This window comes from Bradyrhizobium diversitatis, from assembly GCF_016031635.1.
In the GTDB taxonomy this organism is placed as follows: Bacteria; Pseudomonadota; Alphaproteobacteria; order Rhizobiales; family Xanthobacteraceae; genus Bradyrhizobium; species Bradyrhizobium diversitatis.
In genome coordinates this window covers 229,002-286,215 of sequence record NZ_JACEGD010000006.1, presented here as the reverse complement: position 1 = coordinate 286,215, position 57,214 = coordinate 229,002, and the positions used below count along the sequence as shown (strand labels likewise).

The 57,214-nt window shown below is 64.4% G+C and carries 53 protein-coding genes and 1 pseudogene (2 of these 54 only partly in view); 19 read left to right on the top strand and 35 right to left on the bottom strand.

Translation table 11 applies throughout. The features are described from left to right. The 8 genes from H1B27_RS07930 to H1B27_RS07895 form a co-directional block, all read right to left on the bottom strand. Positions 1–254, bottom strand: partial view of a DUF1003 domain-containing protein gene (locus tag H1B27_RS07930; RefSeq protein WP_197965600.1) — the 5' portion only. The gene continues 280 nt to the left of window position 1, outside the view; 254 of the gene's 534 nt are visible here — the first part of the coding sequence; the start codon lies at positions 252–254; the stop codon falls past the left edge of the window. Between the two features lie 967 nt (positions 255–1,221). Next, positions 1,222–2,253 (bottom strand): ABC transporter ATP-binding protein, encoded by a 1,032-nt coding sequence (locus tag H1B27_RS07925; RefSeq protein WP_197965599.1) that lies wholly within the window; start codon positions 2,251–2,253, stop codon positions 1,222–1,224. Then, the gene (locus tag H1B27_RS07920) at positions 2,250–3,245 is read right to left on the bottom strand and encodes an ABC transporter ATP-binding protein (RefSeq protein ID WP_061882229.1); all 996 of its coding nucleotides are present in this window, start codon (positions 3,243–3,245) and stop codon (positions 2,250–2,252) included. The genes H1B27_RS07925 and H1B27_RS07920 overlap by 4 nt, the downstream gene beginning before the upstream one ends. Beyond that, complete coding sequence (locus H1B27_RS07915) at positions 3,245–4,150, bottom strand: ABC transporter permease (RefSeq protein WP_197965598.1); 906 nt, start codon at positions 4,148–4,150, stop codon at positions 3,245–3,247. Before H1B27_RS07915 ends, H1B27_RS07920 begins: the two co-directional genes overlap by 1 nt. Continuing rightward, positions 4,147–5,127: an ABC transporter permease gene (locus tag H1B27_RS07910; RefSeq protein WP_197965597.1), complete on the bottom strand. Its 981-nt coding sequence runs from the start codon at positions 5,125–5,127 to the stop codon at positions 4,147–4,149. Before H1B27_RS07910 ends, H1B27_RS07915 begins: the two co-directional genes overlap by 4 nt. A gap of 59 nt (positions 5,128–5,186) precedes the next feature. Next, positions 5,187–6,782 carry an ABC transporter substrate-binding protein gene (locus H1B27_RS07905; RefSeq protein WP_197965596.1) on the bottom strand — a complete coding sequence of 532 codons (1,596 nt, stop codon included), beginning with the start codon at positions 6,780–6,782 and terminating at the stop codon, positions 5,187–5,189. 70 nt (positions 6,783–6,852) lie between these two features. Further along, entirely contained in the window at positions 6,853–7,800 is a 948-nt protein-coding gene (locus H1B27_RS07900) for a CobW family GTP-binding protein (protein ID WP_197965595.1), read from the bottom strand. Further along, positions 7,797–9,440 carry an amidohydrolase gene (locus H1B27_RS07895; protein ID WP_197965594.1) on the bottom strand — a complete coding sequence of 548 codons (1,644 nt, stop codon included), beginning with the start codon at positions 9,438–9,440 and terminating at the stop codon, positions 7,797–7,799. The genes H1B27_RS07900 and H1B27_RS07895 overlap by 4 nt, the downstream gene beginning before the upstream one ends. Positions 9,441–9,615: 175 nt before the next feature. On the opposite strand from H1B27_RS07895, the gene pdxR reads away from it, so the two are divergent. Continuing rightward, on the top strand, positions 9,616–11,142 hold the full coding sequence (pdxR, locus tag H1B27_RS07890; RefSeq protein ID WP_197965593.1) for a MocR-like pyridoxine biosynthesis transcription factor PdxR: 1,527 nt from the start codon (positions 9,616–9,618) through the stop codon (positions 11,140–11,142). Here the strand turns inward: pdxR and H1B27_RS07885 are convergent. Beyond that, a complete protein-coding gene (locus H1B27_RS07885) occupies positions 11,139–11,933 on the bottom strand; it encodes a sulfite exporter TauE/SafE family protein (protein WP_245312174.1) in 795 nt (264 codons plus the stop codon). The two genes, pdxR and H1B27_RS07885, sit on opposite strands and share 4 nt — an antisense overlap. A 217-nt stretch (positions 11,934–12,150) precedes the next feature. Here H1B27_RS07885 and H1B27_RS07880 point away from each other — a divergent pair, with 217 nt between their 5' ends. Beyond that, positions 12,151–12,564 carry a nuclear transport factor 2 family protein gene (locus tag H1B27_RS07880; protein ID WP_197965592.1) on the top strand — a complete coding sequence of 138 codons (414 nt, stop codon included), beginning with the start codon at positions 12,151–12,153 and terminating at the stop codon, positions 12,562–12,564. Continuing rightward, positions 12,561–13,952 (top strand): NAD(P)/FAD-dependent oxidoreductase, encoded by a 1,392-nt coding sequence (locus H1B27_RS07875; RefSeq protein ID WP_197965591.1) that lies wholly within the window; start codon positions 12,561–12,563, stop codon positions 13,950–13,952. Before H1B27_RS07880 ends, H1B27_RS07875 begins: the two co-directional genes overlap by 4 nt. 226 nt (positions 13,953–14,178) lie before the next feature. Here H1B27_RS07875 and H1B27_RS07870 read toward each other — a convergent pair whose 3' ends face one another. The 6 genes from H1B27_RS07870 to H1B27_RS07845 all read right to left on the bottom strand — a co-directional run bounded on the left by H1B27_RS07870 (position 14,179) and on the right by H1B27_RS07845 (position 19,580). Continuing rightward, positions 14,179–14,709 (bottom strand): flavin reductase, encoded by a 531-nt coding sequence (locus tag H1B27_RS07870; protein WP_197965590.1) that lies wholly within the window; start codon positions 14,707–14,709, stop codon positions 14,179–14,181. 8 nt (positions 14,710–14,717) lie between these two features. Next, a complete protein-coding gene (locus tag H1B27_RS07865; RefSeq protein ID WP_197965589.1) occupies positions 14,718–15,971 on the bottom strand; it encodes a Zn-dependent hydrolase in 1,254 nt (417 codons plus the stop codon). Positions 15,972–15,974: 3 nt separating this feature from the next. Continuing rightward, positions 15,975–16,856: an alpha/beta fold hydrolase gene (locus tag H1B27_RS07860; protein WP_197965588.1), complete on the bottom strand. Its 882-nt coding sequence runs from the start codon at positions 16,854–16,856 to the stop codon at positions 15,975–15,977. An 11-nt stretch (positions 16,857–16,867) separates the two neighbouring features. Then, positions 16,868–18,013, bottom strand: coding sequence for a pyridoxal phosphate-dependent aminotransferase (locus H1B27_RS07855; protein ID WP_197965587.1), 1,146 nt, complete (start codon positions 18,011–18,013; stop codon positions 16,868–16,870). Between the two features lie 7 nt (positions 18,014–18,020). Then, a complete protein-coding gene (locus H1B27_RS07850) occupies positions 18,021–18,800 on the bottom strand; it encodes an SDR family oxidoreductase (RefSeq protein ID WP_100231106.1) in 780 nt (259 codons plus the stop codon). Between the two features lie 66 nt (positions 18,801–18,866). Beyond that, positions 18,867–19,580: a GntR family transcriptional regulator gene (locus tag H1B27_RS07845; RefSeq protein WP_197965586.1), complete on the bottom strand. Its 714-nt coding sequence runs from the start codon at positions 19,578–19,580 to the stop codon at positions 18,867–18,869. Positions 19,581–19,807: 227 nt separating this feature from the next. On the opposite strand from H1B27_RS07845, the gene H1B27_RS07840 reads away from it, so the two are divergent. From H1B27_RS07840 to H1B27_RS07815, 6 genes are read left to right on the top strand one after another with little or no spacing between them, the layout of a single operon-like run. Then, positions 19,808–20,671, top strand: a complete 864-nt coding sequence (locus H1B27_RS07840; protein WP_082822213.1) for an ABC transporter ATP-binding protein — start codon at positions 19,808–19,810, stop codon at positions 20,669–20,671. Beyond that, positions 20,668–21,459 carry a class II aldolase/adducin family protein gene (locus tag H1B27_RS07835; protein ID WP_197965585.1) on the top strand — a complete coding sequence of 264 codons (792 nt, stop codon included), beginning with the start codon at positions 20,668–20,670 and terminating at the stop codon, positions 21,457–21,459. The genes H1B27_RS07840 and H1B27_RS07835 overlap by 4 nt, the downstream gene beginning before the upstream one ends. 23 nt (positions 21,460–21,482) lie before the next feature. Then, complete coding sequence (locus H1B27_RS07830) at positions 21,483–22,499, top strand: ABC transporter substrate-binding protein (RefSeq protein ID WP_197965584.1); 1,017 nt, start codon at positions 21,483–21,485, stop codon at positions 22,497–22,499. After that, positions 22,496–23,311, top strand: coding sequence for an ABC transporter permease (locus tag H1B27_RS07825; protein WP_197965583.1), 816 nt, complete (start codon positions 22,496–22,498; stop codon positions 23,309–23,311). The genes H1B27_RS07830 and H1B27_RS07825 overlap by 4 nt, the downstream gene beginning before the upstream one ends. Then, on the top strand, positions 23,308–24,066 hold the full coding sequence (locus H1B27_RS07820) for an ABC transporter permease (protein ID WP_197965582.1): 759 nt from the start codon (positions 23,308–23,310) through the stop codon (positions 24,064–24,066). Before H1B27_RS07825 ends, H1B27_RS07820 begins: the two co-directional genes overlap by 4 nt. Positions 24,067–24,082: 16 nt before the next feature. Beyond that, the gene (locus tag H1B27_RS07815) at positions 24,083–25,387 is read left to right on the top strand and encodes an LLM class flavin-dependent oxidoreductase (RefSeq protein WP_061882214.1); all 1,305 of its coding nucleotides are present in this window, start codon (positions 24,083–24,085) and stop codon (positions 25,385–25,387) included. Here the strand turns inward: H1B27_RS07815 and H1B27_RS07810 are convergent. The 10 genes from H1B27_RS07810 to H1B27_RS07765 all read right to left on the bottom strand — a co-directional run bounded on the left by H1B27_RS07810 (position 25,384) and on the right by H1B27_RS07765 (position 33,299). Beyond that, positions 25,384–26,313: a dihydrodipicolinate synthase family protein gene (locus H1B27_RS07810; RefSeq protein ID WP_246515251.1), complete on the bottom strand. Its 930-nt coding sequence runs from the start codon at positions 26,311–26,313 to the stop codon at positions 25,384–25,386. The two genes, H1B27_RS07815 and H1B27_RS07810, sit on opposite strands and share 4 nt — an antisense overlap. Positions 26,314–26,331: 18 nt before the next feature. After that, the gene (locus tag H1B27_RS07805; RefSeq protein ID WP_376708972.1) at positions 26,332–27,123 is read right to left on the bottom strand and encodes an amino acid ABC transporter ATP-binding protein; all 792 of its coding nucleotides are present in this window, start codon (positions 27,121–27,123) and stop codon (positions 26,332–26,334) included. Continuing rightward, entirely contained in the window at positions 27,120–27,851 is a 732-nt protein-coding gene (locus H1B27_RS07800) for an amino acid ABC transporter permease (RefSeq protein ID WP_197965580.1), read from the bottom strand. The genes H1B27_RS07805 and H1B27_RS07800 overlap by 4 nt, the downstream gene beginning before the upstream one ends. Positions 27,852–27,870: 19 nt before the next feature. Further along, positions 27,871–28,707 carry an ABC transporter substrate-binding protein gene (locus tag H1B27_RS07795; RefSeq protein ID WP_197965579.1) on the bottom strand — a complete coding sequence of 279 codons (837 nt, stop codon included), beginning with the start codon at positions 28,705–28,707 and terminating at the stop codon, positions 27,871–27,873. Positions 28,708–28,829: 122 nt separating this feature from the next. Next, positions 28,830–29,132, bottom strand: coding sequence for a DUF4286 family protein (locus H1B27_RS07790; protein WP_246515249.1), 303 nt, complete (start codon positions 29,130–29,132; stop codon positions 28,830–28,832). Between the two features lie 16 nt (positions 29,133–29,148). Beyond that, positions 29,149–30,099 carry a dihydrodipicolinate synthase family protein gene (locus H1B27_RS07785; protein ID WP_197965577.1) on the bottom strand — a complete coding sequence of 317 codons (951 nt, stop codon included), beginning with the start codon at positions 30,097–30,099 and terminating at the stop codon, positions 29,149–29,151. Continuing rightward, positions 30,096–30,527 carry a MaoC family dehydratase gene (locus H1B27_RS07780; RefSeq protein WP_197965576.1) on the bottom strand — a complete coding sequence of 144 codons (432 nt, stop codon included), beginning with the start codon at positions 30,525–30,527 and terminating at the stop codon, positions 30,096–30,098. Before H1B27_RS07780 ends, H1B27_RS07785 begins: the two co-directional genes overlap by 4 nt. Positions 30,528–30,530: 3 nt before the next feature. Continuing rightward, positions 30,531–30,938, bottom strand: a complete 408-nt coding sequence (locus H1B27_RS07775; RefSeq protein ID WP_197965575.1) for a MaoC/PaaZ C-terminal domain-containing protein — start codon at positions 30,936–30,938, stop codon at positions 30,531–30,533. A 10-nt stretch (positions 30,939–30,948) separates the two neighbouring features. Continuing rightward, the gene (locus H1B27_RS07770; protein ID WP_061882206.1) at positions 30,949–32,112 is read right to left on the bottom strand and encodes an acyl-CoA dehydrogenase family protein; all 1,164 of its coding nucleotides are present in this window, start codon (positions 32,110–32,112) and stop codon (positions 30,949–30,951) included. Continuing rightward, complete coding sequence (locus H1B27_RS07765; protein WP_197965574.1) at positions 32,109–33,299, bottom strand: CaiB/BaiF CoA transferase family protein; 1,191 nt, start codon at positions 33,297–33,299, stop codon at positions 32,109–32,111. Before H1B27_RS07765 ends, H1B27_RS07770 begins: the two co-directional genes overlap by 4 nt. A gap of 192 nt (positions 33,300–33,491) precedes the next feature. Between H1B27_RS07765 and H1B27_RS07760 the strand changes: the two genes are divergently transcribed. Further along, positions 33,492–34,394 carry a LysR family transcriptional regulator gene (locus tag H1B27_RS07760; RefSeq protein ID WP_197965573.1) on the top strand — a complete coding sequence of 301 codons (903 nt, stop codon included), beginning with the start codon at positions 33,492–33,494 and terminating at the stop codon, positions 34,392–34,394. 5 nt (positions 34,395–34,399) lie between these two features. Here the strand turns inward: H1B27_RS07760 and dapA are convergent, their stop codons facing one another. Continuing rightward, positions 34,400–35,308 (bottom strand): 4-hydroxy-tetrahydrodipicolinate synthase, encoded by a 909-nt coding sequence (dapA, locus tag H1B27_RS07755; protein WP_197965572.1) that lies wholly within the window; start codon positions 35,306–35,308, stop codon positions 34,400–34,402. 187 nt (positions 35,309–35,495) lie between these two features. Between dapA and H1B27_RS07750 the strand changes: the two genes are divergently transcribed. The 6 genes from H1B27_RS07750 (at position 35,496) to H1B27_RS07725 (ending at position 41,095) form a co-directional block, all read left to right on the top strand. Beyond that, positions 35,496–36,581: a LacI family DNA-binding transcriptional regulator gene (locus H1B27_RS07750; RefSeq protein WP_197965571.1), complete on the top strand. Its 1,086-nt coding sequence runs from the start codon at positions 35,496–35,498 to the stop codon at positions 36,579–36,581. A 3-nt stretch (positions 36,582–36,584) separates the two neighbouring features. Continuing rightward, positions 36,585–36,953 carry a tautomerase family protein gene (locus tag H1B27_RS07745; RefSeq protein ID WP_197965570.1) on the top strand — a complete coding sequence of 123 codons (369 nt, stop codon included), beginning with the start codon at positions 36,585–36,587 and terminating at the stop codon, positions 36,951–36,953. An 11-nt stretch (positions 36,954–36,964) separates the two neighbouring features. Continuing rightward, on the top strand, positions 36,965–38,107 hold the full coding sequence (locus tag H1B27_RS07740) for an acyl-CoA dehydrogenase family protein (protein ID WP_197965569.1): 1,143 nt from the start codon (positions 36,965–36,967) through the stop codon (positions 38,105–38,107). 4 nt (positions 38,108–38,111) lie between these two features. After that, positions 38,112–39,695, top strand: coding sequence for an acyl CoA:acetate/3-ketoacid CoA transferase (locus tag H1B27_RS07735; protein WP_197965568.1), 1,584 nt, complete (start codon positions 38,112–38,114; stop codon positions 39,693–39,695). A gap of 9 nt (positions 39,696–39,704) precedes the next feature. Beyond that, a complete protein-coding gene (locus tag H1B27_RS07730; protein ID WP_061882198.1) occupies positions 39,705–40,187 on the top strand; it encodes a MaoC family dehydratase in 483 nt (160 codons plus the stop codon). A gap of 71 nt (positions 40,188–40,258) precedes the next feature. After that, complete coding sequence (locus tag H1B27_RS07725) at positions 40,259–41,095, top strand: transporter substrate-binding domain-containing protein (protein ID WP_197965567.1); 837 nt, start codon at positions 40,259–40,261, stop codon at positions 41,093–41,095. A 377-nt stretch (positions 41,096–41,472) separates the two neighbouring features. Here H1B27_RS07725 and H1B27_RS07720 read toward each other — a convergent pair whose 3' ends face one another. After that, on the bottom strand, positions 41,473–41,838 hold the full coding sequence (locus H1B27_RS07720; RefSeq protein WP_246515247.1) for an FAD-dependent oxidoreductase: 366 nt from the start codon (positions 41,836–41,838) through the stop codon (positions 41,473–41,475). A 56-nt stretch (positions 41,839–41,894) separates the two neighbouring features. Here H1B27_RS07720 and H1B27_RS07715 point away from each other — a divergent pair. Next, a pseudogene (locus H1B27_RS07715) lies at positions 41,895–42,005 on the top strand (aldehyde dehydrogenase family protein); the annotation flags it as partial. Between the two features lie 109 nt (positions 42,006–42,114). Here H1B27_RS07715 and H1B27_RS07710 read toward each other — a convergent pair. The 4 genes from H1B27_RS07710 to H1B27_RS07695 all read right to left on the bottom strand — a co-directional run bounded on the left by H1B27_RS07710 (position 42,115) and on the right by H1B27_RS07695 (position 47,104). Continuing rightward, on the bottom strand, positions 42,115–42,489 hold the full coding sequence (locus tag H1B27_RS07710; RefSeq protein WP_063816713.1) for a hypothetical protein: 375 nt from the start codon (positions 42,487–42,489) through the stop codon (positions 42,115–42,117). A gap of 355 nt (positions 42,490–42,844) precedes the next feature. Further along, a complete protein-coding gene (locus H1B27_RS07705) occupies positions 42,845–44,143 on the bottom strand; it encodes a lysine N(6)-hydroxylase/L-ornithine N(5)-oxygenase family protein (RefSeq protein WP_197965565.1) in 1,299 nt (432 codons plus the stop codon). A gap of 22 nt (positions 44,144–44,165) precedes the next feature. After that, the gene (locus H1B27_RS07700) at positions 44,166–45,227 is read right to left on the bottom strand and encodes a GNAT family N-acetyltransferase (RefSeq protein ID WP_197965564.1); all 1,062 of its coding nucleotides are present in this window, start codon (positions 45,225–45,227) and stop codon (positions 44,166–44,168) included. Positions 45,228–45,406: 179 nt separating this feature from the next. After that, positions 45,407–47,104, bottom strand: a complete 1,698-nt coding sequence (locus tag H1B27_RS07695; protein ID WP_210343253.1) for a cyclic peptide export ABC transporter — start codon at positions 47,102–47,104, stop codon at positions 45,407–45,409. A gap of 304 nt (positions 47,105–47,408) precedes the next feature. Here H1B27_RS07695 and H1B27_RS07690 point away from each other — a divergent pair, with 304 nt between their 5' ends. After that, a complete protein-coding gene (locus H1B27_RS07690) occupies positions 47,409–48,470 on the top strand; it encodes a siderophore-interacting protein (protein WP_061882191.1) in 1,062 nt (353 codons plus the stop codon). Then, positions 48,467–49,321, top strand: coding sequence for an ATP-binding cassette domain-containing protein (locus H1B27_RS07685; RefSeq protein ID WP_197965563.1), 855 nt, complete (start codon positions 48,467–48,469; stop codon positions 49,319–49,321). The genes H1B27_RS07690 and H1B27_RS07685 overlap by 4 nt, the downstream gene beginning before the upstream one ends. 21 nt (positions 49,322–49,342) lie before the next feature. On the opposite strand, the gene fhuB is transcribed toward H1B27_RS07685, so the two are convergent. The 4 genes from fhuB to H1B27_RS07665 all read right to left on the bottom strand — a co-directional run. Further along, positions 49,343–51,349, bottom strand: a complete 2,007-nt coding sequence (fhuB, locus tag H1B27_RS07680; protein ID WP_197965562.1) for a Fe(3+)-hydroxamate ABC transporter permease FhuB — start codon at positions 51,347–51,349, stop codon at positions 49,343–49,345. After that, positions 51,336–52,172 carry an ABC transporter substrate-binding protein gene (locus H1B27_RS07675; protein WP_197965561.1) on the bottom strand — a complete coding sequence of 279 codons (837 nt, stop codon included), beginning with the start codon at positions 52,170–52,172 and terminating at the stop codon, positions 51,336–51,338. The genes fhuB and H1B27_RS07675 overlap by 14 nt, the downstream gene beginning before the upstream one ends. 178 nt (positions 52,173–52,350) lie before the next feature. After that, positions 52,351–53,331: an alpha/beta hydrolase gene (locus H1B27_RS07670; RefSeq protein ID WP_197965560.1), complete on the bottom strand. Its 981-nt coding sequence runs from the start codon at positions 53,329–53,331 to the stop codon at positions 52,351–52,353. A gap of 4 nt (positions 53,332–53,335) precedes the next feature. Next, positions 53,336–57,214, bottom strand: partial view of a non-ribosomal peptide synthase/polyketide synthase gene (locus H1B27_RS07665; RefSeq protein WP_197965559.1) — the final stretch only. 12,564 nt of this gene lie beyond the right edge of the window; only the last 3,879 of its 16,443 coding nucleotides appear in the window; its start codon lies beyond the right edge, outside the window; the stop codon is at positions 53,336–53,338.

The following is a 57,214-nucleotide window of genomic DNA, read 5'->3' as shown; positions in this document are numbered from 1 at the left end:
AAGCTCTGGTCCCATGGCACAATTCCTGGAAGCCATCCGAGGTTTGCGGCTATCCAAAATCCAAAAGCAAATAAGTGCAGGTAAACAAACTGCATGCTGCCGGTGAACGAAGTTATTGCGTCGGCGACCTTTTGCTGAATGGACGCGTCGGATTGCTCGCGTTTCCTTCGTTCGACCAGAGCGTGGATATTCCGCTCGAGAGCTGACGTCAGCCCGGATGCAGCTTTTGGATGGGGCGCCAAGGGTTTCTTCATGACGTGGAAACCGGCGTACCTGCGGGCAGTTCCTACAGGTTGGCTGCCCCGAGGCCGCGCAATTGACGACCGCGTGGCCGACGTCCGGCGGGCAAGACTTCGGCGAGGTGGAGCTACAAGATAGAGTACTGGGCACGTCGTGCACACGCGACCCTCCGACCAATTGGAACAACTTGAGCTCTTGCTCCAATCCATCCTTGGAAAGATCGCGCTTATCGATCGCAGTACGCGCCGACCGTCTCGGACTGCAATTTCGCAGTGACGCTCTATTATAGCAAGATGACCGTCTGAAAAATCAGCTACTCAATCGGTTTTGCCAGCTAAGGTACTGAAATGGTGGGCGCACCAGGGCTCGAACCCGGGACCCGCCTATTAAGAGTCAGTTTGTCTGATCCTAGCGCGCCGCGTCGTCGATCGATTGCGTCGTAGGCCCAGCCACGCGGATGCGTTGCCAAGAAGTGCGCACCTTCAGCGACCGGCCCGCAACTTCAGCTCGCGTTGGCTGTCGCAAGATTTCTCTTGATCTCCCGATGCACACACAGTGCACACACCGCCTTCTAACCAACTGAAAAACTTGAATTCTCGCGCCAGTCCATCATCGGGGCGACGGAAAATTTACATCTCATATCAGACGCTTAGCCGTCCTGTCGGTCCAACGCAACGAAAACCGGCTGAATTTTTCCGCTACAGATTCAAGGACTTAGTTGCTGGTTCGGATTCCGCACCGTTTTTGGTGTACCACAAGTGTGTCACGGGTCTCAGCACTGCAACTCGTGGAATGCGATTTGGTGTGCCGCGATAAATTTAGTGCCGCCAATTTAGGGGCAGGCTTTTCGCTCGCCGGATTCTCGCTTTCGATCAAGGATTAGGAGACCCCCAAACTGCCGGCCATGTGCCACTTGCCATCAACGCAGGCGATCGGGTGAGATGCCAAAACGTTTGCGAAAAATGGTCGCGACGGAAGCGACTAGCGCGAATCGAACGTCGGAGGCGCCAGTTCAGCACTTCGGTGGCACCCGACATAGTGGCACGGTGCGACGACATCCAACGTCGGCAATCGCTGCCGACAGACCTCGACGGCCGATGGGCAGCGCTCGACAAAGCGGCAGCCGGGCAACGGGTCGACCGGACTCGGCGGATCGCCCTTGACGAGATAGCGCCGCTTGAGCTCATCACGCATCGATCCCGGAGGAGCGGCCGCGGCGAGCAGCGACCAGGTATACGGATGATGCGGTGCGCGGAAGATTTCGGCAGCCGGCGCTTGCTCGACGATCTTGCCCAGATACATCACGGCGACCTCGTCGCAGAATTGCTGAATCACAGCAAGGTCGTGCGAGATGAAGATGTAGGTGAGATTGCGCTCGCGCTGCAACCGCTTCAGCAGATTGAGGATCTGCGCCTGGATCGCGACGTCGAGCGCAGACACGGCCTCGTCGCAGACGATGAGATCCGGCTCGGGCGCAAGCGCGCGCGCGATGCAAAGCCGCTGACGCTGACCGCCTGAGAACTGATGCGGAAACAGGTCCGCGGCCTGCGGCGGCAGGCCGACTTCCGCCAGAAGCTTGCGCACCCGCTCGTCGCGGTCGCTGCGGCTTCCGATGCCGAGCAAATCCAATGGCTCGCGGATCTGGTCGCCGGCGCGGCGGCGCGGATTGAGTGCCGAGAATGGATCCTGAAACACGATCTGGAGGTGACGGCGCACGGCACGCAGCGGCTCGCCCGAGAGTTCGGCAATATTCCTGTTTCCGAACACGACCTGACCTGACGTGACAGGGACCAGCCGCATCACCGCCTGGGCGGTGGTCGACTTCCCGGAGCCGCTCTCGCCGACAATGCCGAACGTCGTGCCGCGCCGCACGCGAAAGCTGACGCCGTCGACCGCGTGAACAAAAGACGGCTTACCCGATCGGCGGCCGGCCGGGAAATGAACCACGAGGTCGTTGACGTCGAGCAAAACGTCCGATGCGTCGTGGATTTGTGCTGCCTCAAACGCCGTCATGCCGCGACTGCCGCCTTGCACCAGCACGATACGGCGTGACCAGCCGCAATCGGCTCGAGTATCGGCTGTGGGTTCGACCGGCAGACATCAGCCGCCTTGGCACATCGGGCCAGAAACGCGCATTCGGCCCCGCGCGCACCGAGCGGCGGCACCATCCCGGGGATCTCGCCGAGGTCGGTCCAGGATTTCGGTGCCTGTCCGAGTTGGAGATGCGCCACGCAGCGCAGCAGTCCTCGCGTATAGGGATGACGTGGCTGCGCCACGATCCCCGCTGATGCCCCGGCCTCGATGCAGCGGCCGGCATAAAGCACGAGTATCTCGTTAGCGAGTTCGCCGACGGCGCCGAGATCGTGGGTGATGAGCAGGATGGCCGTCCCGGTCTCGCGTTGCAGCTGCGCGAGGAGATCGAAGATCTGCGCCTGCACGGTGACGTCGAGCGCCGTGGTCGGCTCGTCCGCGATCAGGAGCTTTGGCTTACCGGCAAGCGCCATCGCGATCATGACGCGCTGACGCATGCCGCCGGAAAGCTGATGCGGATAGGCGTCGATGCGCCGTTCCGGCGCCGGAATCTGCACCGCACGGAGCAGCGCGAGAACCTGTTCGCGCGCCGCGGCGCCGCCGAGCCCCCGATGCCAGCGCAGCACCTCGCCGATCTGGTCGCCGACCGTGAACAGCGGGTTGAGCGCGGTCATCGGTTCCTGGAAAATCATGGACATCGCGCTGCCGCGCAGCGCACGCATGTCCCTCGCCGGCAGCGAAAGGATATCCCTGCCCTCCAGCAGGATGCGGCCGCTGGTGATGACGAAATCCTCCGGCAGCAGGCCCATCAGGGCGAGCGCGGTCATGCTCTTGCCGCAACCGGACTCGCCGACGAGGGCGAGCGTCTGCGCCGGCGCGACGGCGAACGACAGGTTCTCGATCACCGGCACGAGGCGGCCGGCTTCGCTGCGCATGCTGACGTTGAGCTGGTCGACCTCGAGCAGCGCGACCATCACGACCTCCGCCTGAGACGCGGATTGATCGCGTCATTGAGGCCGTCGCCGACCAGACTGATGGCAAGGACTGCAAGGAAGATCGCCATCCCCGGAAATATGACGGCCCACCAGGCATCGAGGATGTAGTTCCGGTTCTGTCCAAGCATCAGTCCCCAGCTCATCACGTTGGGATCGCCAAGTCCCAGGAAGCTCAAGCCGCCTTCGAACAGGATTGCGACACCGATCGCCAGCGTGGCCGACACGATCACCGCGGGCAGCGCGTTCGGCAACAATACTCGCAGCATCAGATGACGGTCGCTGGCGCCGGCCGCGCGCGACGCTTTGACGAAATCGAGATCGCGAAGTCGCATGAACTCAGCCCGCGTCAGCCGCGCGGCCGACGTCCAGCTCACCGCACCGATCGCCACCGTAATCGTCGACAGCTTCGACCCGAACAAGGTCACCAGGACCATTGCGAACAGCAGCGGCGGCAGGATTTGGAAGAACTCGGTAATCTTCACCAGCACCACATCCACCACGCCGCCAAAGAAGCCGCTCAAGGAGCCAATCAACAGACCGATGGCGATCGTGATCAGGGCGGCGACGGCGCCGACCGCCAGGGTTGCGCGTCCGCCGTAAATCAGCCCCGCCAATACGTCGCGGCCGAGATAATCCGTGCCGAGCCATGCATCCGAATCGGGTGGCATGAACGGCGCGCCAACCAGATCGAGCGGATCGACCCGGTAGAGATGCGGGCCGACCAGGGTCCCGACGATGATCAGTGCGAGCAGACAGAGGCCGACGACGCCGGACGGACTCTTCAGGAACTGCCGCATTGCGATGCCAGCTGGCGACGTCGCGCGCCTGGCCGGCATGTCGATGGCCGAAACGATGGTCAAAGTTGGAGCTTCCAGGGTCGTCATCGTTGCCCCATCCGGATGCGCGGGTCGATCAGCCGGTAAACAATGTCAGTCAGGAAGTTTGCGGCCATGACCATCAATGCAGAGAAGAACAGCACGGCCATCAGGGTCGGATAGTCGCGGCGCAGGATCGAATCGAACACCAGCCGGCCCATGCCGGGCCAGCTGAACACCGTCTCGACCAGCACCGCGCCGGCAAACAGATTGCCGAACTGGTGGCCGGCGACTGTGACGGTCGGGATCAGCGTGTTGCGCAGCGCATGCTTGCCGATCACGACCCACTCCGGCAGGCCCTTGGCCCGCGCGGTCCGGACGTAGTCGGCCGACAGCGCGTCGATCATGTTGACCCGCGCGAGCCGACTGTATTGGGCGATGAAGACCAGTGCCAATGTCAGCGACGGCAGCAGGAGATGCTGCGCGACATCGAGCACATAGTTCAGGCCCTGCTTGCGATGCACGACATCGGACATGCCGACGACCGGCAGGATCGGCCACACCGATCCGAACAGGAGCAGCAACATCAATCCGGTCCAGAAGATCGGCGCGGCATAGCCGGCCAGGGAGAACACGGTCACGGTGTGGCTGAACAGACCATTCGGACGACGTGCGCTGACGACACCGAGGAAGGTGCCGACCACGAGCGCACTGACCAGCGCACAGGACGTAAGATAGAGCGTCGCGGGCAGCCGCTGCAGAACCAAGCCGAGCACCGGCTCGTTGAAATAGTAGGAGTAGCCGAAGTCGCCCGTCACGACGTTGCGAAGATAGATCGCAAGCTGCTCCATCAGGCTGTGGTCGAGCCCGTATTTGGTCCTGAGCGCCGCGATGACGTCAGCCGAGGCGCCCCCCATCTCACCGGCGATCACCTGAACGGGATCGCCGGGCGCAAGGTGGATCAGGCAGAAGTTCAGGACCAGCACCGCCAGCAGCAGCGCGGCGGCGTTGGCAATCTGCCTTGTCAGATGAATGGCCAAAGCCATGATGTCGGAGGGCTCCTCGCAGTCTCGACCGTGGTCGCGGTGGCGTCATCAGGTCTTCGTCAAGTCTTGGGCGGGGTCTCCCAATACATCTCGTCCAGCGGAGACATCATGCCCCAGATCGTGGTGGGAAGGCCGCCGAGCCCCTTGCTGAACGCGTTGTAGTATGGCGACACGTTGATGTAGTAGATCGGCGCATCCTGAACCACGATCTTCTGGAACTCGGAATAGAGCGCCTTTCGCTTCTCCGGCGAGGTCTCCACTGCTGCCGCCTGCAGCAGTTCATCGACCTTTGGATTGCTGTATTGCTGGGTGTTGGACCAGATGATGCCCTTGCGGATGTTGGAAGACAGATAGGTCCGGTTGACCCCGATGACGGGATCGCCCCAGTTGTAGACGGTGTCCATGGTCAGATCGAAATCGAAGTTCGAAACGCGCTGCGCCCAGGTCGGAAAGTCGGGCGCCGCCCGCACCTCGAGATTGATGCCGACCCGCTTCATCTGCGAGCGGAGATATTCGGCAACGTTGCGCTGCTGCTCGTCGCCGCCGGGAATATAGTCGATGGTGAGTGCGAAGCGCGAACCATCGGCCCCCTTCGGATAGCCCGCGGAGTCCAGCAGCGCCGCCGACTTGGCATAGTCGACCTTGTAGGGCTCGACGTTCGCCTCGGCGAGCGGTGAATCCGGCGCGATCGGCCCGAATGCGGGAGCAGCCTTGCCGCCCATCAGTTTGGAGACGATGAAGTCGCGATTGGCCGCGTACGCGATAGCCTGACGAACGCGGACGTCGTCGAGCGGCTTCTTCCTGGTGTTGAAGGCGAGCCAGTTGAGCGGACCGATACCGGCAAAGCCCTTGTCGGTCACGACGATGTTCGGCGCCTTCTGCAGGCGGTCGATATCGCGAACGCCTGCGACGAACGACAGGGCCTGGACGTCGCCCCGCTCCATCGAGACCAGGGCGGCATTCCCATCCGAAACCAGCCGAACCACGATCTTGTCGAGCTTGGGGCGGCCGGGCATGAAGAACTTGTCGAACTTCTCCAGCGTGTAGTATTCGCCCTGCTTGTATTCGATCAGCTTGAAGGGCCCGGAGCCGATCGGCTTGAGATTGGCAGGATGCGTCTTCAGATCCTGACCGTCACCGTAGATGTGTTTCGGCAGGATCGGCATCAGCGCCGGGGACATCGCCAGCAGCAGCGAGGGGCTGGGGTGTGACAGCCGAATGATCGCTGTTGCCGGATCCGGCGTATCGACCTTTTCCACCGCCGCCAGCATGGTCTGGAACGGATGGTTGGCCTTGATCGCCATGATCGAGAAGGCGACATCCTCCGATGTCACGGGTTTGCCGTCGTGGAACACGGCATTCTTGACGAGATGCAGGGTCACCGACAGCCCGTCGGGCGCGACCTCCCAGGACTGGGCCAGATAGGGCTGCGGCTTCCAGTTCTCGTCATAGCGCAGCGGGCTCGCGAAGATCTGTGCCGTCGGCATGGCCGTCGCCATGCCCGACTGCACCGCGCCGTTGAAGTGGCGTGGCACCTGGGTGGTGGCCACAACGAGGGTATTGCTGCCCGCCGCTTGGGCTCGCGCAGCAGGTGACGCAGCGGCGGCCGCAACGAGACCAAGGGCTCCCAGTACGAATGTCCGTCTGATCAACATGGCTCTATCCCCCTGTTCGATTTGATCGTCGGCAAGTCGAGGTCGTGCATCGATCGATATCCGTTCGTCGTCATGCAGCGGCCGATACGGCCAGTGCACGATCGAGAATGGCGTCCAGTTCATGATCTGCCGGGAGATCAACGGTCCCGACGCCCACCAGCACGATCGCGTCCGCGCCCTGCCCGGCGTCGCGCTCGGGCTGCGCCAGCGACCAGGTCCGCGACACCATCTGGAACACCTGCGGCCGTGCTTGGTCGCCGATCCGGCAGACACCCTTCAATCGCAGCAGTTGCGGCGGCAACGCGTTCACCGCCGCGGCCAACAGATCGCGGTCGAAGCTGCCGGCGCGCCGATAGGTCCAGCGCCTGAACTCGCCTTCGTGATCGACGTCCCCATCGACGGAAACGGCGCGAAACCGCGGCGCCTCGCGTCGGCCGAACACAACGGTGTCCTGCACCCCATCCGGGAGGATCTCGATCTGGATGTCCTGTCGCACCGCGCGGATCGCACTGCGCGCCGCCTCCATCTGCTTATCGGTTACCAGATCGCGCTTGCTGAGCAGCGCCACATCGCACTTTGTGAACTGGTTGCGGACCGTCTCGCCGACCTGGCGATCCTTGATCAGGGCCGCGATCCGGCTTGCATCGGCGAGCACGACCACGCCATCGAGCCGCAGCGCCGGCTCGACCAGCGCGATCTCGGCGATGCGCCAGGGATCGCCGACCCCACTCGCCTCGATCACGATGCGCTCGAAACGCCCGCTTTCGTCAAGCAGGCCGCCGAGCGTTTCCAGAAAGCCTGAACCGATGCTGCAGCAGACGCAACCATTGGTCAGCGACATCGTGGTGCCGTCGTGGCTCTCGATGAGGGCCGCATCGATATTGATCTCGCCGAAATCGTTCACCAGCACCGCGCAACGCGAACGACCGTTCGCCAGCAGCCGATTGAGCAGCGTCGTCTTGCCGGCGCCGAGAAAGCCTCCAATCACCGTGACCGGGATGGGCGCGGACCGGATCATGCGCGCGGAGCTTTCCTGACATGGCCGCCGACGACCGTGCCCCACACGGGCACGTCCTTCAGCCCGGCGGGAGCGACCGCGAGCGGATCGTCATCCAGGACGGCGAAGTCCGCAAATTTGCCGCACTCGATGCTGCCGATCAGGTGATCAAGCTTCAGTGTGTAGGCGGCGCCGATCGTGATCGCAGCGAGGGCCTGCTCGACGCCGAGAGCTTCCGTCTCGGTCCCGAGCTTGCGGCCTGACGACGAGACCCGATTGACCGCGCACCAGGCGGTAAACAGCGGCGAAAGCGGCGTGACCGGTGCATCCGAGTGGATCGCGAACGGAACGCCGCTGCGCAGAGCGGTACCGGTCGCATCCAGTCTCCCGGCGCGCTCCGGCCCCATTGTCAGATCGTGGTGGGAGTCACCCCAGTAGAACAGGTGGTTGGCGAAAAGATTGACGCAGACGCCGAGCGCCTTCATGCGCCGGAACTGCGCGGCATCTGCCATCTGGCAATGCTGCAGGGTGTGGCGGTGATCCGCGCGGGGCGTCGCAGCCAGCGCCTTCTCGATGGCATCGAGCGCCAGCTCCGTGGCCTCATCTCCATTGGTGTGGATGTGAAGCTGAATGCCCGCCTTGTGATAGAGGTCGACCAGCCGTGGCAGATCCTCGGGCGCGATGTACCAAAGTCCGTTGGGGGCACCGTTGTGATAGCCGGGCCATCGTAGTCGGGCGGTGAAGCCCTGGATTGAGCCGTCCACGACCAGCTTGACGATACCGTAGTGCAGGCGGTCGTTGCCGTTCTCCCGTAATGTCGCGATCTTCGAGATCGCCTGCTCGGGCGTATGCGAGGCCGATGCCAATGCAGGCACCAACCGCACACCAAACTCGGGCGAATGGGTGGCCGCCGCGTAGAGCTCGATCGTCGGATCCGTGAGATCATTGTGCAGATCGGTGATCGTGGTCACGCCCTGCACGCAGGCGGACGCGGCATAGCGATCGACGTCGTGCATCGTAATGGCGGAGGACAACGGATTGCCGAGCACGCGGAAGACGCGAAACCGAGCGGCGATACCCTGCAGCTCTCCGCTGGCTAGACCGTCCTCGCCGGCGACAACGCCGGAAATCTCGATCGCGTGCAACAATTCGGCGCGCTCCAGCACCAGCGTGTTGACGTTGCTGATATGGAAGCTCGCATGGATCACCATGATCGGCCGCGTGGTCGAGACGCGATCGAGATCCCGCCGGGTCAGCATGCGTCCGCCGATATGCAGCGGATCGAAGCCCCAGGCGAACAGCGTTGCGTCGGGATCGCCGATTCTGGATTCGGCCTCCTGCAGCCGGGCGACTATCGCGTCGATGTCACGTACGCCCGATACGACCTTGCCTTCCGGCGAGCGACGATCAAACGCCCCGACATAGGGCAGCGACCACATCATGCCCTCCATGATGTGGCTGTGGCCCTCGACGAACCCGGGCAGCAGCACCTTGTCGCGGAAGCGGTCGTCGATCGCTCCGCCGGCGAATGGTGCAATCTCCGCAGCATTGCCGACCGCAACGATGCGGCCATCGCGCACCGCGACATGGGTCGCGAGCGGTCGCGACGGATTCATCGTCACGATCTTGCGGGCTGAGTATGCGACCGTCTCCGCGCTCACATTGAACTCCCAGATGTCACGCTATCGACCCTGGGATCTCGCGTGGGCTTAGACCAGCGCCAGATGCCATGCACAAATGGAGCCAGCCCATGCACGGCAGCGCGCCATTTTCGCCGGTATGGCGCGGTTTTTGCTTTGCTTTTTGTGTTTACGCGACCACCCTGGACAAGCCCCGATGGGAAAATTTGTACTCCTGCGGCAATCCGAAGCAACGGCACCCGCCGCCCCACCAAACGATGTCCTGTTCTGGGGATCGCTGTTCCAGGGCCTGGATCGGGGCGGCAGTTTCCTGCAGCTCCAGATCCGCCGGATGATCGTAACGGCCATCGAGGACGGCCGGCTGCCTCTCGGCGTGCGCATGCCGTCCAGCCGAGATCTTGCCGCGCTCCTCAAGGTCTCGCGCAATACCATCGTCATCGCCTATGAGCAGCTCGTCGACCAGAACTTCCTGGTCTCGCGCGAACGCAGCGGCTATTTCGTCGCCGGCCTGCCCAAGCAGATTGGCGAGGCCAAACTGCCTGCGACCGAGGCTTACAGCCGGCGCTGGACCGAGCGCTTCGCGCTCCAGCCTTCGGCGTTCCGCAACATCGTCAAGCCGCTCGACTGGCAGACCTACCCCTACCCCTTTATCTTCGGCCAGTTCGACCCGAGTCTGTTTCCTACCAACGATTGGCGCGAGAGCGCGCGCGCCGCGCTCAGCGTGCCCGAGATCAACAACTGGGCGCGCGACATGATCGACGGTGACGATCCCGCGCTGATCGAGCAATTGCAGCGGCAGGTGCTGCCGCGCCGCGGCATTCGCGCGCGCGCCGACGAGATCATGATCACGATCGGAGCGCAGCATGCCCTCTATTTGATCGCCAAGCTGTTCGTGCGGCCGACGACGACCATCGGCATGGAAGACCCGGGATATCCAGACGCCCGCAACATCTTCGGCATGATGACGTCGGACGTCGTTCCGCTGCGGGTCGATGACGACGGACTGGTGCCCGACGACGACTTTGCGCGCTGCTCGCTTGCCTATGTCACCGCCAGTCATCATTGCCCAACCACGGCTGCGATGTCGCGTGCGCGTCGAGACGAAATTCTGCGGGCGGCGCGGGACCGCGACATCGTCCTGATCGAGGACGACTATGAAAGCGAGCTGATCCCGGAAGGCGATGCGCTGCCGCCGCTGATGAGCCTCGACCAGGACCAGACCGTCCTCTACGTCGGCAGCCTCTCGAAAGCCCTGGCGCCAGGGTTGCGGCTCGGCTACGTCGTTGCGCCGGCGCCAGTGGTCCGCGAACTGCGGGCATTGCGGCGGCTGATGCTGCGGCATCCGCCTCTCAACAACCAGCGCGTCGCCGCGCTGTTCATCGGCCTCGGCCATTACCGCTCGCACCTGCAACAAGTCGGCCGCGTGCTGCTGGAGCGCGCCAGGCTGGTCGACGAATTGCTGCCACAGACGCTGCCGACATGCCGCTGGGCCCGCGGATCCGGCAGCACGAGCTATTGGATCTCCTGCCCTGACGGAACCGACAGCGCAAGGCTCTCGGAGGCCGCGCGCGCCGAAGGTGTTGTGATCGAGCCCGGCGACGTGTTTTCGATGAGCCCCGACGCGACACGGCATTGCTTCCGGCTCGGCTTCTCGTCGATCCGGACCGACCGGATCGCCGCCGGCATGGCAAAGCTCGGCGAAGTGTTCGCGCGACAGGGTTAGAACAGGTCGCTCACGCCCTTGATGGCGCTGCCCAGCGCCACCACGGCAAGGCTGGCGATCGATACGCGGCGATGCAGCCTGTCGCTGCCACGGTGAAAGCCGAGATCGCCGAGCCAGGTTCCGAACAACATGACCGGAACGCCAAGCGCGGTCAGCACCACCGTGCTCTGATTCAACAGCCCCAGCATGGCAATGCTGATGAGCGCGGCAATGGACGAGACCAGGAAGAACACCATCATCGAAGCGCGCGCCGCGACGCGGCCGAAGGGACCAGCGCTGTAATAGATGATGACCGGCGGCCCCGGCATCGCCGCCAGGCCGTTGAACAGGCCCGCGCTCATGCCGACCAATGCCGTGACGCTGCGCGATGGAGCCACCGCGAGGCGGAAGCCGGCATTGAGCGCCACAACCGCACCAGCCGTGATCATCGCGATCATGATGCGTGCGGCCGGCGCGGACGCCACGCGCAGAATGAGCGCGCCGAGCGGCGAGCCGATCACGCCGCCGATGACGAGCCAGCGCAGCGACGGCCAATGGCAGACGCGCGAGGCGCGCGGAAGATCGCCGAGACCGATGATGAGCTGAAGACACACCGCGACCGGAACCGATTGCATCGGCGGCATGAACAGCCCCAGCAGCGGCACCGCCGTCAGCGCGAAGCCGAAACCGGTGAAGCCGCGCACCAGAGCCGCCGCCAGGATCGACATCGCGGCGGCCAGCATCACGGCAGGCGTCGGGAGCGCCATTGCGGCGATATCGCGGATCGCGACCACGGCCTCTGGCATCGTCATCGTCGATGCAGGGCGAGAGAGGGGAGATTGGCGGCCATCGCCGGATATCAACAGGCCGGAACTTCGCTGCGGAAGTGCCAGCTGCCTCCGCCTCGCCATGCCAGTCTGGCCGTAGAGCCCGTGCAGTCTGGTTCTACGGCCACCTCCTCACCGCGTGGCATGTCCAGATGCTCCCATCAGGCTGTAGCGGCGCGCGTTGGCGCGCGAGGATACCGGCATGCGCAACATCAATACCATCAGGCAAGAGCTGCTCGAAACCCTGTTCGCCGCCTTCAACCGGCACGACGGCGCGGGCGTAATGGCGTGCATGACCGAGGACATCGTGTTCGACACGGCCGCGGGTCCCGACATCTGCGGCCGACGGCTGGCCGGCGCGAGCGCGGTTCGGGCCGCTTTCGAGGCAACCTGGACCGGGATGCCCGATGTGAGCTGGGAGTGCACGCGGCACACTGTGTTCGGCGACCGCGCCGTCTCCGAATGGATTTTTCGCGCCACCTCGCCGGACGGTGCGCGCATCGAGGTCGAGGGCTGCGATCTCTTCGGATTCCGCGGCGAGAGGATCTGCACCAAGAGCGCCTTCCGCAAGGACAGGCCGGCGCAGCCGGCCGCGCAGCGGAGCGACGCGCGATGAACGTGCACGCTGCGCCGCCAGCGGCGGCCTATGATCCGCACTATGACCCGCTGGTTTCCAGTGGTCCCGGCCGCAATCGGCAATATGCCCCGACCTACTGGATCGCCACGGCCGGCACACCTCCGCCGGACGACGGCCCGATCATGAACGACACGGTTGCCGACGTCGCAATCATCGGCTCGGGCTATACCGGGCTCGCCTGCGCGATCTTCCTTGCGCGCGAATACGGCATCAAGGCCGTCGTGCTCGAGGCCAATCGCGTCGCCTGGGGCTGTAGTACCCGGAATGGCGGCCAGGCGCAGAATGCCTCAGGCCGCCTGACGCGCTCGCAATGGATCAAGCGCTGGGGTCTCGATACCGCCAGGCGCATGCACGCCGAGATCACCGAAGGATTCGAGACCTTTGAAGAGCTCGTTCGCGCGAGCCCGGTCGACTGCGAGCCGCAGCGCGGCGGACACCTCTATATTGCCCATCGCCGGCGCAACCTCGACAAGATCGCAGCCGAATCGAAGGTCCTCAACGAGCTGTTCGGCTATGCGACGCGCGTCGTGTCACACGATGAGCTGCGCCGTGATTTCGTCGACGAAGCCGAGGCCGTCGGCGCGGTCCACGAGCCGCTCGGAACCGGGGTCCATCCGGCCAGGCTCGCGTTCGGCTACCTGCGCATGGCACGAGATCTCGGCGTGCGCGTACATACCGCGAGCCCGGTGCAGCGGATCGAACGGCATGACGGCGCATATCTTCTGCGCACGCCGGGCGGGACGGTGCGCGCTGCCGCGGTAGGGATCGCGACCGGCGCCTACACATCGCTCGGCCTGACGCCGGAGCTCGGCGGCCGCTGCATGCCGATCCTCTCCAATTCGCTGGTGACACGGCCGCTGACACGGGCCGAGATCGATGCGACCGGGTTCCGCACCAGGCAGGTGATCACGGACACCCGCACGCTTCGCTTCTACTACCGCCTGCTGCCGGACAATCGTCTCCAGATCGGCAGTCGCAGCGCGATCACCGGCGCGGACGCGGCCCACGACCGCCATCTTCAGCTCCTGATCGGTGGCCTTCACCGCAAATTCCCGCCGCTCGAAGGGATCGAAATCGACTACTCCTGGTGGGGCTGGGTCGACGTCAGCCATGACATGATGCCCCGCATCTTCCGGCCCGACGCAAAGCAGAAGCTGGTCTATGCACTCGGCTATGGCGGCAACGGCGTGTCCTATTCTGCGCAAGCGGGCCGCCGCATGGCCCAGATGCTCGCGGGCAAAACATTCAAAGGCCAAGAGCTGCCAATCTTCACCTCCCCGCTCCCGACGCATCCCTTCGCGCCATTCCGCCGTCTCGGTCAGCGCATGCTCTATCATTGGTATCATCTGCGCGATGAAGCCCGCTGATTGCCGGCATCCTTCACAGCTGCTGGCTAGCTGCAATCTCTACAGGGAGCCGGCGAGAAGCCTGGTGCGAACTCAATCCGCCGTGCTTTTGATCTCCCGGTGCACACGCGCCCTCGCAAGCGACTGAAATATTTGAACTCTCGCTCGCGTGAGCACAGGAACTGCGGCCGGCTCGAAAGACACGGAGCAGGCTGTTGGAACGGCCAGCGATGGCCACGGGCATCCCTCAGGATGGGCCAGAAGTGGAATCGGGTCCAGCCTCGGCGGGATCGGTCATCCCGACCGTGTGATAGGCACGGCCAAAATAGATCAGATTGTCGGTGCGGCCGGATCTTTGCAGCGCGACGACGCGGCAGAACAGCACATCGTGGGTGCCGACATTGACGACATCCGCAATCCGGCAGTCGAACGCCGCAGCACAGTCGGCCAGCACCGGCGCGCCGGTTGCGAGTGTGGACCACGCTGCTGCAGCAAACCGTTCCTCCGCTGGCACCTTGCCGCCGAACAGACGGGACAGTTGTTCGTGCCGCGCCGAGAGCACGTTGATGCACACCACCTTGTTGCGCGTCACACCGGCATAGGCCGAGGAGCCGCGGTTGATGCAGACCAGCAGCGTCGGCGGATCGTCAGTGACGCTGCAGATCGCGGAGGCCGTAAATCCGGTGCGGCCCGCGCCACCATCCGTCGTGACGATGCTGACGGCGGCACCAAGACAGGCCATCGCGTCACGGTAGTCCCGGGGAGCCACATCCTGCATCGATGTTCTCACCCCTCGATGGCAGGCGCGAAAGCGAGCTCGCACAGCACCTGTGCCAACACGGCGGCGCCGGCCGCGACATGATCGGGCTCGGCCCATTCGTGCTCGACATGGCTGGCGCCGTCGCGGCACGGGATGAAGATCATCGCAGCCGGACAGACTTTTGCGAGATGACGGGCATCGTGACCGGCGGCGGAGAGGATCGCCATGGCGGAATGCCCCTGCTCACGCGCGACCTTCGCGATGCTCGCGCGCAGGCGCGGATCGAACACGTTAGACGGCGCATCCACGAGCGGCGTCACCGTAACCGAGCACGGCGGGGCGGTCTCCTGGCAAAGAGTTTTGATGCGCGCGCCGGCCGCGTCGAGCACGGCATTGTCAGGGTGACGCAGATCGATGCTAAAGCTGACGCGCGATGCCACCACCGACGGCGCGTTCGGCACGACAGCGACCCGTCCGATGGTGAACTTGATATCGGCATCGATGGTGCCGATCTCGGCATGGAGCGCCGACGCCATCCGCGCAAAGGCCGCGAGCGCATCCCGCCTCTCCGACTGCGCCAGCGTGCCGGCGTGTCCTTCGCTCCCCTCAACCACCACCTGAAAGGTCTTCTTGCCCTGGATGCCGCTGACGACACCGATGGTGCAGTCGGCCGCTTCCAGCACTGGTCCCTGCTCGATGTGCAATTCGAGATAGGCGCCGACCGCGAAGCCGAGCGACCGATGCGGCAGATCGGGAAACGCCGCGTGAAGCCGGTCGAGCGCCTCGCCGACGCTGATGCCGTCCGCATCGCGCGCGGCGCGGATCGCGTCCAAGCCGCGCTCGCCGGTAAAGGCCTCCGAGCCCATCATGCCCGGCGCGAAGCGCGAGCCTTCTTCGTTCATCCAGGCGACGACGATGAGGTCGCGCATGGGCTTCTCGCCTTGCCCGGCGAGCGAGACGACCGCCTCCAACGCCGCCATCACACCAGCCGCGCCATCGAACTTGCCGCCAGTGGGTTGGCTATCGAGATGACTGCCAAGGAGAAGCGGCGGCGCAGTGCGATCGCGGCCAGCCAGCGTCAGGAACAGGTTTGCCGCGGCATCCGTCGACGGCGTCAAGCCCGCCTCGCCGGCCCAGTCGATGACGCGGCGCCAGGCCGCGATCTCGCCATCGCCCAATGCCTGGCGGTTGACCCCGCCGGCCGGCGTCGCGCCGATCTCGGCCAGTGCCATCAAGCGGGTCCAGAGCCGATCGGCGTCGATCAGGGGCTGGCTCGTCATCGACTACTTCGTGCGCATGATCTGGCCCGGCAGCGCGCGCGGATCGCGCGGCAGCCAGCGTCCGGCCTCGACCTCGGCGATGAACTCGGCAAGCAATGCGTTGAACGCCGCCGGCTCTTCCAGATTGAGCGTGTGGCCGGTCTTTGGGAAGACCGAGAGGCCGCAGGCGGGAATGGTCTTCTTCAGGAAGATGCCGGGCTGCAGGCAGTGATCGTCCTCGTCGCCGACGACGACCAGCGTCGGCACCATCATCTTTTTCAAGCCGTCTTCGAGATCGTAGAAGGATGGCCGGCGCGCCTGGACGCCGCGCATGGTGTTGGCGGCGCCGCGATCGGAATGGGTGGCGAGGCGATCGGCGAATTCCTGCCAGCCGCGCGGATCCTTGTTCTGGAACTGCACCCGGCTCGCGCCGAGCGCATAGATCTTGGCGAATTCCCTGGCGCCCTGCTTCTCGAAATTGTCGGCGACTTCGAGCGAGACGCCGCGAAAATATTCCTCGAACTCTTTCTCGCAGCCATAACCGGCACCAGCCACCGTGAGCGACAGCGCACGCTCCGGCGTACGCAAGCCGAAATGCACCGTGCAGAACCCGCCCATGGAAAGGCCGACGATGTGCGCCTTGTCGATTCCGAGCGCATCGAGCACGGCGATCGCATCGTCGGCGGCGATCGCCTGCGAATAGGCTCCCACGCTATCAGGTACGTCCGACGGCGGATAGCCGCGCGCGGCGTAGGTGATGCAGCGGTGGCGCCGGCTGAAATAACGCAGCTGCGGCTCCCAGCTTTGGTGATTGCCGCCGAATTCGTGGATGAAGAGGATCGGCGTACCCTCTCCCGCTTCTTCCACGTGCAGCTTCACGCCATCTTTTGCTGTGATCATCGTCATCGGCATCGTCCCTAGAATTGCGGCGGCAGGTCGTTGAGCGTGCGCGCCTGTGCGACCATCTCCGGCAACAACGTACAAAACTTCTCGACCCAGGCTTGCGGCACCGAAGTGCTGATCTTGACGAAGCGGTCGCCGAAGCGCTGGGTGTGATAGGTGCCCTGCCGGATCATGATGCCCTGCCGGCGATAGCATTCGACCAGCGCCTCCGGGCGGATGGCCGCCGCGATAGTTTCGAGCACAAGGAAGTTTCCGTGCGAGGGCATGATCGGCAGCGCCAGCCCGTCGATCCCGGCCGTCGCCTCCTGGATCATCGCCTTGTTGGCCCGGTCGGTGCTGCGGACCTTCTTCATCCATTCGGCCTTGACCGACAACCCCGCCTGCGCCGCGCGCTGGGCGATGACGCTGGCGCCGAGCACGCTGGTAGAGGTCTGCGCCAGTTCCTCGAACAGGTCGGACGCGGCGACGAGGGCTCCGATGCGCAGGCCCGCGAGCCCTAGCCATTTCGAAAAGCTGGTCGAGACCACCGAGCCTTTCGGGGCAACATGCAGCGCCGGGGTATGGCCGTCGGCAAAATCGCGATAGGTACAGTCGTGCACCAGCAGCGCGCCGCGATCGCGCGCGATCGCCGCAAAGCTCTCGATCTCCTCGCGGGTGTAGCGGATGCCGAGCGGATTGTTGGGATCGACGAGATAGATGATCGCGGTGCGCTCATCGACATTCGCCTTCAGTGCCTCGAGCGTCAGGCGGTAGTTGCAGGCGGGATCGTAGATCGGAATCTCGATCACCTCGGCGCCTTGCTGGCGCGCGAACAGGCACGGCCATTTCCAGGTCGGGTCGGTCGTGACCAGCGTGGTGCCGGGCTTGCAGCGCGCGCGGCAGATCATCGCCAGCGCGTTGACTCCGCCCTCGGTCACCAGCGCTTCCGCGCCGGGCGCGCCGAGATCGGCGACAATTGCAGCGCGCAGCGCCTCGAAGCCGAGCGGCGGCGCATAGGCATTGAACTCGCCGGCCTCGATCGAGCGCAGCATCGCCTCGCGCACGGCGGGATGGCTCTCGATATGGTTGGTGTTCTGGCCAAGCCAATAGAGCCCCGGCGTCGCCGAGAGCTCGTCGAAATAGCGGTTGCGGACCAGTGCCGCGGATTGAGATCCCGACATCGACGCCTCAGATCACCGAGCCGCGCGCGGCGATGCCGCCGTCGATCGTCACCACCGTGCCGGTGATGTAGCCGGACCGCGGCGAGGACAGGAAGGCGACGAGATCGGCGACCTCTTCCGAGGTGGCCGGCCGCTTGCCCGGATATTTGTCGAACAGCTCCTCCCAGCGGCCTTCGTCGCCGAGCATGTCGATCGCCTTGCGCTTCATGATCTTGAGCATGCGGTCGGTGGCCACCGGCCCCGGATTCACCGCAACGACGCGGACGCCGTGGTCGAGGCTGCGGCCGCCGAGCGCCTTGGTAAAGGACATCAGCGCCGCATTGCCGGTCGAGCCTGCGATATAGCTCGCGTCCCAGTTCTCACCGGAATTGCCGATGATATTGATGATGACACCGTCCTTGCCCTTCATGCGCGGATAATAGAGGCGCGACAGCGTGATGTAGCCGAACACCTTGAGATCGAAGCCGCGCCGCCAGGCGGCATCGTCGAGGATTTCAAGCGAGCCGGCCGGGATGTCGCCGGCATTGTTGATGAGGATGTCGATATCGCCGACCTCGGCTGCGAGCTTCTCCATTGCGGCTGTGCTCGACAGGTCGAGCGCATGGATCGTGATCTTCACGCCATGGCGGGCTTCGAGCTGCTTCTTGGCCTCCAGCATCGCCTCGCCGTTGCGGGCGGCGAGATGCAGATGACACCCCTCCGCCGCGAAGAGCTCGGCCACCGCCAGTCCAATTCCTTTCGACGCGCCGGTGATCAGGGCGGTCTTGTTCGTCAGCTTCAGGTCCACTCCGGGTCTCCAGGATGCAAGCTAGATATACAAAGTCTAGCAATTTGCATACCAAGAGGCCGAAGGTCATTCCAAGGCGGCTAGAAAGTCCAGGAGGTTGTCGCCGAGCAAGTTGACGTGGTCGCGCATCGCGCTGTGCGCCCGCTCGGGATCGTGGGCCTGGATCGCCTGCATGATCGCCTCGTGCTCGCGGACGGTGTCCGCGATCCGGTTCGGCATCCGCGTCACACGGCGGCGATAGGCGGCGACCTGGTTGCGCAGCTTGCGGGTCTGGTCGGCGAGGAACGTGTTGCGCGAGGCCTCGTAGATCGCTTCGTGGAATTCCTGGTTGATGTCGTAGAAGACGTCGATGTCGCCGGTCTCGCCTGCGGCAATAAGCCTCTGATGTATCTTGCCAATTTCGGAACCCCAGGCCTGGGACACGCGCCTTGCGGCAAGCCGCGCACAGAGCCCTTCGAGCTCCGCCATGACCTGAAACATCTCGATCAGCGCCTGCGCCTTAATGCTGCGGACAGTCGCCCCCTGCCGGCCGCGCAGCTCGACCAGGTTGTTGGCGGCCATCAGGCGGAACGCCTCCCGCACAGGCGTGCGCGAAACGCCAAAACGCTGGGCGATCTCCTGCTCGTCGAGCCGGCTGCCCGGCTCCAGATGACCGGCCGCGATCGCCCCTTCGAGCTTCTGGCGCAGGCTCTCGGCGAGCGTCACGCCCGGGCTCGCGGCAAGGGTTTCGTGCCCATTTTTGACGCGCTTGCCTCCGCCATGCGCACCAATATCCGCCATTATGTTTCTCCGACGTCAAATAACGTATACATCATGGCACTCTCACCCTAACGAAACGACCTACTTTCGGTCGGAGATGCCCGTGTCTCCGACCTATCCATCGTCGATCTCGCAAGTCTTATGCCTGATTTGCTCGGAAATGGCACTGGCACACGAGTTGCTAAGAGATTTCGACGCGGTCCGCTTTCGTATGCGAATGACCGCCGCCATTATACAAGGACACGCTGGTGCAGGCCGCTCGCCTCCCCGATCCCGGACCGACCATCGAAGCCCCGCAGGTTCACCCGAAGCCTGAGCCGCTGCTCGAGCTGCGCGCGATCAACAAGACCTTCGGCTCCGTCGCGGCACTCTCAGGACTTCAGGCGAACGTCGCCCCCGGCGAGTTCGTCACCGTCGTCGGCCCGAGCGGCTGCGGCAAGAGCACCCTTTTCAATATCGTTGCCGGGCTTGAGGAGCCCGATGCCGGCGGCATTCTGCGCTTCGAGGGCAAGAGCTGCCATGCCGCCGATCTGCTCGGCCGCGTCTCCTTCATGCCGCAGCGCGATTTGCTGTTTCCCTGGCGCAATGTCGTCGACAACGCCATCCTCGCACTCGAGGTCGAGGGCATGCCGCGCGAGCAGGCGCGTGCCAAGGCGCTGAAGATGCTGCCCGAGTTCGGGCTGGCCGGCTTCGAGAAGCAGTACCCCAATCAACTGTCCGGCGGCATGCGCCAGCGCGTCGCCCTGATGCGCACCTTCCTGTTCGAGCGTGACCTTATGCTGCTCGACGAGCCGTTCGGCGCGCTCGATGCGCTGACGCGGGCGATGATGCAGCGCTGGTTGCTCGACGTCTGGCAGAAATACCGACGCACCATTCTCTTCATCACCCACGACGTCGACGAGGCGATCTTCCTCGGCGACCGCGTGCTGGTCATGACGGCGCGTCCCGGCTCGGTGAAGCTCGAACAAATCGTCGACCTGCCCCGCCCGCGCCGGCCCGAGATCGTCACCTCCCCCGAATTCGTGCGCCTGAAGCGCACGCTGCTCGATGCGATCGAGGAGGAAAGCATGAAGTCGTTTCAATCCTCCATCGCGCAGGAGAAGTCGCAGTGAACGCGATGCCAGCGAAAGAACCGCAAGCCGCACCGCGCGGGATCGATCCGGCCGAATGGGATGCACGGATCAAGCTCGCCGCCTGCTATCGCATGGTCGCCAAGCTCGGCATGGACGATGTGATCTACAATCACATCTCCATGCGTGTGCCCGGCCATGACGATCAATTCCTGATCAATCCCTACGGCCTGTTGTTCGACGAGATCACGGCGTCGAGCCTGGTGAAAATCGACACCAAGGGAAACAAGCTGGACGACACCCCGCAGGCCGTCAACGTCGCCGCCTTTGTCATCCATGCTGCGATCCACACCTCGAATCACGATGCGGCCTGCGTGCTGCACACCCATTCCGACGCGAGCGTCGCGGTTTCAGGACAGGAGAACGGCCTGTTGCCGCTCAGCCAGTTCGCGATGCGCTTCTACGACCGCCAGGCCTTCCACGACTACGAAGGCGTCGCCATCGACCTCGACGAGCAGGTCCGCCTGGTTCGCGATCTCGGTCCGCACAAGGTGATGCTGATGCGTAACCACGGCATCCTCACCGTCGGCCGCACGCCGGGCGAGGCCTTCATGCTGCTCTATTATTTCGAGCGCGCCGCACGGATCCAGCTCCAGATGCAGGCGGCGGCCGCAGCCGGGGCCAAGCTCGTGATGCCGCCGCACGATGTCTGCGAGAAGGCCGCCCGCCAGTTCTGGGAATTGCAGGGCGACATCCTCGTGCCCGGCGAACGCGAATGGCCGGCGCTGATGCGCCAGCTTGACCGCACCGATCCATCCTATCGCAATTGATTTTCACCGCCTGGAGTATGACCATGTTGAGCCGTCGCCACGCCCTCTCCGTCCTCTCCGCCATCGCACTGGCGACCGGCTCGCTTGTCACGGCTGCGCCCGCCGCAGAGTTGCAGAAGGCAAGCCTGCGGCTGAAATGGCTGCCGCAGGCGCAATTCGCCGGCTTCTACGTCGCGGCGGCCAAGGGCTACTACAAGGCCGAGGGCATCGACCTCACCATCAATCCCGGCGGGCCCAATCTGCTGACCGAGAACCTGGTCGCAACCGGCGCCGACACATTTGGTTTGTCCGGCGGTACCGACAGCGTGTTCGCGGCCCGCGACAAGGGATTGCCGATCGTCTGCATCGGCGTGTCGCACCAGATCACGCCATTCATCTTCGTCGCCCGCAAGGACGGGCCGGTGAAGACGATCCAGGATTTCAAGGGCAAGACCGTCACCACCTGGTTCACCGGCGCCAACCATGTGCTCAACGGCATGCTGGCCAAGGAAGGCATCAAACCGGACGAGCTGAAGATCCAGCCGCAGCAGGTTTCGGTGACGCCGTTCGTCGATGGCAGCGTCGACGTCATCACGGCGACCTACTACAACGAGTTCTACACCATCCAGTCGCGCATGCCGAAGGACAGCCTGAAGACCTTCGTCGCCGAGGATTACGGCATCACCTTCCCCCGCGACACGCTGATCGTGGCCGAGACGACCGCCAAGGAGAAGCCGGAGCTGGTCAAGGCGTTCCTGCGCGCTTCGCTCAAGGGGTGGAAGGACGCATTCTCCGATCCCAAGGGTGCCGTCGACACCGTGATGGCCGCCGCCCCGACGCTCGATCGGACGCAGCAGGAGTTCATGCTCACGGAGGTTAAGCGCCTGATGACCGCAGGCGCGGCCGCCAAGAACGGCATGTTCTGGATCGACGCCGACGCGGTCAAGACCGCCCACGACTTCTTCCTGAAATATGGCGTGATCTCCAAGCCGCTGGATCTTGCCGCCGCCTATGATGCCAGCTTCATCCAGAGCGTCCCCGTGGCGGATCGGCTGCCGTGAGCGGCCCTGCCGCGACATCACTCAGTGAGGCCGCCGCCGCGACGCGGTCGATCACGATGCCGGATTCGCTGCGCAAGCTGGTCCGGCTCCTGCTCGGCCTCGCCATTGCGGCGGTGATCTGGGAAGGCGCGGTGATGCTGTTCGGTATCAGGCCCTATTACCTGCCGCGTCTCAGCACCATCCTGCTGGCGATGGCGGCGACGCCTCGGGCCTATGTCGACGGTTTCCTGCGCACGTTGGCGGAGACGCTGATTGGCTTTGCGTCCGGCGGCGCCTTCGGCGTGCTCATGGGCATCGTGTTCTTCCGCGTCCGCGCGCTGCGCGAAATGATCTTTCCGATCTTCGTGGTGTCGCAGACCATTCCGGTCATCGCCTTCGGCGCGCTGGTGGTGCTGTGGTTCGGCAACACGCTGCTCGCCAAGGCGATCATCGCATTCTACCTGACCTTCTTTCCGGTGACCGTTAATACGCTGCTCGGTCTCGAGACCGTCGATCCCAAGCAGGTCGCCCTGATGCGCAGCTTCGGCGCTTCCAATCGCCAGTTGCTACTGCGCCTGCAGCTGCCGACCGCACTGCCGCAGATCTTCGTGGCGCTGCGACTCGCTGCGTCACTGAGCCTCGTCGGCGCCATCGTCGGCGAATGGTTCGGCGACACCACCGGGCTCGGGGTGCTGCTGCTCCAGGCCATGTTCACCGAGAATGTCGTGGCGATCTGGGGCGCGCTGCTCGCCGCGGCCCTACTCGGCACAGGCTTCTATGCGGTGGTCGCCGCGGTGGAGCAGCGGCTCGTGTTCTGGAGCGCCGAGCAATGAGCCGTGCGCTCGCCTCTCCCTCGCTCGCCGTCCAGCGCGGCATTCTCGGCGCCGTCCTCCTGATCGCATGCTGGGAAGGCCTGGCGCGCGGACTGCATCTGCCAGCCTATGTTCTCCCCGCCGTCAGCGACATCCTCGTCGGCCTGTGGTCCAAGCGCGCCATTCTCATCGACGCCGCTGGCTACACGTTGCTCGAAGCGCTCGTCGGCTATGGGCTCGGCTGCCTGATCGGCATCGGCCTTGCCGTTGCCATCGCGCTGGTGCCGGCACTTCGCAGTGCAATCATGCCGCTTGCAACTGCGATCAATTCGGTGCCGGTGGTCGGCTATTCGCCGCTGATCCTGCTCTGGTTCGGCATCGGCGTCAGCTCGAAGATCGTGATGGTGGCGATGGCGGTGAGCTTCACCATTCTGCTGTCGATGCTGGCCGGGCTCGACCGTGTCGATCGCCGCGCCGTCGATCTCATGAAGAGTTTTGGCGCGGGCCGCTTTGGCGTGCTGTGGCGCCTGCGGCTGCCGACCGCCCTGCCGCTGCTGCTCGCCGGCATGCGCGTCTCCACGGTGCGCAGCGTGATCGTGGCGATCGTCACCGAAATGCTCGGCGCGCATGGCGGACTCGGCTGGGTGATCTATCAGGCCGTGCTCCAGATCGACTTCGTCCAGGTCTGGTCGGCGATCTTCGTCGCATCCGCGGCGAGCCTCGCCTTCTTCGGCCTGATCGGTTTCCTCGAACGCAAGATCCTGTTCTGGACATGACGCCAGGAAACACACCATGAAACGACAGATGCATCTCGGCCTGTTCATCCTCGGCACCGGCAGCCATGTCGCGGGCTGGCGTTATCCCGGTGCAGTCGACAGCTTTCAGGACTTTGCGGCAATCCAGGAGATCGGCCGCACCGCCGAGCGCGGCAAGTTCGACCTGATCTTCATGGGCGACAATCTCTATGCCGACGCCGCCGCCCATCCCTCCTACACGCTGCGGCTCGAGCCGCTGACGATGCTGGCGGCGCTGTCGACCTCGACCAGCCATATCGGGCTCGGCGCCACCGTCTCCACCACCTACAGCGATCCCTTCTCGGTCGCACGCGTGTTTGCTTCGCTGGATCACATCTCAAAGGGGCGCGCCGCATGGAACGCTGTGACAACGGCCAATCCGGCGACCGCGGCGAATTTCGGCACCACCCATCCCGACCACGCCCGCCGCTACGAGATGGCCGGTGAGTTCCTCGACGTGGTCAAGGGCCTGTGGGACGGCTGGGCGGATGACGCCATCGTCGCGGACCGCGCCAGCGGCGTCTACATCGACCCGGCGAAGCTTCGCCCGATCGACCATGACGGCGCGTTCTTCAAGGTCAAGGGCCCGCTCAACATCGGTCGCAGCCCGCAAGGCCGCCCCGTCGTGCTCCAGGCCGGCGGCTCCGAGGCCGGGCAAGCGCTTGCCGCGCGCACTGCCGACATCGTGTTCTCGGTGGTGCAGGATATCGAGGAAGCCAAGACCGGCTACGCCTCGCTGAAGACGCGCCTGCCGTCGTTCGGGCGCAGGCCGGAGGACGTCACGGTGCTGCCCGGCGTGATGCCCGTGGTCGGCCGCACCGACAAGGAAGCGTTCGAGAAGCTCAACGTGCTCCAGGGCTTCGTCAGCGGAAGCAACGCACTCGCCATCCTCTCGGACCGCTTCGGCCGCGACATGTCGGCCTACGATCTCGACGGGCCGATCCCCGATATCGCGCCGTCGGACAGCTATCACAGCTTTGCCAGCGTCATGCTCGCCAAGGGCCGCCGCGAGAACATGACGCTGCGCGACCTCTACAATCTCACCGCCGCCGCTCGCGGCCATTGGGTGCTGTGCGGTTCGGCCGAGCGCATCGCGGACACGCTCCAGCTTTGGTTCGAGGAGCATGCCGCCGACGGCTTCAACGTCATGCCGCCCTATTTCCACGAAGGGTTCGAAGATTTCGTCCAGCTCGTCGTGCCGATCCTGCAGGAGCGCGGGCTGTTCCGCAGCGATTATGAGGGGACAACATTGCGCGATCATCTCGGCCTCGCGCGGCCGGCGAACCCGTTCTTCGCGGCTTAGAGCACGCCGGCAGTTCGCAGTGCCTGCTCGAGTGCCTGCAACTCGTCGCGTGTCGCTGGCGGCTGCGGCGGCCGCGCCGCATCGCATGACAGGCGTCCGAGCAATTTCAGGCACGCCTTGAGCCGCACGGTCGCCCGCCCTCCGGGCGCCTCACGATAGATCGCGACCGCCAGAGGATACAGCTTCTCATGCGCGGCGCGCGCCCGCTCCCAATCGCCGGCCTCGGCGGCAGTCCAGAGGCCGACCACAAGCTCCGGCACGACGCAGGCGAGACTGACCTGGCTGCCGGCCGAGCCCACGATATAGCTCGTCATCAGATGCTCATCGCCCGAGCCGAGCACGACGAAGTCCGGTCGCAGTTTCCGGATCAGCCTGAGATTCCGTTCGTAGGCTGCGACCTCCCAGCTGCCCTCCTTCACCGCAACGAAGCGAGGATCGGCGGCAAGCCGCGTCAGCAGCGGCGGCGCGTAGGCCATCGCGCCCGCGCCGACGGGCGCAGCGTAAAGCATCAAGGGTACCGTCGTGGCATCGCGGATGTAGCGGTGATGTTCGATCACGCAATCATCGGCATGGCCGAGCGCCCAGCTGTTGGGAGGAAACACCAGAAGCCCGTCCGCGCCGGCCTGTTCCAGCGCAGCCGCCTCGCGCGCAGCCTCCAGGCTCGATTCATGGTTGACCCCGGAGACGATCAGGCAGTCCTTCGGTGCGTGCCGACGCGCCAGCTCCACCACGCGCCGCTTCTCGGACAGCGACAGCACGAAATTCTCGCCGGCGTGGCCGTTGACGAGGAGCCCATTGATGCCGGATGTGAATGCGACCGCGGTAAGATGGACTGCGAGCTGCGCCTCGTCGACCTCGAACTCTTGCGTCATCGGCAGGATGGTGGCGGCGTGAATGCCGCGCAGGCGATCGCTGAATGTCCGCATCGTGGCCGACATCGCCAGCTAGTGAATGATCTGGTCGAGGAACGTTCGCGCCCGCTCCGACCTCGGATGCTTGAAGAATTCCTCCGGCGCGGCCTGCTCGACCACCTTGCCCTCGTTCATGAACACGATGCGGTCGGCGACCTCGCGGGCAAAGCCCATCTCATGCGTCACGCACAGCATGGTCATGCCCTCCTCGGCGAGCTTCTTCATGGTCTCCAGCACCTCCTTGACCATCTCGGGATCGAGTGCGGAGGTCGGCTCGTCGAACAGCATGATCTTTGGCCGCATGCACAGCGCCCGCGCGATCGCGACGCGCTGCTGCTGACCGCCGGAGAGTTGTCCGGGAAATTTCGCCGCCTGGTCCGGAATCCGGACCTTGGTCAGGAAATGCATGGCGAGATCCTTGGCCCCGGCCTCGCTCATCCCGTTCGCGGTCATCGGCGCCAGGGTACAGTTCTCCAGCACCGTCATGTGCGGGAACAGATTAAAGCTCTGGAACACCATGCCGGTGTCCCGCCTGACCGCATCGATGTTCTTGCGCTGATGATCGAGCTCGACGCCGTTGACGTAGATCAGCCCTTCATCGTGCTTCTCGATGTGGTTGATGCAGCGGATGAGCGTCGACTTGCCCGAGCCCGAGGGACCGCAGACCACGATCTTCTCGCCCTTGGCGACCTTGAGATCGACCTCGTTCAACGCGGTGAAGTCGCCATAGTGCTTGTAGACCGCCTCCATGCGGACCGCAGGCACCCCACGGAGCTGCGGCTGCACTGTTGCACCTTCGGCCCTAGCCATCGATCTCTCGCTCATGCACGGGCCTCCACACTCGCCTGCGCAACCGGCGCGCTCGCTGCGACCCGCCTGGTTTTCGCGGCACTCGATCGACCGAAATGCTTCTCGAGCCGGCGTTGAACCGCATCCCAGACAGAGGTGAGGATCAGGTAATACGCCGTCGCAGCCGCATAGACCTCTAGGATCTGGAAATGCTCCTGCATCAGCATGTCGCTGCGGCGCATCAGCTCCTCAACCGAGATCACGGAAGCGAGCGAGGTTGCCTTCAACAGCGAGTTGATGGAGTTGCCGAGCGGCGGGATCATCAGCCGGAACGCCTGCGGCAGGGTCACACGGCGGAACGTGATCCAGGGCGACAGGCTGAGCGCCCAGGCGGCCTCGCGCTGGCCCGCCGACACCGCCATGAAGCCGCTGCGCACGATCTCGGCGAGATAGGCGGCCTCGTTGAGGATCAAGCCGACGAGCGCGCAGGTGATCACGCTGAACTTGATCCCCAGCTGCGGCAAGCCGCTGTAGATCACCACCAGCTGGATCAGGAGCGGCGTGCCGCGGAAGAACCAGATGTAGAAGCGTGCGGCGCCCGCGAGCACCGGATTGGACGACATGCGCAACAATGCGATGCCCATGCCGAGGATCAATCCGCCGACGACCGCCGCCACCGTCAAGCCGATGGTGACGAGCACTCCCTTCATCAGGAAGTAGTTGAAGAAGTAGCTGACGGCGGCCGTCGGACTGAAATGGCTCATCGGCTCGTCTCCGTGGGTATCAGGCCGGACCGGGGCCGGCGATCGCAAGCGGCTGGTCGGCCGGCATACTGGTCAGGCCGAACTTGTCGAACAGGGCTTGGTAGCTGCCGTCGGAGCGCATCGCGTTGAGCGCCTTGACGACGGTATCGGCGACCGTCTTGTTGCGGAAGCCAAGCGTGGTCCTGGCCGTGCCGAGCCCGCTCAGGACTTCCTTCACACGACCGCGGCCGACGAGATCGCGTGCCACGCTGTCGACCAGCAGCGCATTGTCAACCTGGCCCGCAAGCAGCGCGCTGACGACGTTGGTCGCAGTCGGGAACGTCCGCATCTCGACGGCCGCTCCGCCTTTCGCTACGCTGGCATCGCTGAGCTTCTTGAGCCAGTTCATCTGGTAGCTGCTGACCTCGACGGCGGATGATTTTCCGATCAGATCGTTTTCGGTAGCAATTTTTGTGCCGCTGTCGGGAGCCACCACGACCGAAATGGCCTGAATGGCGTAAGGCACCATGTACATCAGCTTGGAGCGCTCCTCGGTCCAGAACATGCCGGTATTCACGCCATCGATGCGCGCTGCGCCCAAGGCAGGAATCATCGCTGGAAAATCCATCCGGACGAGTTCGACCGGAAGGCACAACCGTTTGCCGAGCTCGGCGGCGAGCTCGACATTGAGGCCCTGCAGCTGGCCGTCCTTGTCGACGAATTGCTGCGGCGGATTGGTCGGGTTGATGGAGAGCTGCAATTTGCCGGGCGCAATCAGATTGCCATCGGTGATTGCGGGCGTACAGGCGGCATGCACCGCCGTGGATGCGAGAACGAGTGCGGCAGCCGCACCCAAGCGAAACAGTGTCGAGACCATGGATACCTCCAGTAAGACGCCAATGACCGATGCAGTTCCTCGCCCGGGATTCCCCTCGATGCTTGTTGGATGCGGCCGGCCGGATCTCGCGACACGGCCGGCAGCATCGTCCTTGATCCGCTTCAAACCGGTCCCGACATCGGCTTGAGCTGGATGCGCATGAAATTCTTCACCAGGGATTCGAACTGGCCGAATCCCTTCACTTTCAAAAACTCCGGCGTTTCGAACGCCCAGCGTCCTGCAACCTCGTACATGGCGGCGTATTTCGGCCCGTCGCCGACCGAGACGAAGCGCTTTGCCGACAACCAGCCGGGACAGGCGAGCAGATCCGGAAAATGCCTCTGCTCGTACCAGGCGTTGAACGCAGCCTCGTGCTCGGGATCGATGTCGACCCGCACGATGTGGATGAAGGCGTCGTCCGGCATCGGCTCGTCCCTCATGCTAGGTGCGGATGTCGCCGGCCGCGCGCGCCGCGCCGACGGTGGTTGCAATGGCATCGCACAGCGCTGGCAGAACCGGCAGCAGCGGCGGCCGCGGATCGGCGTTGCGGATCAGGCCGAGCGCCTTCAGCCCGACCTTCATGCGGGTGTGCATGTCCATGATCGGGGCAGGTCCGTAGATGGCGCGGACGATCGGATAGAGCCGCTCGTTGACGGCGCGCATCGTCTTGAGGTCGTCGGCCAGCGAGGCCTGCCAGAGCGCTGCGAACAGATACGGCGCGAGGCTGACAAGGCCGGAGAGAATGCCGTCACCGCCGACGGCGAGCTGCGGCAGAAACCAGTTGAAGTTCGACGGCAGGATCGCGACAGATGGATCCGCCTGCTTCACCGCTCGCCGGTTCTCGTCATAGGCCAGCATGGTGTCGCTGCCCTCCTTGATGGCGATGACGCTGTCGAGCGCAGCGATTTTCGCGAGTGTCTCCGGCGAATAGCCAAACCCGGACGCCAGCGGGTACTGGTAGATCGACACGGGAATTCCGATCGCGGAGCTGACCGCTTGCACGAAAGCCAGTGGCGCGCGTGAGGTCGCCGAAGCGCCGCCGCCTAGCGGCGCAGGCGGGAACAACACGGCGCAATCGGCGCCGGCCGCTTCCGCGAGCTGGGCCTGGTGGATCGCTTCCGCCGTCGAATGCGCGATGATGCCTGAAAGCAGCGGCTTGGCGCCGATCTGCCGGCGCGTCCGCTCGATCACGGCCTGACGTTCGTCGTCCGAAAGCGATCCGCCCTCGCCCGCGTGACCATTGACGAACACCGCCGCGATGCCATCAGGGCACGCGCAATAATCCAGCACGCGGGCATAGCCATCCCAGTCGATCGAGCTGTCGTTCCTGAACGGCAGCACGGTCGCCACCGTGACGCCACGCAGATCCGGTTTCTTCGTCGGCTTGCTCATGACGGTTTCCGCCGTGGGAATTTCAGGCTCGCCCGCGCCTTCAGCACTTCGAAGCCGCCCTCGTTGCGTGCGCTCGCCTCCCAGATGATCGTGCGGGTCTCGTCGTGCTGCTCGGCGATCCAGACATCGAAGATGAGCGTGTCGCCGTAGAACACGGGACCTGTGAACCAGAACCGGTCCTCCACGGAGACGCCGATCGTGCCGACCAGCTCAGAGGTGAGGATGCTCGTGCAGAGGCCGGCGACCATGATTCCTGGCGCCAGCCTACGGCCGAAGCGCGTCGCGCCGGCATAGACCTCGTCGACATGGACGGGGCCGAAATCACCGGTCGCAGCGATGTAGAGCGCGCCATCGGCCTCGGTGATGGTCTTGCTCAGGCTGACCCTGTCGTTGACCTTGAGATCGTCGAAGGACTTTGGCTCGTACATGGCTTAGGCCTTCGTGAAGGGAACCAGCGTTGCGGTGCCGTCCACCACCGTTGCGCCGGAGGGCGACAGCGTGCAGGTGACCCGGCAGACCGCCTCCTCCCCCGCAACCGAGACGATCTCAGCTTTGGCTTCGACGGACTCGCCAACGATCACCGGCGCGGCAAAATTCAGCGCGATGCTGCCGATCCGCCGCGTGGGACCACCAAGCTGGCTCAGGCAGGTGGTGGCGAGACCGCCAACGGCAAGCTCGAAGGCGACCATGTTCGACGCGCCGGCCTTTTTGGCGCGGACGGCATCGACATAGAGGCCGCCGAGATTACCGCTGATGCCGGTGAACATCGCCTGCTCGGCCACAGTCATGGTCTTGCGGAAGGCGAAGGCGGCGCCGGGCTTGAGAGGTGCGTGGGACATCGATCGTTTCCTAGAGCTGCAAGCCGTTCTTGATGGTGCTGCGCGCGACCAGCATGCGGTGGATTTCGGAGGTGCCGTCATAGATCCGGGTGACGCGGGCGTCGCGATACATCCGCTCCAGCGGCAGGTCCTTGCTGAAGCCCATGCCGCCGAACACCTGGATGGCACGGTCGACCACGCGGCCCTGCATCTCGGACGCCGCGACCTTGATCATCGAGACCTTGTCGCGCGCATCCTTGCCCTGATCGATGTCCCAGGCGGCATTCATCACCATCATCTTGACGCCGAAGATCTCGGTGGCGGAATCGGCGATCAGCTTCTGCACCATCTGGAAATCGCCGATCAGCTGGCCGAACTGGCGCCGTTCGCCGGCGTGCCTGCGCATCATCTCCAGCGCGCGCTGCGCCATGCCGACGGCGCGCGCGCCGATATGGGCAAGCCGGATCTGGAGCACGCTCTGCATGATCAGCTTGAAGCCGCCGCCGACCTCGCCGAGCACGGCCGTCTTCGGGATGCGGCAATCCTCGAAGCTCAGCTCGGCATGGCCATAACCCCGATGGCCCATCATCGGCTGGGTGCGCGCGACCTTGAAGCCGGGCGTGTCGCGGTCGACCAGGAAGAGCGTGATGCCGCCGCGGGCGCGCTTGTCCCTGTCAGTCAGCGCCATCAGGATGATATAGTCGGCGATGTCGCCGTCGCTAATGAAGTGTTTGGTGCCGTTGAGCACCCATTCGTCGCCATCGAGATGTGCGGTCGTGCTGATTGACGCGGCGTCGGAGCCGGCGCCCGGCTCGGTGATCGCCATGGCGCAGATCTTGTCCCCCTTTACCGTCGGCAGCAGATAACGCTCGACCTGATCGCCCTTGCAGGCCATCAGCATCGGATAGACCTGGCCGAACACGCGGCGGATCAGTGCGTCGGAGGTCTTGCCGAACTCTTCTTCGACCAGGCAATGCTCGACGCAGGACAGCCCGCCGCCGCCGACATCCGCCGGCATGTTCATGGCGTACAGGCCAAGCTTCTGCGCCTTGGCCTTCGTGACCGCCAGCGCATCGGCCGGCACTTTGGCGGTCTGCTCGACGACGTCTTCGAGCGGCTGCACCTCCGTCTCGACGAAGCGGCGGACGGTGTCGACCAGGAGGCGCGTCTCCTCGGGGAGAGAAAAATCGATCATCGCACCACTCCGACGGCCCTGCCGGCGACCATCGCGTCAATCTCCGCGGCGTCGTAGCCGATCTCGCCGAGCACCTCGCGCGTCTGTGCACCGAGCCGCTGCGGCACCAGCCGTACCTCCGGCGTCTGCCCGTCATAGCGCGCGGGATGGGCGACCATCCGGATTGGCACGCCGCCTGCGCTCTCGGCGCTTTTGAACACGCCGAGATGTTTAAGCTGAGGATCGGACTCGAGATCGCGATAATCCTGCACCGGCGCATGCCAGACCCGCGCGGCTTCAAGCGAGGGCAGCCAGTCGTACGTCGACTTCTGCTTCAGCCTGATAGCAACGATCTGCGTGATCTCCTCGCGCTTCGAGAAGCTTTCGGTGTCGGCGAATTGCTGCAACTCCTTGCTCTCAAGCGCGACCGCGAGCGCGCTCGGCGTAGCCATGGAGATCGCCATATGACCGTCCGCCGTGGCGTGGACGCCGTAAGGCCCGGGGCTGAACCACGCCGCGATACCGGCCGGACCGCGCGAGGTCGGCGATGGCGCGCCATTCAGCCACGCCGTCAGCGGCTCGACCTGGAGATCAAGGGCGGCCTGATAGAGATTGACCTCGACGAGTTGGCCCTTCCCGGTCTTGATCCGCGCGAACAGCGCCGCGAGAATGCTCATGGCGTAGAGTGAGGCGGCGTGCTGATCGACGATGACAGCGCCGACCGCCGTCGGCTCGCCGTCCGCCCGCCCGGTCCGCATCGCAAGGCCGGACATCGCCTGGAGCAGCAGATCCTGGCCGGGGCGATCCTTGTACGGCCCCTCTGAACCGAAGCCGGTCGCGACCGCATAGATCAGGGCGGGGTTGATTGCCTTCAGCGTGTCGTAGCCGAGACCGAGCTTGGCCATGGTGCCCGGCCGGAAATTCTCCATGACGACATCGGCGGTCGCGACCAGCCTCTTCACCGCGGCGACGCCGTCGGGATGCTTGAGATCGACGGCGAGGCTGCGCTTGTTGCGCCCCGTGGCCAGATGATTGACGCTATCGCCTGCGACAAAGTGGTTGGCGACCGCCCAGTTGCGCTGAAACGCACCCTCGATCGGCTCGACCGCGATGACGTCGGCGCCGAGATCGGCGAGCGTCTGTGCGGCAAGCGGCCCCGCGAGGTAATGATTGAAGCTGAGGATCTTGACGCCGTCGAGCAGGTTCATGCGTTCACACCATGCTGGCGCTCAGGCTTTCGCATTTGAGAATGCTTCGTCCATCGCGCGATGTCTTCGCATGAAGCGTAGGCTGACACTTCGATGATCGACAACATCGCCATCAATTATTTTCCGGGCGAGGTTGATAACCAAAATCTATGATGCACACTGTCGTCGCTCACCTGTGACCGGACCATCCCGATGAATCTTCGACAGCTCGAAATCCTGCGTGCCGTGATGCGCACGCGATCGACCGTCGCGGCGGCAAAGGATCTCGGCATGTCGCAGCCGGCGGTCAGCAACGCCATCAAGCACGCGGAGACCACGCTCGGCTTCCTGCTGTTCGACCGCGTCAGCAAGCGCATGATCCCGACGCAGGAGGCGCAGATCCTGCTCGCGGAGGCCGAGCCGCTGTTCCTGATGCAGGACCTGATCAGCCAGACGGCGGCGCATCTGCGCGCCGGCCGCAAGGGACGGATGCGGATCATCGCGACATCCGAATTGTCGGAATCGCTGCTGCCGCAAGTTGTCGCTCGCTTCGGCCGCGACCATTGCGGCGTCGAAATTTCGCTTGAGACGCAGCGGCTCGACGACCTTCTGGAATATGTCGAGACCGGTGTCGTCGATGTCGGCTTCGCCATGGAGCCGCATCCGCGTCCGACGCTGGACTATTTGCCGCTGGCCCAGCTCGACATGGTCTGCGCCTGCCCGGCTGATAGCCCGCTGACGCAATTGAACTTCGTCAGTCCGACCGATCTGCGCGATATGCCTCTGATCAACGCCCGCACCTCGAGCCGCATCAGCAGCCTGATCCAGGAGGCGTTTCGCCGCAGCGCCGTCAACTTCGCTCCCGCCATTGAGGTGCGCTTCATGAATGTCGCGGGACATTTCGTCGAAGAAGGGCTCGGGGTGACCATCATGGACGAGCTGACGGCGTCCTCGACGCGCTATAGCCGCCTCAGGAGCATACCGTTCAAACCGAAGACCGAGGTCACCGTATCTGCCGTCGTGCCGGCCGGCCGCATGCAGCAACGGCTGACGCAATCCCTGATCAGGCACGCGCGCGAGGAGATCGCGGCCCGGATTGCAGTGGCGCGGCAGTGAGGCCTTCATGCGCTCGCCCGCTTTGATGCATCCGGCCAGGTCAGACCGAAGCGCCCGACCAACGCCAGCGCGGCAGCATCCTGTGCTGCGGGAAGTGGCAGTCGCGGCGGGCGCGGATGGCCCGCTGCAAAGCCCATATGACTGAGCAGCGCCTTGCTGCCGGCGACGTAGGCCTGGCCGCCGACGAACTCGATCACCGGCAGGTATTTGAGATAGAGCTCGCGCGCTTCCTTGATCGCGCCGTGGTCGGCGACGAGGCTGAAGATGCGGGCCATCTCCGCCGGAACCACGTTGGAGGCCACGGCCACCCAGCCCTGCGCGCCCTCGACGAAGGATTCGAAGCCGAGGATGCCGCCGAACACCGTCATCCTGTCGCCGCAGAGGCGGATGACGTCGCGCACGCGCGTCACCTCCAGCGTCGACTCCTTGATATAGAGGCAGTTGTCGATCTCGGCGATGCGCGCCACAAGTGGCGGCTTGAGATCGACATTGGCGGTCGCGGGATTGTTGTAGACCATGATCGGCAGCGCGATGGCATCGGCCACCGTTTTGTAGTGATGCACCAGCTCATCGTCGGTCGGCGTCGAATAGAACGGCGGAATGATCATGACGCCGTCCGCGCCCAGTTTTTCGGCACGGCGGCTGAGACGCACGACCTCGCGCGTATCCTCCGCGCCGGTACCGATCAGCACCGGCACGCGGCCCGCGGCCTGGCGAATGACGACCTCGGCAACCAGCGCCTTCTCGTCATCGTCCATAGACAGGAACTCCCCGGTCGAGCCGAGCGGGATCAGCCCGTGAATGCCCTGCGCGATCTGCCAGTCGACGAAGGCGCGCAAGGCCGCAACATCGACCTCGCCCCCCGCCGTGAACGGGGTGATCATGACGGTGTAGGTGCCGCGAAACGTCTTCATCGAGGTACTGCCGGGCGCTCGGGTGACTTCAGACGGCGGGCGGTGCCTGCGGAATATCCGCAATGACTACGCAATCGTTTGCATAAATGGCTCGGCATTGGGCAACACCATCCATTTTTTGAGCTTGATCCGCGTAGGATATGCTCCTAGCGTTTCTGCAATCGTTTGCAGTGTATCGGCGGGTTTGATGAGCGTCACGCTCAAAGATGTGGCACAAGCGGCCCGTGTTTCAGTCAGCACTGCGTCCCGGGCGCTGACGGGAACCGGCCTGACCAGCGAACGCACGCAGCAGCGCCTGTTGCTCATCGCGCGCGAGCTCGGCTACCGGCCGAACCCGATCGCGCGGGGCCTCAAGACCGGACAGTCGCGCCTCGTGGCGCTCCTCGTCCACAATCTCACCAACGCCTCGTTCCAGGTAATGGCCGAAGTGGTGCAGGCGCGCCTGAAGGCGCTGGGTTATCAGATGCTTCTGTGCATCGGCGGCGACGATCCGCAGCAGGAGAGCGACACCCTCACCACGCTGGTCGACCACCGCATCGACGGGCTGATCGTGGTCCCGACCGGCAAGAACGGCGCGCAGCTCAAGGCGCTGGCGAAGGACATACCGATCGTCTGCCTGGTGCGGCGCGATGACGCGACCGATCTCGAGACCGTGCTCGCGGACGATCCGCAAGGCGCTTATCTGGGTACGCGTCATCTGATCGAGCTCGGGCACAAGCGCATCGGGCTGATCGTCGGCCGTCAGGACACCACGTCGGGCCGCGAACGCTTGTCCGGCTATGTCCGCGCGCTACGCGAAGCCGGCATCGCAAGGGACGACACGTTGATTCATGCCGGCCACTACGTGCCCGAGACCGGCGTGACCTGCTGCCGCAAGCTCCTCGACCTCCCCCGCCCGCCGAGCGCGATCTTCGTTGCTAATCACGAGGCGACGCTCGGCGTGTTGCGCGTCACGGCGGAACGGAACATCACCATTCCCGATGATCTCTCGCTGCTCTGTTATGAGGACATGCCGTGGTTCGAATGGCATCGTCCGGCCATCAGCATCGTCGACAATGGCGCGCGGGATCTTGCCAATCTCGCCGTCGACCGACTGCTGCATCGCATGGACGCCAAGGGTAATGGCAATGACGGTGTCCGCGAATATCGCGTCGGCGCCCGGCTGATCAAGCGCGACTCCTGCCGCCACTTCGACGCCACGGCTCCTGCGAAATCCGGCAAGTCCAAATCGTCTTCATCCAAATCATCTGCTGCCAAGTCCGCGAAGGTCTGATCGATGCCCTATGTCGAAGTGCTCGCCCCGCAAGCTCCGGTCCAGCGCAAGGCCGCTCTGGCGCGCTCGGTGACGGACGGCCTAATGTCGGCGTTCGGTGTCACGGCCGACACGGTCACACTCTATTTCCTGAACATTGCGCCGGACGACTACGCCCATGCCGGCAGGTTTGGCGCGGAGGCCACCGGCCAGCGCATCCTGCTCAAGGTCCACGCCTTCCGCCGCAGCGAGGCCGAGCGCCGCGCCGCCGCCATCGCGCTGACCCGTGGCGTGTGCAGCGCCTATGGCGTGTCGGGCGACGACGTCGCGGTGTATTTCTGCGATCGCGACCGCAGCGAAGTCTCCCACGATTCCAAGCTCGCCAGCGACTGACGGAGCACGCCATGGACCGCTTCTATAGCCAAGACCAGAAGGCCCTGCGCGGGACCGCCCGCCGCTTCGCGGAGGCAGAAATCCTGCCGCGCGCCGCGGCGATCGATCGCGAGGACCGCTTCGACCGCGCGCTCTACAAGGGCATGGCCGATCTCGGCCTGTTTGGCATCTGCCTGCGCGAAGGCGCCGGCGGCGCCGGTCTCGATGCGGTCGCGGCCTGCATCGCCATGGAGGAGCTGGCGCGCTGCTCCGGCGCGGTCGCCAACGCCTTTGCGATCCCGGTCGAGGCCGTGCTGTTCTTCGATCATCACGGCACCGAGGCGCACAAGGCGCTGATCCCGCAGATTCTGAGCGGCGACATCATTCCCGCGACCGCCGTCTCCGAGCCGGACCACGGCTCCGACGTAGCTAGCATCCGCACCAACGCGGTGCGCGAAGGCAATGGCTGGCGGCTCAACGGCACCAAGGCCTGGGTGACGCTCGGCGGCGTCGCCGATCACATCATGGTGTTCGCGCGCACCGGCGCAGATGCGGGCCATCGCGCCATCTCCTGTCTTCTCGTCGACGGCGCCCTGCCAGGCATCGCGCGCGGCAAGAACGAGGAGCTGCTCGGCATGCACGGCCTCGACGACTGCCAGATCACCTTCTCCGACGTGCGCCTGCCAGCCGACAGCGTGATGGGACCGGAGAACCAGGCCTTCAAGATGGCCATGAGAAACTTCAACTTCAGCCGGCTGATGATGGCCTCGATGGCGCTCGGCATGGCGCAGGCTGCGTTCGAGGACGCGACCGCCTATGCCAGGGACCGCAAGCAGTTCGGCCAGGCCATCATCGGCTTCCAGGCGGTGCAGTTCATGCTCGCGGACATGTCGACCGACATCGCCGCCGCGCGCCTGCTGATCCACCATGCCGCGCGTCTGCACGATGCCGGCGAGCCGATCGCCAAGGAGGCGGCACAGGCAAAGCTGTTCACCACCGACATGGCGATGAAACACGTCTCCAACGCGCTGCAGATCCACGGCGGCAACGGCTATTCGCGCGAGTATCGGATCGAGCGCATCTTCCGCGACGTCCGCCTCGCCCAGATCTACGAGGGCACCAACCAGATCCAGCGGCTGATCATCGCCCGCCAGGTCGAGAAGGAGGCCGCGTGAGGGCATGCTGAGCATCATCACTGCGGCAGAGGCCGCCGGTCTCATCCGCGACTCTGACACGCTGATCGTCGGCGGCAATGGCGGCACCGGCGCTGCCGAAGCCATTCTCGACGCACTGGAGCAGCGTTTCCTCGGCGGTCACGGCCCGCACAATCTGACGCTGATCAACATCACCGGCGTCGGCGCCGTGACCGAGAAGGGCCTCTGCCATCTCGCCCATGAAGGCCTGATCGCGCGCGTGATCGGCGGCAACTTCGGGCTCCAGGTGCCGTTCATGCGCCTCGTCCGCGACGAGCTGATCGACGCCTACAATTTCCCGCAAGGCGTGATGAGCCAGCTCTGCCGTGCCATGGCCGCGAAGCATCCGGGCGTGCTCACCCATGTCGGCCTCAACACCTACATGGACCCGCGCCAGGATGGCGGGCGCATGAACAAGCGCACCACCGCGCCGCTGGTCGACCTGCTCGAGCTACACGGCCAGTCCTGGCTGCTGTACCGCGTCCCAGCCCCGCCCGACGTCGCCATCATCCGCGGGACCTCGGCCGACGAGGACGGCTATATCAGCATGGAGCACGAGGGCACGACGCGCGAGGATCTGTCGATCGCGCAGGCCGTGCACAATGCCGGCGGCACCGTGATCTGCCAGGTCAAGCGCATCGTGAAGCGCGGCTCGATTCATCCGCAGATGGTCAAGATCCCCGGTTTCCTGATCGACCATGTCGTGCTCGAGCCCGAGCAGATGCAGACTTACGGCACCACCTATGACCCCGCGCGCTGCGGCGAGACGCGGGTTCCAGAGGCGATGATCACGCCCGATCCGCTCACGGAGCGGCGGGTGATCGCCCGCCGCGCCGCCTTCGAATTGCGCCCGCGCGACGTCGTCAATCTCGGCGTCGGCATTTCCGCGATGATCCCCAATGTCGCGGCCGAGGAAGGCATCTCCGACCTGATCACGCTGACGGTGGAATCCGGCGTGGTCGGCGGCGTGCCGGGTCATGCCCGCGAATTCGGCACTGCGATCAATCCGCGCGTCATTCTCGACCAGGCCTATCAGTTCGACTTCTATGACGGCGGCGGCCTCTCCTGCGCCTTCCTCTCCTTCGCCGAGGTGGACGAGGCGGGCAACGTCAACGTTACGCGCTTCGGCGAGCGCCGCGACGGCTCCGGCGGCTTCATCGACATCACCCAGAATGCCAAGCGGCTGATCTTCAGCGGCACCATGACCGGCGGCAAGTTCGACATCGGTGTCGAGAACGGCCGCCTCGCGATCCGGCGCGACGGCGCTTTCCGCAAGTTCGTCCCACAAGTCGGCCAGATCAGCTTCAGCGCTTCCCTCGCCGCGCAGCGCGGCCAGCATGTCAGCTACATCACCGAGCGCGCCGTGTTCGAGCTGGAGAGCGGCCACGTGACGCTGACCGAGATCGCGCCCGGCGTGCGGCTGGAGCCGGACATCCTCGCCCATATGGGCTTTCGCCCACGCATCAGCCCGCAACTGAAAGACATGGACCCGCGCATCTTCCGCTCCGGCCCGATGGGAATCGCGCAGAGTTTCAAGGCCCTCCCCGCGCGGCCGCGCAAGGTTGCCTGAGGGATCAGCATGGACACGAGCGCCCCGATCAATCTCCGCTACGAGGACATCGCGCTGGGCGCGGAGTTCGAGACCGCCGTGCACACCGTGACGGAGGCCGACATCGCAGTCTTCGCCGACGTCACGCGCGATCATCATCCGCTCCATGTCGATGGCGCCTATGCGCGCTCCCGCGGCTTTCCCGCGGTGATTGGCCATGGCCTGTTCGGCCTGTCGCTGATGGAAGGACTGAAGTCGGAGCTGAAGCTGTACGAGGAGACCTCGGTCGCCTCGCTAGGCTGGGACGAGGTCAAATTCAAGGGTCCCATCGTCGCTGGCGATAGCTTGCGGGTGCGCTTCCGATTCGTCGAGAAGCGGCCGACCAAAAACCCCGCGCGCGGCATCGTCGTCGAGACGCTCGACCTCCTCAATCAGCGCGACGAGGTGGTGACCGCGGCGCGCCACATCTCGCTGATCCTGACCCGGCAAGTCGATGCTGAGGCGGCCACATGACGAGACAATGAAGAAGACTTCGGACCGGAGAACGGCTCCTCTGCCATCCACGATTTGATCGGAGTATTCAGATGCGATTTCCCAAAATCTTCTCCGGCCTCGTTGTTCTGGCCGGCCTGACGCAGGCCGCCGGTGCCCAGACCTGCACGCCGAAGGTTCCGGCGTCGAGCTTGATCGAGGCGCCGAAATGGCAGATGTCGATTAACCCGACGCTGCCGCCGCAGCAATTCGTCGACGACAAGGGCGAACTACAGGGCCTCAACGTCGAGCTCGCCCGCGAGATCGCCAAGCGCATCTGCGTCGAGGCGGTGTTCCTGCGCATGGACTTCCCGCCGATGATCCCGGCGCTGCGCTCGGGGCGGTTCGATGCCATCAACACCGGCCTGTTCTGGACCGAGGAGCGCTCGAAGATGCTCTACCTCGTGCCTTATGCGCAGCAGGCGATCAGCATCTACACCGATCCCTCCTCCAGCCTGAAGCTCGAAAAGTTCGAGGATCTCGCCGGCCGCGTCGTCGGCGTGGAATCGGCGACCTACACCGAGCGCAAAGCGCGCGAGTTCAGCATCGCGATGGAGGCCAAGGGCCTCAAGCCGATCGAGCTGCGCACCTTCACCACCGTCACCGCCACCTCTGCGGCACTGCGCGCCGGGCAGCTCGAGGCCGCGCTCAACATCAACGAGACCGCCAACTCGCTCGAGCAGAAGGGCATCGCAAAGATCTGGGTCCGCGACATCGCCGGCACAGACATTACGTTTGCCTTTCGCGACAAGCAGCTCGCGCAGGCCGCCGCCGATGCCCTCACTGCGATCCGCGCCGACGGCACCTATGACAAGCTGTTCGACAAGTTCGGCATGACCAAACTGAAGGCCACGACGTTCGCCATTCGCGGCGACGGGCCGACCAATTAACAAGCTTGCGCTGCCTCATGTGTGGCCGCGCATATAAGATCGACCCTATCAACAACTGCCGTTGATGGGAGAACAGCACCCGCCCGCTATACTCGTTGGTCGCGGGGAACGCGACCAGCCAATACCCTAGGAACGATTTGATCTCGGATCGATCAGCACGACCATGCGATTAAGTGGCAATTGAGTGACAATTTTCATCTTCGAGAACTGAGGTTGCTCGTCAGCACTCGCACTAGTCTGCGGTCATCCTCGAAAACTCTGCCTTGCACTCGCACCACTGAAGGCCGACCCCGTCCGCTTCAGAAGGCTTGCTCCTCGTTGGCTGTCGAAAGATTTTTCTTGCTCTCTCGGTGCACACGTCGTGCACACACCACCCTCTAAGTATTTGAATAGCTTAACTCTCGTTCCAATCCATCATGGGCGCTACGGAAAAGCGCCACCTTTCGCAACCTCTGCTTTCGTTGATTTTTCCACCATAAACCGTTGAACACGTTGCGCAAAGCGTTGCGTATCGTTGTGACCTTGCCTGCATCGCCGAGGATTTCCCGCCTGCTGGTATCCACCGACTCGAGCAGCGCGACATTGGCACCCGCCTCAGCGAGATGGAGCGCGGCCGACAGGCCAGTATATCCGCCGCCGACGATGGCCGTGTCGACCTTGATCGAGCCGTTCAGTCCGGCGATGTCAGGCGCCGGTGGTGCGGTCAATTCCCAGAGACCGCGGGATCTGGCGTTGCCTAGCATCGGCTCCGACGTCCTCTTTTGCGTCCGCCCGCGGGTCGGGTTGTCCGAGGCGCGTTTGCACAACGCTGCGACGCCTCTTCGTTCACGAGCACCTCTATGACAGCTTCGTGCCGCGGCTGAAGAAGGTCTATGCCTCCGTCTCCGTCGGCAATCCGCTCGCCCAGGGCGTCAAGTTCGACTTCGATTGAACGGAAATCGCCGTGAACACGTCACTGCAGACATCATCGCATTTCCGGCCGGCCTCCCGCCTCTCGTCGATCGGGATATCCAGCGATTTTACTGAGCTGCTTCGCGCGATCGCTCTTGTACCAAGGTGGTTACCGAGGAGAGACAACGACGACTACCCTTCCGCACGGAAGAGCGTTGGAACGCAAAACGGCAGATCACGCTATCGAGACTCTCGTTGACGTCGCGCACGCGATGCCCGTGAAAGGCCATCCACTTCTCGATCCGGCGTACGCCCGTGCGTCCCAGCCCCGGCTGTGCAAGGAGTTCGGCTCTGGTATGGAGCGACGCAATTTCGAGGAGATAGTTCATGCGCGTCGACGGCTCCCTGCCGATCAACGCCGCAAGTGGGCTGTAGACCAATATGACTGCGATCCGCTCCGGCAAATGACTCTGGCTTTGCTTGAGAGCGAAGGCTTTCCTCACGGTCAGTTCCACCCGAACCTACAAACATTCCAAAGATCGTTCTAAGAACATCTCTAGCAGAGCCGTCCGGCGTTGTCCCCGGTGCACACCCCCTGGTTGATATCGATTAGACAAGTTCTAGATCGAGGCCGTTCCAAGTCAATTATCGGAACACGCCAGATTGCGTCGTGCGGACATCGCGAATTGGGCCGCGACCTCAGCTTGAGCCGTGCCAGAAGCAACCCTCAGGGCCGCAGACGTAGGTTTTGCGGTCTCACCGCACCATTAATCGTCGATGCGGGATCCCCGCCGGCCGTGCCTGTCGTGCCGGATTCGCCTGGTCCGGCACGGCAATTGGCGTGTTTATCACAGCGAGCTAAGCAATGAGCTCCCGGCGCGATATGGTCGAAAGCAGTGACTCCGCAATCTCCTGGGAACGCACGGCAAGAACCGAAAGCAGCGTATCGCTCAGGCCGTGGGAGGACTCCGAATAGCCCTGGAGGTGAATCTGCGGCCGGAACGCCGGGCTGGTCACGAGCCGGTAGTTGCGATCCAGCGCCGCATCGCGAATGTAGCGGCGGATCGGTTCGAGAAACCCGTGCGGCGTATCCCTGTCGTATCCCGTCGCCAGAACGACCACGTCGTAAGTCGAACGACGGTTTTCGCCGCGAAACTTGTCGATCACGCCGATCTCGATGCCGTCCGGTCCCGCATCCACATTGGTAATCTCACTGCGGGGACGCAACACGACCCTTGCGTCGCCACCGACGCGCTGCTGGTAAAGCAGCCGATACAGCCGGTCCAGCAGGTCGGAATCGACGACGGCATAGTTGGTGTTCCGGAAGTTGCGGACGATCGCATCCCGCCGCTCGGCAGGCTGCGCGTAGACGAAGTCCGTATAGTCCGGGTTGAAGATCTCATTGACGAAGGGACTGCTGTCGGACGGCTTGAGAGCGTGGCCGCGGAAGATCAGATCGATGTGCGCTTCGGGACATCGGCCATGAAGATCGACCGTTACCTCCGTCGCGCTCTGCCCGCCACCGACGACGGCCACGCGCACGGCCCGGCCGCGCGGGACAACGCGCTCGATCAGGTCGAGATAGCGGCTGGAATGCAGCAGCCTGCGATCGTCGGCAGCCTTGGCAAACACCTGCGGAACATAGGGCTGGCCTCCTACCGCGACCACGAGATTTCGCGCCAGCCGCACGGTCTCTCCGCCGGCGAGCGAGCGCGAATGCACCCGCAACGACGTCACCGTCTGCCCGGCCGTCACCGGCTCGACGGCGACGATGGTCTCGCCGTAAGCGGCCTGCGACTTGAAATGGCTCGCCACCCACTGCAGGTAATCATTGAACTCGACCCGGCTCGGATGGAACGTCCGGCAGTTGATGAACTCCAGCAAGCGGCCGCGCTTGTGCAGATAGTTCACAAAGGTGAAGGGGCTGGTCGGATCGCGCAAGGAGACAAGATCCTTGAGAAACGATATCTGCATGTCGCTGCCTGGAAGCAGCATGCCGCCATGCCAGGTGAAATGCGGCTGCTTCTCCACGAACAGCGGCGTGCATTTTTGCCGAGACCGCTTCGCGCATTCGTCCAATGCGATCGCAAGCGCGAGGTTGGAGGGCCCGAATCCAACGCCGATGACGTCGTGCTCGACCGCAAGTTGATGAGACATGAAGCTGCGCTCCGCTCGAGCTCTAGGATGGGACCGCCGGGCCGGCGGCTGCCGGAAGCCAGAGCCGATCGCCGAAGAAGCGCTCGCGTAACAACACCACTAGGGTCGCGCGCTTATGGGGAAAGTCGAAATTCTTGATCTTCGCGAACCCCGAGCGCTCGAGATTGCGAAGCTGCTGGGAGTGCGCCGCCGCCGGCTCCCCGACGATCCGCTGCGTACGGCAATCGTCAAGGAACATGTAGTGCATCAGTGACGGCAGCCACGCGCTGATATAACGACCGCCGCGAAAAGCGTCCTCGCCCACGACCACGTGCCATCCCCGGTCATAGTCATCGGCATCATAGAACGGCGCGATGCGATTTTCCTTGGCCCAGTAAAGTTCGAAATAGCCAAACGGCTCATCACCGAAGCAGCCGATCAACGGCAGCATATGGGGATCAGCCAGGTTACCGGCCAGATATCGCCGATGCCTGTCGAGATCGCCCGCCTCGTTCCAGAACGCATCGACGCGGGGGTCATTCATCCAGCGATGCAACAAATGGAGATCATTCTCGAGATCGGCCACGCGAAACGAGATGACCTCCGACAGCCAGGGAATGAAACGGCCGTACACCTTTCCCGTCGGCTTGGCGGCGCGGCGCGGGTGGCGCTTGCCGTCCGTCATGACGTGGAGTTGCGGCAATGGCGGTCGCCCGGGGTTGACCAGCCAGTTGTCCCGCCGCTGCATGACCAGTTCGGGCAGCAGCACCAGCTGCCCCTCGGACATGATGGCGAGACCACTCTCCGTCAGCTCTCGTGCAAGCGGCGCTCTTCCAGCGAAGTCCAGAACGAGCCGATCGGCGCCAGGTCGCCAGGCAAACAGCGCCTCGGCGGACGCCGACACCGCCCGTGCCGCAACCTCGCGGTCGTCCGAGGCATTCAGGATCTCGACGTGATCGACGCGCTCGCGCAGGCGCAGGTCCAATGCGGTCACATCGGCAGCGACGACGCGAAGGCGATCGCCCTCCTGGAAAACGGTCTGAGCGGAATATGGGCCGACCGGGAACGCACGAGGTCCGGTCCCGGAATCCGAAGCCTTGTTCATCCGGCCCTCGCATCTCGATCATCGCTGACGCGTGGTGTAGATCACTCGCCTACAGGCTGACAAGGAATGCGCGCACACGCAGATTAGATTCTCTACAAATCTGACGGCCTGTCGCAAAACGGGATCGCATCCTGTCGTTTGCGTGCGACAAATAGCACCAGCGGCTCGCTACAATATGTCTAAAGCGGCGCATCGGTTGGAACTGCAGAAGCCCCAGCGACGTTGCTGGCCCTTGCCTCACTTGCGACGATCTTGCCGTCGCGCAGCCGCACCAGATGATCCGCAATCCCGAAATAGCGATCATCGTGTGAAATCACGATGATGGTCTTTCCGAGACGCTTCAGATCAGGCAGCAGCTCCGTGTAGAAGATGTGCCGGAAGGCCGGATCCTGATCCGCGGCCCACTCGTCGAACACGAGAACGGGTCTTTCCTCCAGCCACGCATTCATCAGGGCCAATCGCTTGCGCTGTCCGGTCGACAGGTCCGTCGTCGTGAACACGCCGTTCTCGACGGAGACCTTGTGCGCGACCTCTAACCGCTGGAGGTAGCGCTCCGCGACATCGGGAACCAGGCCCTCTCCACGTATGAGATCCTCGAACAGATAGTAGTCAGAAAAGATGGTCGTGAAGAGCTGGCGGTAATCGTCCCGCGTCTCCGTAAGGACGGGCGAGCCGTCGCGAAGCACCGTGCCGCCATGAGGAGCATATAGGCCCAGCAACAGCTTGATGAGAGTCGTCTTTCCGCTTCCATTCTGCCCCACGATGAAAACGATCTCTCCCTGCCGGACAACCAGATCAACCGGCCCAAGGACGAAGGGGGCACTGCCCGGCACAGCGCGAAAGGCATAGGTTACGCCGCGGAGCTCGATCGATTCGATTGTCGTCTTGCTTGGCGGAGCAGAAGCACTGGCCAGAAGATTATGCTCGGGGGTCGAGAACTGCTCCGAGAGTTCCGCAATGCGCCGCATCGCGACCTGGGCGCGGCCAAGCGCCGGCAGGATACCGATGACCTGATCAATGGGTCCGCGCATGTAGAGCAGGACCAGCACGAAGCCACTGGACACCGCGGCAGGGCTGTCGGGCCAAAGGAACGGACGCAAGGTCAGCGCCACGCCGATCACGACAAAAAACAGCATCGTGCCGAACGCCCGCGCCGTCACGAACAGATTGATCGACCTGATCTGCACCGAGCTGATCCGGTCGACGGTCTGCTGGAGTTGCTCGGCATAGACGCGCCAACGGCGGACGCGATTGAGACGCAGCTCCTTGGCGCCCTCGGCGATCGCGCGATACTGCTTGTGCAGCTGATCCTCCGCATTGCGCGCCACGTTGAAGCCGTGGACGCCTCTGGTTCTTGCATAGCCATGCGCCAGCGACCCCAGAACGATGACGGCTCCCGTGATCAGGAACAACGGCCACGACAGCACCGCCAGGTAAACCATGCAGCCGAGCGCGATCACGAGCGAGACGAAAAAGGACGAAAAGAAGAACGCGAAATCGCTGATCGTGTCGACGTCCTGCGTGAGGACCGGGATCAGGCGATGGGTCCGGTAGATTTCGAGCTGATCGATGGGCGCGGCCAGGATTTTGGCGGCCAGCGACTTGCGAAGCTCGGCGATGATCCGCTGTCCGACATAATTGGCGCTGACATCGGCGCCGATGGACCCGATCAGAATCAGGAGGCACAGGCCGGCAAACGCCAGCAGCAGCGTGATGACGTCGGCCTGCGTGGCATAGAGCCCGTGATTGACGACCGCGAGCAACGCCGCGACGCTGGCGCCGCCAACCAGACCCAGAACGATGCCGCCGAGCACGAGCGGCCAGTAAGGCCGCAGGAGGTGCAGAATCTGCGCCATCAGGCCGCTTCGTGAGTTCATGATGAGAGCCGCGCTGGAGAAGACCTGAAGCGAACCTATACGGTCCGTCACGATCAGAACAAGCCGTGCCGATGTGATGCGAATACATGATGGCAGCACCGCTCTTCCAGCGCTTATTTCGTCGGCTCTTTCGATGGATTCTAATTTGGGATCCCCGATGCCTTTAATATGATGCGGGTAGTACCGCTTTTGCAGCGCAGCCGGCGAGCGAGCAGGATTTTGATCCGGCGCCGTGCCGGGCTGCGACATCCGGACATCGAAGCACTTGAAGGCCAGCATCGGACAGGCCCGATGGAGAATGACTTTGGACCCGCTTATCTCCGAAACCCGCATCGTGCTTCCCGATGCCGCCGGCCTCGCTGCGCGGATGATCGATCATCTGGCCGAGCATGACATCGCTTTCGAGGACCGCGGCGGCCTCATGGTGGCGACATTGCCGTTCGGAACCAGTTCCCTCGCCGTCGAGGCCGAAGTGCTCAAGATCCGCGTCGAGGCCGACGACAAGGGCAATCTGGAGATGCTGCGCGCGGTCGTCGCCTCGCATGTGATCGAATTCGCGGGCGACATTGCCCCGACCATCGTTTGGTCCGGTCATGAGTCCAACGGCGGCACGCTGGCCAACTTCCGCGAGGTGCGGCTGAAGGCCGCGATCACCCTGACGCCGCACATGCGGCGGCTGACCTTCACCGGCGAAGACATCGCCCGTTTCGTGAACGACGACGAGTTGCACGTGCGGCTGTACTTCCCGCCCGAAGGCCTCGCCAAGCCAGAATGGCCGTGGCCGGCGCCGGACGGACGTATCCTTTGGCCGGAGCCCGACCGCAGGCCCGTGACCCGCTACTACACGATCCGCCGCATCGACTTGAAGACCCGCGAGATCGATATCGATTTCGTGATTCATGATCATGCCGGACCGGGCTCGGCCTTCGCCGTCAACGCAAAGGCCGGCGCAGTCTGCGGCATGGCCGGTCCGCTCGGCCGCGGCATTCGTCCGGCACGCTGGTTGCTTCTCGTGGGCGACGAAACCGCCCTCCCCGCCATCGCGCGAATTCTCGAGACGCTGCCGGCAACGGCAACGGGTGAGGCCTTCATCGAGGTTGCCGATCGAAGCGAGGAAGTTCCGCTGGTCGCGCCGAGCGGCGTAGCGATCCGCTGGCTGCATCGCGCGGGCCGTCCCGCCGGAACGACGCAGCTCCTGGTCGACGCCGTCAAGGCCGTGCAATGGCCCGACCATGGTGAGGTCTTCGCCTGGGTCGCGTGTGAGGCGCAGGCGCTGAAGACCCTGCGAAACCATTTGCGCGACGAGCAAAGGCTCTCCCGCGATCAGCATCTGGCCGTCGCCTATTGGAGCCTGCGCCAACCATGACTTTCCAAAACGCGCAGACGGACAAAAGCACGCTCGCCGCGCCGACCAGCACCACGCAGGCCTTACAAAATGTACCCACCTCGTTGTTCGAGCTCGACCAGGTCGGCTTCGCGGTGGCTGGGCGCGCGCTGCTCGAACCACTCACCTTGTCCCTTCCCGCGCGCAGCGTCGTCGGACTGATCGGGCATAACGGCTCCGGCAAGTCGACCTTGCTGAAATTGTTGTCGCGCCAGCAGCCGAGCACGTCAGGAACGATTCTTTTCGAAGGCCGCGCACTGCGCGCCTGGAGCGATCGGGACTATGCCCGCAAGGTCGCCTACCTGCCGCAGCAGACGCCGCCCGCCGCCGGCATGCTGGTCAAGGAGCTGGTCGCACTCGGCCGCTATCCCTGGCACGGCGCGCTCGGCCGGTTCAGCGAGATCGACCGCAAGAAGGTCGAAAGCGCCATGGCGTTGACCCATATCGAGCCATTTGCGGACCGCCTGGTCGATACGTTGTCCGGCGGCGAGCGCCAGCGGGCCTGGATCGGCATGCTGGTGGCGCAGGATGCCGAGTGCCTGTTGCTCGACGAGCCGACCTCGGCGCTGGACATCGCCCATCAGATCGAGGTGCTGTCGCTGGTCAGGCAGCTCGCCCGCGAGCGCAATCTCGGCGTGGTCGTCGTGCTTCACGACGTCAACATGGCCGCCCGCTTCTGCGACGAGATCATCGCGCTCCACTCCGGGAAGCTGATTGCCCGCGGCAGGCCGGAAAAGATCATGACGCCCGCCGAGCTCGAAACCATCTACGGCATCCCGATGGGCGTGATGCCGTCGCCGGATCACGGCCATCTCATCAGCTTCGCGCGGTAAGCGGCATCGCTTGGGCCGCAGTCATCGCCGCTGCGGCCGCAGCAGCCAGATGAGGTAGGGTCCGGCAAGCATCATGGCGAAGATACCGGCGGGCATCTGGAACGGAAAGATCACCATGCGTCCGGCCCAATCCGCCGTGACCATCAGGATCGCCCCGATCAACGCGGCCAGCGCCGCCTGATGCAACGCGCGCTGCGCGCCCATCATTCGCGCCATGTGCGGAGCAATGAATCCAACCAGACTCAGAAGGCCCACCATCAGCGTCGCCGTCGCGGTCAACAATGCCGTGAGCAGCATGATGATGATGCGGCTTCTCGCCAGCGAGATGCCGACCGAACGCGCGGCCGTCGCTCCGAGCGGCAGGATGTCGAGCCAGCGCGACAGCAGCGGCACCATGATCAGCAGAACGAGCGCCGCCGCAGCGAGGACCGCGGCCTCGGCCGGACCGATCTGGTAAAGCGACCCGGTCAGCAATGACAGCAGCGTACCGATCCGCGGATCGCCCGTCGCCAGCGCCATGGCGATGATCGCGCCGAACGCCGCGCTCATGGCGACCCCGGCCAGGAGCACGCGCTCCGGACTGAACTCGGACCGCCGGCTGAACAGCAACACCAGCGCCAGCACGATGAAGGCGCCGATGCCAGCTGCCGCAATCTGCGCCAGCCGCGTGTGCGCGGGAAAGAGATAGAGCAGAACGATCACGCCCATCGCCGCGCCATAGCTGATGCCCATGACCTCCGGCGCGGCCATCGGATTGCCGGTCATCCGCTGCAGCAGCGTGCCGGCGACCGCCAGCGTCGCGCCCGCGGCCAGCGCCGACACCATGCGCGGCCCGCGCCACGGCCAGAACTCCTGCAAGCCGGACGGACCGCTCCAGTGCCAGCCGTCCGAGCCGACCCCCAGCGCGAGTGCGATCCAGACCACGAGCAGCAGCAAGACAAGAGCGAACAGGATCACGCGCCAGGGGTGATCGAGACGCTGCGGAGCGGATGGCGTCAGATTTCCCATCGGCATGGTAGCCCGCAGCCGCGGCAGCAGCAGGAGCAACATCGGCGCGCCGATCAGGGCCGTCACCGCGCCGGCCGGCATTTCGCGATAGCCGGGCGGAATCAACAGCACGAGCTGATCCGTCAGCCACAGCAGCAGGGCGCCGCAAAGAGGCGCCCAGATCAGCCGGTCGCGAAAGCGACGCGCGCCCGACAGCATGACGATGGCCGGCGCGGACAAGCCGACGAATCCCATGACGCCGACCACGCTGACGACCGAAGCGCTGAGCGCGATCGCAATGACGAGCGCGAAGATCCGCGCTCGCGTCAATCCAAGGCCCAGATTGCGCGCGGTCTCGTCGTCGAAACCGAGCAGGGTCAGCGGACGAACCATCACCGCGATCAGGACGACCGATATCAGGAGCCGCGGCGCCAGGAACGTCACGTTGCTCCAGTCCTGCTGATTGAGGAAGCCCGCCCCCCAGATGAACAGCCCGATCAGATATTCGTGGTTGAGCAGTACCAGCGCCTGGGTGGTCACGGCGCAGTAATAACTGACGATCAATCCGGCGAGCACCAGGACGACGGGCGACAGCGCACGCTTCCAGGTCAGCCCGAACACGCACAGGAACGCAGCGAACCCGCCGCACAGCGCAATCCACTCGCGGCCGAAGGCGAGCAGCGACGGCGCCCATAGGGTCGTCACGGCCAGCGCAAGATAGGCGCCGTTCAGGACGCCGATGGTGCTCGGCTCCGCAAGCGGATTGCGCAACACCTGCTGAGAGACCGTGCCGGCAAGACCGAGAGCCGCGCCGGCCAGCAACGCCACCGCAATGCGCGGAAACACGGTGTAGTGCACGAGCATCTGCTGGGGATCGGTGACCTCAGGCCGCCACAACACCGGCAGCCAGGCGCCGGCGGGCAGATATCCGGACAGGTTGCGCCAAGTCAGCGCGGCCGCGGCTGCCAGCAGCAAGCCGATCAGCACCGCCGGATGCATCTCCAGGCCGGATCGGGCCGGCAGTGCCTCAACCTTGCTCATGGCTTTCCCGCGGCAGACGTTCGGCGAGAAGGCGGGCAAAACGTTCGGCCGCCGGCACGCCGCCATAGAAGAACTGATTACCCAGGACCGTCAGCCGGTGCGATCGAAGTGACGGCAGGGTGTGAAGCACAGGGCTCGCCTTCAGCAGCGCCTCGACATCCGTGACCCGCGAGGTCATCAAGACCAGCCGCGCGTCCGGAACCGCGGCGAGCACTTCGAGCCCAACACTGGTATAGCCCCATGGGCCGCTCTGTCCGGTCCAGGCATTCCTCAATCCGCACTGATCGAGCACCTCCTGATAGAGGCTGTTCGGACCGAACACGAGCGCGCGGTTGCGCGCGATCTCGCTGACGAGATAGAGCGGCTTGCCGCCGCGACCCCGGAGCCGCTCACGATAGCCGGCCATGGCGACGTCGAAACGGGCGAAATAGGCTTCGCACGCCGACTGCACCTCGAGGCGTTTGGCAAGCTCCAGCGTCGAACGACGCGCCGTGTCGAGAGGATGCCCGCCGGGTCTGAAGATCGTGAACGTCTCGACCGGCGCGATCAGCTTGAGCCGCGGTATGGCGGCTGCAATGCTGGGATCGATGATGATGATGTCGGGCGCGAAGCTCTGCAGCAGTTCGAGATTTGGCTCCGAACGCAGACCGATCTCCTGAACGGCGGACGGGACAGCCGGCTCGACGACCAGCCGGCCATAGCGCTCGATCTCCGGAATCACCAGCGGCACGACACCAAGCGCCAGTATCGTCTGGGCACAGGCCCAGCCGAGCGCAGCGACCCGGAGGCCGGATTGCGATCCGGCGGTTTGAGCAAACGCCATGGGCCATCTACCCGCAAGGGCCGTGCCTCCGATCGCCGCGCCCGCGCCGAGGAGCGCACGGCGGGACAGCCTATGGTCTGGAATAGACGTGCTCATGGGATCCATTCAGGCGTCTCTCGCAGAGGGGCCGCGAGAGATGATGATCATGACATACTCTCGTTCACGCCGCATTGCCATATCAGGCCGCCTTTTCGCCAGCGGCGAGAAAGGCCTTGGCGAGCGCCCGCCCGATGGTGGCCCTCGCCTGCAAGGCATCGGCCACGATATTCCCCATGCGCAGGAATTCATGGATCATGCCGGGATAAACGTGCAGATCGACGGGAACGCCGGCCGCGGCTAACCGCGCCGCATAATTGCGCCCCTCGTCCACCAAGGGATCGAACTCGGCGAGGACGATGCAAGCGGGAGCGAGGCCCGACAAATCATCCGCTGCGAGCGGCGCGAAACGCCAATCGTCGCGATCCGACTCATCGCGGAGATATTGCCGGAAGAACCAATCGACAGTGCTACGCTCCAGGAGATGGCCGGTACCGTAGCGCTCGTAGGATGCGGAGGTTTGTCGGGAGCTGAGACCGGGATAAGCGAGAACCTGGAGCACCGGCTGCGGAAGGCCCGTCTTTGTCCTCGCTTCGATCGCGAGCGCGGCGGCAAGCGTTCCGCCGGCACTGTCGCCGCCGACGGCAATGCGGTGCGGATCGAGCCCGATCGCGCGGCCTTCCCGACCGATCCAGGCCAACGCATCGACTGCATCCTCGAAGGCCGTCGGAAACTTGTGCTCCGGCGCGAGCCTGTAGCCGACCGAGAGCACCGCCGCACCGCTGTCCATGGCGAGGCCGCGGCACAATGGCTGATGCGAATCGAGGCTGCCGACGACGAAGCCGCCGCCGTGCATGTAAAGAAGAACCGGACTGGGGGTACGCTCGCTCGGCTGCGCGCTCGCATAGAGCCGCGCCTCGATCGTCGCGCCATCCCGAGCCGGCAGCGACAAACCCCGCTCGTAGGCCGACGCCGGCGGATCGACATCAAGCAGCGGTGAGGACGCATCGAAATCGGCTCGCGCCTGCGCGGCGGTCAATTGCAGAAACGGAGTTCGCGCGCCGCTTTCGGTGCCGGCCTGCACCATCTCGAGCAATGCTGCGATATCTGGATCAAGACTCAAGGGCCTACTCCGCCGGCTCCGGGACCGTATCTCGCGCGATCGTCGACGCCGCCGCCGGCACGAGCAGACCGCAGATCTCATCGAGCAGGCCGGCATCCCTCAGGATCGTGAAATGGTTGTCGCCGACGAAGCCGCGATCGACCGCCTTCGGCAACTGCAATTCCAACCGATCACGCTGTGCCAGACGGGCCGAGGTCCACCAGCAGAGCGGCGTGGCTTCGAGGCCCCGCGGCAGCGCTGCGTTCTGCGCCAGCCTGTTGAGATGCCGACCGACTGCGAACGCAGCGGACAGATCATCCGCGCCGAGCGAGGCGTCGTCCGCTCTCACGCTCCTGCCCTGCTCCACAACAAAAGCAACGAGGTCGCGAATGTGCTCCGGCGTCTCCGGCAGATCAGCACGTTTCGCTGCCTCGACCTGCGCCTTGATGCGAGAGGCCGCAGCGTTCGGAAGAACCGCCGATAGCAATCCGGCGAGATCGTCGGTCCAGTGGGCAATCGCCTCCTGCGCGCTCGATCCGTCCGGCTGTCGCGGCACGAAGCTGTCGACCAGCGCAAGACGATCGACGCGCTCACCGCCGCGTTCGAGCTCGACCGCGACGAGGCCGACCAGCAGTCCTCCCAAGGACCAGCCGACCAGGCTGTAGGGACCGCGCGGCTGCATACGCCGGATCTCAGCCGCGTAGTCCACGGCCATGGCTTCGAGGGAGGCGTCGGTCCACGAGGGATCGACCAGCATTCTCGATTGCAGCCCGATCACCTGCCGGTGCCCTTCCAGGCGGCGCGCCAGCGGCCCATAGTCGAAGACGGTGCCAAAGCCGCCATGCACAGAGAATACCGGGTTCACGCCGAAAACCGCGGCATTCAGCGGCAGCAGCGCCGACGGTGCCGCAGCGACGGCAGAGCCCGTAGAAGCGCTGCCGGCGAGCAACGCACGGATCGTCGGCTTCTGAAGCAGATCGCGCAGCTTGATCTCGATCCCGAACGCCTTGTCCTGGCGGAGCCGCGCCACGACCTTGAGACACAGGATCGAATTGCCGCCGAGTTCGAAGAAATTGTCGGTGACGCCGACCTGCGGCACTTGCAGAATGTCCGACCACAGGTCGGCCATCGCTGTCTCTGCCGGGCCCTGCGGCGCAACGAAGCTGCGTATCGACGCATCGGGAGCCGGCAACGCACGACGGTCGATCTTGCCGCTCGACAATGTCGGCAGCCGCTCCAGCACCATGATGCGAGCCGGCACCATATAGGCCGGCAGGATCCGCCTCAGGAAGTCGGTCAAGAGCTCGACCAGCGCCTCGGCCGCACCTGGCGCGGCGTCGCGTGCCACCTTCGGCGCGACATAGGCGATGAGCTGGTTTCCGGCCGCGTTTGGAACTGCCACCACCGCCGCCTGCGCGATCGCGTCGTAGCGCAGCAGCGAGGTCTGGATCTCTCCGAGCTCGATCCGGAAGCCGTTGACCTTGACCTGATCATCGCTGCGCCCGAGATATTCGACGGTCCCGTCATCGCGCCATCGCGCCAGATCGCCGGTGCGGTACAGCCGGGCGCCCGGCACCGTCGAGAACGGGTCAGGCACGAAGCGCTCCGCGGTCATGCCAGCCCTAGCGTGATAGCCGCGCGCCAGCCCGAAGCCGCCCAAATAGAGTTCGCCGGCAACACCCGCAGGAATGATGTCGAGTGCGCCATCGAGAATGTAAGCGCGGCGGTCACCGACCGGAACGCCGATCGGCGCATAGGGCGTGTCGCATTCACCCGCCCCGTCGACCTTCCAGACCAGCGGCGTGACCACGGTTTCGGTCGGGCCGTAGCCATTGATCAGGATACCGGGCTTGAGAACGCGCCTGACCTTGTCGAACCCAGCCTTCGGCATTGCCTCGCCGCCGAACGAATAGAGCTTGACCGGCGGCGGGTTGCCGTTCCGCTCGACGCATTCCGCGACCTGCTGGAGGTAGGCCGGCGGCAATCCGATATGGCTGACGCAATGGGCATGCAGGTTTTCGACCGTCTGCTCCGGCGTCCACAACTCGGCGTCACGCATCAGCAGCCGCGCGCCGTGCGACAGAACCGTCAGCCAGCGCTCATGAGCGCCATCGAAGGCCAGCGATAGGAAATGCAGCTCGCACGAGCTTTCGTCGATCTCGTAGAGACCGCCCGTGACGTGACAGTGCATCGCCAGCGGCCCATGGGCGACGGCGACACCCTTTGGTGTCCCCGTCGAGCCCGAGGTATAGATCAGATAGGCAAGGTTTTCAGGATAAAGGTCACGTTGCGGCGGATGGTCGGGCCCTGCGCCGAAATCGAACGTGGACAGCGAGATCCGTTCGACGCCATCCTGGCTGTCCTCGATGCTGAGCTGTGCCGTCAACAGGAACGCGATCTCCGCATCACGCATGACGAACGCACGCCGCTCCGATGGCAGCTCGGGATCGATCGGAACGTAAGCTCCGCCGGCCTTGAGGACAGCCAGCAGTGCGATCATCGTGGATTCGGTTCGCTCGACGACCACGCCGATGCGTTGCTCGGGTTTGAGCCCGCGGGCGATCAGATGATGGGCGAGGCGGTTGGCCCTGCGTTCGAGGTCCCCGAACGAGAGCACCGTGCTGCCTATGGTCAACGCCGTCCGCTCCGGATGACGCTGCGCGTGACTGCTGATCGCCTCATGCACCAGCGACAGCGGAGCACTCGCCGCGGCACTCCGATTGCAGCGATCTGCCAGTGCGGCGTCGATCTCCGTGACAGGATCAAGGTTGCCGAGCAGAGCCATTGCGTCCCGAGTCAGAGCCGTTAGCAAATGCTCGAACTGCGCCTTGATCTGCGCCGCCTGTCCGGCCGTGAAATGGCTCGGCATATAGGTGTATTCGACCTGCAGCGTATCTTCGACGAGCACCGACAGATCCATCGGATAGTTCGTCACGTCGACATTCTTCAGACCGCTGAATTGTAGAGCGCCGTCGCTGCGATGCATGCTGCGTTCGATCGGATAGTTCTCGAAGACGATGATGCTGTCGAACATGGTCTGGCCGGCGCGGCCGGCCCAGCCCTGGATGTCGTAGAGCGGCGTGTGCTCGTAGTCCCGGATCGCCGAGTTTCGGTCCTGGAGCGCGCGCAGCCATTCTCCGATGGTGCTGGCGGGCGCAAGCGTTTCGATCACGGGCAGCGTATTGATGAAGAGCCCGAGCATCTGCTGCGATCCGTCGAGACTGGCCGGACGACCGGCCACGGTTACGCCGAACGTCACGGAGTTCTGGCCCGTATAGCGTTGCAGCAGCAGTGCCCACACGCCCTGGACGACGGTGTTCAGCGTGATCCGTTCGCGCCGCGCGAACGCCTTCAGCTCCGCGGTCGCGGCCTCTCCGAGACGCGTGTAACAGCGTTCGTGGCCGGATTCCTGATGGCGGCGCGGGCCGAAGGCGTCGGCGAGCTGCGTCGGCTGGTCGAAGCTTTTGAGCTGCTCGCGCCAGAACGTTTCGGCTGCCTTTGTATCCTGAGCCAGCAGCCAGTCGATGTAGTCGCGGTAGCGCGTCGCATTCGCGGCGGGGGTCCCGCCGTAATAACATTCCAGGACGTCTCCGACGAACCTCGCCGAGCTCCACCCATCCATCAGGATGTGATGATAGGTCCAGATCAACCGATACAGGTCGTCCTGGAGCCGGAGCAGCCGCACCCGCTGGAGCGGCGGCGCCTGGAGATCGAACTCGGCGGCGCGCTCATCGGCAAGGGCAGCCGCAATCCGTTCATCACTGACCGCCTGCCCACGCCAGTCGTCCTGCTCGAACGGAGCGATGGCATCGCGATAGACGACTTGCAGGGGAGAGCCGGAGAGCTCCCGCCACAGGAATCCGGTCCGAAGCATCTGATGGCGCGCGCTGACCTCGCGCCACGC

Coding starts and splice junctions, on each gene's coding strand:
- H1B27_RS07925 (WP_197965599.1), bottom strand. CDS start 2,253: ATGACGGCGTTTGAGGCAGCACAAATCCACGACGCATCGGACGTTTTG.
- H1B27_RS07920 (WP_061882229.1), bottom strand. CDS start 3,245: ATGGTCGCGCTGCTCGAGGTCGACCAGCTCAACGTCAGCATGCGCAGC.
- H1B27_RS07915 (WP_197965598.1), bottom strand. CDS start 4,150: ATGACGACCCTGGAAGCTCCAACTTTGACCATCGTTTCGGCCATCGAC.
- H1B27_RS07910 (WP_197965597.1), bottom strand. CDS start 5,127: ATGGCTTTGGCCATTCATCTGACAAGGCAGATTGCCAACGCCGCCGCG.
- H1B27_RS07905 (WP_197965596.1), bottom strand. CDS start 6,782: ATGTTGATCAGACGGACATTCGTACTGGGAGCCCTTGGTCTCGTTGCG.
- H1B27_RS07900 (WP_197965595.1), bottom strand. CDS start 7,800: ATGATCCGGTCCGCGCCCATCCCGGTCACGGTGATTGGAGGCTTTCTC.
- pdxR (WP_197965593.1), top strand. CDS start 9,616: ATGGGAAAATTTGTACTCCTGCGGCAATCCGAAGCAACGGCACCCGCC.
- H1B27_RS07885 (WP_245312174.1), bottom strand. CDS start 11,933: ATGACGATGCCAGAGGCCGTGGTCGCGATCCGCGATATCGCCGCAATG.
- H1B27_RS07880 (WP_197965592.1), top strand. CDS start 12,151: ATGCGCAACATCAATACCATCAGGCAAGAGCTGCTCGAAACCCTGTTC.
- H1B27_RS07875 (WP_197965591.1), top strand. CDS start 12,561: ATGAACGTGCACGCTGCGCCGCCAGCGGCGGCCTATGATCCGCACTAT.
- H1B27_RS07870 (WP_197965590.1), bottom strand. CDS start 14,709: ATGCAGGATGTGGCTCCCCGGGACTACCGTGACGCGATGGCCTGTCTT.
- H1B27_RS07865 (WP_197965589.1), bottom strand. CDS start 15,971: ATGACGAGCCAGCCCCTGATCGACGCCGATCGGCTCTGGACCCGCTTG.
- H1B27_RS07860 (WP_197965588.1), bottom strand. CDS start 16,856: ATGACGATGATCACAGCAAAAGATGGCGTGAAGCTGCACGTGGAAGAA.
- H1B27_RS07855 (WP_197965587.1), bottom strand. CDS start 18,013: ATGTCGGGATCTCAATCCGCGGCACTGGTCCGCAACCGCTATTTCGAC.
- H1B27_RS07845 (WP_197965586.1), bottom strand. CDS start 19,580: ATGGCGGATATTGGTGCGCATGGCGGAGGCAAGCGCGTCAAAAATGGG.
- H1B27_RS07830 (WP_197965584.1), top strand. CDS start 21,483: ATGTTGAGCCGTCGCCACGCCCTCTCCGTCCTCTCCGCCATCGCACTG.
- H1B27_RS07820 (WP_197965582.1), top strand. CDS start 23,308: ATGAGCCGTGCGCTCGCCTCTCCCTCGCTCGCCGTCCAGCGCGGCATT.
- H1B27_RS07815 (WP_061882214.1), top strand. CDS start 24,083: ATGAAACGACAGATGCATCTCGGCCTGTTCATCCTCGGCACCGGCAGC.
- H1B27_RS07810 (WP_246515251.1), bottom strand. CDS start 26,313: ATGCGGACATTCAGCGATCGCCTGCGCGGCATTCACGCCGCCACCATC.
- H1B27_RS07805 (WP_376708972.1), bottom strand. CDS start 27,123: ATGAGCGAGAGATCGATGGCTAGGGCCGAAGGTGCAACAGTGCAGCCG.
- H1B27_RS07800 (WP_197965580.1), bottom strand. CDS start 27,851: ATGAGCCATTTCAGTCCGACGGCCGCCGTCAGCTACTTCTTCAACTAC.
- H1B27_RS07795 (WP_197965579.1), bottom strand. CDS start 28,707: ATGGTCTCGACACTGTTTCGCTTGGGTGCGGCTGCCGCACTCGTTCTC.
- H1B27_RS07790 (WP_246515249.1), bottom strand. CDS start 29,132: ATGCCGGACGACGCCTTCATCCACATCGTGCGGGTCGACATCGATCCC.
- H1B27_RS07785 (WP_197965577.1), bottom strand. CDS start 30,099: ATGAGCAAGCCGACGAAGAAACCGGATCTGCGTGGCGTCACGGTGGCG.
- H1B27_RS07780 (WP_197965576.1), bottom strand. CDS start 30,527: ATGTACGAGCCAAAGTCCTTCGACGATCTCAAGGTCAACGACAGGGTC.
- H1B27_RS07775 (WP_197965575.1), bottom strand. CDS start 30,938: ATGTCCCACGCACCTCTCAAGCCCGGCGCCGCCTTCGCCTTCCGCAAG.
- H1B27_RS07770 (WP_061882206.1), bottom strand. CDS start 32,112: ATGATCGATTTTTCTCTCCCCGAGGAGACGCGCCTCCTGGTCGACACC.
- H1B27_RS07765 (WP_197965574.1), bottom strand. CDS start 33,299: ATGAACCTGCTCGACGGCGTCAAGATCCTCAGCTTCAATCATTACCTC.
- H1B27_RS07760 (WP_197965573.1), top strand. CDS start 33,492: ATGAATCTTCGACAGCTCGAAATCCTGCGTGCCGTGATGCGCACGCGA.
- dapA (WP_197965572.1), bottom strand. CDS start 35,308: ATGAAGACGTTTCGCGGCACCTACACCGTCATGATCACCCCGTTCACG.
- H1B27_RS07750 (WP_197965571.1), top strand. CDS start 35,496: ATGAGCGTCACGCTCAAAGATGTGGCACAAGCGGCCCGTGTTTCAGTC.
- H1B27_RS07745 (WP_197965570.1), top strand. CDS start 36,585: ATGCCCTATGTCGAAGTGCTCGCCCCGCAAGCTCCGGTCCAGCGCAAG.
- H1B27_RS07740 (WP_197965569.1), top strand. CDS start 36,965: ATGGACCGCTTCTATAGCCAAGACCAGAAGGCCCTGCGCGGGACCGCC.
- H1B27_RS07735 (WP_197965568.1), top strand. CDS start 38,112: ATGCTGAGCATCATCACTGCGGCAGAGGCCGCCGGTCTCATCCGCGAC.
- H1B27_RS07730 (WP_061882198.1), top strand. CDS start 39,705: ATGGACACGAGCGCCCCGATCAATCTCCGCTACGAGGACATCGCGCTG.
- H1B27_RS07725 (WP_197965567.1), top strand. CDS start 40,259: ATGCGATTTCCCAAAATCTTCTCCGGCCTCGTTGTTCTGGCCGGCCTG.
- H1B27_RS07720 (WP_246515247.1), bottom strand. CDS start 41,838: ATGCTAGGCAACGCCAGATCCCGCGGTCTCTGGGAATTGACCGCACCA.
- H1B27_RS07705 (WP_197965565.1), bottom strand. CDS start 44,143: ATGTCTCATCAACTTGCGGTCGAGCACGACGTCATCGGCGTTGGATTC.
- H1B27_RS07700 (WP_197965564.1), bottom strand. CDS start 45,227: ATGAACAAGGCTTCGGATTCCGGGACCGGACCTCGTGCGTTCCCGGTC.
- H1B27_RS07695 (WP_210343253.1), bottom strand. CDS start 47,104: ATGAACTCACGAAGCGGCCTGATGGCGCAGATTCTGCACCTCCTGCGG.
- H1B27_RS07685 (WP_197965563.1), top strand. CDS start 48,467: ATGACTTTCCAAAACGCGCAGACGGACAAAAGCACGCTCGCCGCGCCG.
- fhuB (WP_197965562.1), bottom strand. CDS start 51,349: ATGAGCAAGGTTGAGGCACTGCCGGCCCGATCCGGCCTGGAGATGCAT.
- H1B27_RS07675 (WP_197965561.1), bottom strand. CDS start 52,172: ATGGCGTTTGCTCAAACCGCCGGATCGCAATCCGGCCTCCGGGTCGCT.